The organism is Mycobacterium toneyamaense (assembly GCF_055384815.1).
Map to the genome: position 1 here is coordinate 4978891 of NZ_AP040333.1, position 53145 is coordinate 5032035.

Consider the following 53145-nt stretch of genomic DNA (forward strand, 5'->3'; position numbering starts at 1 on the left):
GCGCGGCCAGCGCTGCAGCGCTTCTTCATACACGTCGAGGATGGTGTCGACGCCGTGGTCGCCGTGCACGTGACAGGCCATCTGCCAGCCCTGCGGGAAGAAGGTGCCGACGATCTCGGCGAGCTGCTCGCGCGTGTAGTTGGCGTGGCCGCACGACCCGGGCACGACACCGATGGTGCGCGTGGCCTCGGTGTCCAGGTACGGGAACGTCAGGTCGATGTTGCCGACCCACGGGGAACCGTCGACCCAGATCTTGATGCCGGCCTGCCGGACCATGTCGTCGCCGTTGTCGGGCGACGCATCGGTGTGCAGCGCCGCGGTGGACATCTCATAGGTGCGCAGCCGCACCGTGAGCTTGTCGCGCATCTGCTCCAGGACCGGCCGGAACATCGGATCGAACGCCATCTCCGAGCACGTCGTCAGACCGGCGCGGTTCAGCCGGGCACATTCGGCGAGCAGCAACGCCGGATAGTCGGCCGGCGACAGCACGCCCGTCACCAGCGGGAAGACGGCGGCGGTCTCCAGCGCGGTGCCGTCGAGTTCGCCGTCGGCGTCGCGGCCGTACTTGGCGCCGTGCGGGTCCGGGGTGTCGCGCGTCAGACCGGCGTTCGCCGCGGCCGCCGAGTTGAAGTACGCCTTGTGTCCCGAGTTGTGCACGATCACCAGCGGGGTGTCGGGCGCCGCCGCGTTCAGCCAGGCCAGCGTCAGCTCGGGCAGCCCTTTCTGCAGCAGCGGGTCCCAGCCGTTCAGGTAGGCGCCCTCGGCGCCGCGGGCGGCGACCTCGGCGTGGATCGCGGCGACGACGTCGGCCGCGTTCGGCATCGTGACCGGCCGGATGTCGACCATGCGGCCACCGAGCACCACGGCCTCCATCAGCGGGTGGCCGTGCGCCTCGACGAAGCCCGGCAGCACGCAGCCGTCGATCTCACGTACCTCGGTGTCGGCACCGATCCACGGCTGCACGTCGGCACGCGCTCCGACGGCGACGATCCGGCCATCGGTGACGGCGAGCGCCTCGGCGGTGGGCCGGCCGGGGTCGACGGTCAGGATGTTTCCGACGATGACGAGGTCCGCAGCGCTGGCCATGAGGTGGATGCTAGACCGCAGGGCTTGACCTACGGACTAGAACACGTTCTAGTCTTAGGTCATGAGTGACGAGCTGCTGCGCCATCCCCTGCATTCCGGGCACTTGACCGTCGGCGCCCTCAAGCGCAACAAAGACAAGCCGGTCCTGTTCCTCGGCGACACCACGCTGACCGGCGGCCAGCTCGCCGACCGCATCAGCCAGTACATTCAGGCGTTCGAGGCGCTCGGCGCCGGTTCCGGCGCCAGCAGCGGCCTGCTGTCCCTCAACCGGCCCGAGGTGCTGATGATCATCGGCGCCAGCCAGACGCAGGGCTACCGCCGCACCGCACTACACCCTCTCGGTTCTCTGGACGATCACGCCTACGTCCTGACCGACGCCGGCGTCACGACCCTGATCATCGACCCGACCGACGCCTTCGTGGAACGGGCCATCGGGCTGCTCGAGAAGGTCCCGTCGCTCCAGCAGATCCTGACCATCGGGCCGGTGCCGGACGCCCTGATCGGTTCAGCCATCGACCTGGCCGCCGAAGCCGCGAAGTACGAGCCGCAGCCGCTGAAGGCCGCCGACCTGGCACCTGACCACGTCGGCGGACTGACCTACACCGGCGGCACCACCGGCAAGCCGAAGGGCGTCATCGGCACGACGCAGTCCATCAGCACCATGACGACCATCCAGCTGGCCGAATGGGAGTGGCCCGAGCACCCCCGCTTCCTGATGTGCACGCCGCTGTCGCATGCCGGCGCCGCGTTCTTCACCCCGACCATCGTCAAGGGCGGCGAGCTGGTCGTGCTCAAGAAGTTCGACCCCGCCGAGGTGCTGCGGGTCATCGAGGAGCAGAAGATCACCGCGACCATGCTCGTGCCGTCGATGATCTACGCACTGATGGACCACCCCGACTCGCACACGCGGGACCTGTCGTCGCTCGAGACCGTCTACTACGGCGCCTCCGCCATGAACCCGGTGCGCCTCGCCGAGGCCATCCGCCGGTTCGGCCCGATCTTCGCGCAGTACTACGGCCAGTCCGAGGCCCCGATGGTCATCACGTACCTGGCCAAGGGCGAGCACGACGAGAAGCGGCTGACGTCGTGCGGCCGGCCGACGCTGTTCGCGCGGACCGCGCTGCTCGGCGACGACGGCAAGCCCGTCAAGCAGGGCGAGGTCGGCGAGATCTGCGTGTCCGGGCCGCTGCTGTCGGGTGGCTACTGGAACCTGCCGGAGGCCACCGCCGACACGTTCAAAGACGGCTGGATGCACACCGGCGACCTGGCCCGCGAGGACGAGGACGGGTTCTGGTTCATCGTCGACCGGACCAAGGACATGATCGTCACCGGCGGCTTCAACGTGTTCCCGCGCGAGGTGGAAGACGTTGTCGCCGAACATCCTTCGATCGCCCAGGTCTGCGTCGTCGGCACCCCGGACGAGAAGTGGGGCGAGGCGGTGACGGCCGTCGTCGTGCTGCGTCCGGAGGCCGATCGTTCCGAGGATGCCATCGCGAAGATGACGGCCGAGATTCAGGCCGCGGTCAAGGACCGCAAGGGCTCGGTGCAGTCGCCGAAGCAGGTCGTCATCGCCGACTCCGTGCCGGTGACGGCCCTCGGCAAGCCCGACAAGAAGGCCGTCCGGGCGCAGTTCTGGGCCGGCTCGGAGCGCTCCGTGGGCTGAGGCCTTTCCGCGAGCAGACGCAAAACTGTCGTTTTCGGCCTGAAAACGACAGTTTTACGTCTGCTCGCGAGTGGATCGCAACCCGGCGAGCAGGCGGTCGAAGAGCACGGCTGCCGCGGCGGCCGCGCCGTCCGGGTCGGCTGCCACGATGCGGTCGAGCAACCGGTGATGGTCTTCGAACTCGGTCTCGACGGGCGTCTCGTTCATGACCGACACGCTCGCGGTGATGACCTCGATGAGACCGAGGTAGAGGTCGATCAACATCGCGTTGCCCGATGCCCGCACGACGGCGCAGTGGAATTCGGTGTCGGCGTGGACGAATTCGTCGTGATGCCCGGCGCGCTGTTCGTCGTCGCGGCCGTCCAGGAGCCGGCGCAGGGTGACGATGTCGTCGTCGGTCCGGTTGGTGGCGGCCAGGCGGGCGCCTTCCACTTCCAGCCCGCGGCGCACCTGCAGCACATCACGCAGCTCGTCGCTGCACAGCCGGCGCAGCGCGCCGGACACCTCGCTGGTGGCGCGGACGTACGTGCCGTCACCCTGCCGCACCTCGAACAGCCCGGCATGTGCCAGTGCCCGCACGGCCTCGCGCACGGTGTTTCGGCCGACCCCGAGGGCTTCGACGAGATCGGTCTCGTTCGGGATGCGATGCCCGACGGGCCATTCCCCGTCTGCGACCGAACCCCGGAGCTGTTCGATGACCTGCTCGACCAAGCCGGTCCGGCGGGCTGTGTTCAGCGCCACGCAATCATCCTTTCAACCAATCATAGGATGTATGGCATCCTAGCAGGATGAGTGCTGCCGTGAACGGAACCCCACACGCCCGTTACGAAGATGAATTGGCACTCGAGCTCGACGGCGCCATCGAGATCACCGACATCCCGGCGAGCCCGAACACGCGCCTCGCCAGCGGCATTCTGCTGGCCCTCGCCGTCGTCGTCACCGCGCTGAACCTGCGGCCGTCGGTCACCAGCGTCGCTCCCCTGCTCGGCGAGATGCGCACCGCTCTCGGGGTGTCATCGGTCTGGGCCGGCATCCTGACCACCCTGCCCGTGCTGTGCTTCTCGGCCGCCGGCGCCACCGCGCCATTGCTGTCCAAACGACTCGGCCTGGGCCGGACCGTCACGCTCGCACTGCTGGCGCTGGCCGTCGGGCTGATCGTGCGGCCGTACGGCGACGGCGGCCTCATGCTCGGCGCCACCCTGCTCGCCTCGTCGGGCATCGCGCTGGCGAACGTGCTGATCCCGGTGGTCATCAAGAGCTCGTTCCCCGCCCGCGTCGGCCTGATGACAGGCGTCTACACCAGCGCGCTGCAGGCCGGCGGCGCGTTCGGTGCCGCGGTCACCCCGGCCGTCGAACAGAGCGTCGGCGGCTGGCGTCCGTCACTGGCCATCTGGGCCGCCCTCGCGCTGGCCGCTCTGCTCCTCTGGGTCCCCGCGGCCCGGCGCCACCGCACCGACTGGGCCGCCACCGCGGCCCAGGCCACCAAGCGCCGCTCGCTGTTGCGCAACCCGCTCGCGTGGACCGTGACGGTCTACATGGGCAGCCAGTCGTTCCTGGCCTACGTCATGATGGGTTGGCTCCCACAGATATTCATCGACAACGGCATGGACAAGACCAGTGCCGGCGTGATGTCCGGGGTGATGTCCCTGATCGGCGTCCCGATCGCGCTGCTGATCTCGCCGCTGGCCGCCCGCACGACACACCAGAGCCTGTGGAACGTCGGCCTCGGTGTGCTGGGCGTGTCCGGCACCATCGGCCTGCTGATCGCGCCGATGGCGGCGCCGGTGCTGTGGAGCACAATGATCGGCATCGGGTTGAGCGCGTTCTCGCTGGCGCTGACCATCATCGCGCTGCGCGCCCGCAACGCCGAGGACACCGCACAGCTCTCCGGCATGGCGCAGGGCTTCGGCTACCTGTTCGCCAGCACCGGCCCGTTCCTGTTCGGGCTGCTGCACGACGTGTCCGGCGACTGGCACGTCCCGTTCGTGTTGTACTTCACCGTCTACGCGGTGCAGTTGACGGCCGGCTGGTTCGCCGGACGCAACCGTTACGTCTAGTACTGCGGCGGATAACCCGGGTAGCCGACGGGAGCGGCGGACGCCGACTGCGCGCTCTTCCACCGGCACCACTGCTGCGTCGAACCCAGGGCGGCCAGCACACCGGTGGCGAGCGCGAACACGATCGGCACCGCGGCGGACATCACCGACAGGCCCGCCATGCTCTGCATGCCGTCGTAGCTGCCGCCGAGCGTGCTGTCGAGCCGCTTGAGGATGGTGAGCGAGGCGAACAGGCCGATCACGTTCGCCAGCACCACGGCGGTGCAGCCGCCGATGACGACCCAGCGGCCCACCCCGCGTCCGAGCACCAGCAATACGCCACCGACGAGAAGGGCGATCGCCACGACCGTCTGCACGACGGCCATGCCGCTGCTCAGACCCATCAGGCTGGATTTGGTGTCACTCGCGTAGGAACTGGTCAACGCGCCGATCGTGGCGACCGCGTACCAGCTGGAGAACGCCTGGAATGCCGTCGACAGGGCGCCGAGAATGCTGAGCACCGCGGCGATGATCGCCGTCACGCCCGACGGTCCCGCCGGCCCGGGCGGTGTGGGCACGCCGTAACCCGCGGGCTGCGGGTACTGCGGCTGCGGGTACTGCGGATAGGGCACGTTCGGCGGCATACCGGGTGCGCCGTACGGGTTGGGCCCATACGGTTGACCCGGTGGTTGACCGGGTCCGAACTGCCCAGGCCCGAATTGCCCGGGGGGCCACTGATTCGACATCGAAACCCCACTTTCAGCTGGGCGAACATAGCACGCCAGCGCGGTTTCGGCGCCTCGTCTAGCCTCGGGTCATGGCCTCGGACAGCGACGCGAATCTCAAGCCACCCTGGTGGCTCAAGCCCATGAACAAGGTGATGATGGCGGTCATGCGCGTGGTGCCGATCAAGGGCCCCGTGGTGCTGACCGTGCCCGGCCGCAAGTCCGGTGAACCGCGGTCGACGCCCATCACCCCGTTCGAGGTCGACGGCCACCGCTACGTGGTGGGCGGGTTCCCGAATGCCGACTGGGTGCGCAACGCGCGCGCCGCGGCCACTGCCACCGTCACGCAGGGGCGTCATCGCGAAGAGGTCCGGCTGTTCGAGGTACCCGCCGACGAGGCCCGGCCGCTGTTGCGGCAGTTCCCGATCCTGGTGCCGACGGGCGTCGGCTTCATGAAGAACGCGGGCCTGGTGACCGGACCCAACCCCGACGAATTCGAAGCACTCGCCGGCCGGTGCGCGGTGTTCCGGTTCGACCCCGTCTAGACACCGACGAGCGTGGGGGCTGACGAGAAATCCGGTCCGGATTTCCGCGTCAACCCCCACGCTCGGTAGTCGGCTAGATGTGCGGCGCGTTCTTGATCGGGGCGTCCTGCTGGCCGACGGTCTGACACCACGCGAGTGCCGACGCGCGCGTCCCCGACACCTCGAGGGACGACGGATCGGCGCCCTTGCGGTCCTTGATCATCTTGTTGACCGCTTCGTTCTGCGTCTTCTCGTCGGCGCCGACGAAGTCCTTGCACTTGGTGTCGCCGCCCTGCACGGCCGGCGAGCATCCGACCAGCATCAGTCCGGCAATGACACTCGACACCACCACGCCTGCTGACCGCTTCATCAAGGTCCTCCTGTATTCGGGCCGCGAACGGCCGCTGATTGTGTCCGATCTAGTACCCCTGGGTGGCGCGGACCAAACACCGTCGGCTCTAAGGTCGAGGCGTGAACGCAGACAATCCGTTTGACCCGCAGCTCTGGCAGCCGGTGACCGAACTCGGTGAACTCACCGACATCACCTACCACCGCCACGTGCGCGACGGTAAGCCGCAGCCGACGGTCCGGATCGCCTTCGACCGGCCCGACGTGCGCAACGCCTTCCGGCCACACACCGTCGACGAGCTCTACCGCGCCCTCGACCATGCCCGGATGAGCCCCGACGTCGGCGTCATCCTGCTCACCGGCAACGGACCGTCGTCCAAGGACGGCGGCTGGGCCTTCTGCTCCGGTGGCGACCAGCGCATCCGCGGCCGCAGCGGCTACCAGTACGCGTCCGGCGAGACCGCCGAATCCGTCGACCCGGCCCGCGCCGGGCGCCTGCACATCCTCGAGGTGCAGCGGCTCATCCGGTTCATGCCCAAGCCCGTGATCTGCCTCGTCAACGGCTGGGCGGCCGGCGGCGGCCACAGCCTGCACGTGGTCTGCGACCTGACCCTGGCCAGCCGCGAACACGCGCGGTTCAAGCAGACCGACGCCGACGTCGGCAGCTTCGACGGCGGCTACGGCTCCGCGTACCTGGCGCGGCAGACCGGGCAGAAATTCGCCCGCGAGATCTTCTTCCTGGGCCGTGCCTACGACGCCGAGACCATGCACAAGATGGGCGCCGTCAACGAGGTCGTGGACCACAAGGACCTGGAAACCGTTGCGCTGCAATGGGCGGCCGAGATCAACGGCAAGTCGCCACAGGCCATCCGGATGCTGAAGTTCGCGTTCAACCTGCTCGACGACGGCCTGGTGGGTCAGCAGATCTTCGCCGGCGAGGCCACCCGTCTGGCCTACATGACCGACGAAGCCGTCGAGGGCCGGGACGCGTTCCTGCAGAAGCGCGACCCGGACTGGAGCGAGTTCCCCCGCTACTTCTGAGGTTCGGGCGGGGCCCTGTCCGTCATCTGGACGACAGCCCGCTGTGTGCTTTCCCATGAGTGCGCTGTGTATCCGCTTAGGCGCGCGCCGATGGTCGACACCTCGCGTCACACTTGGCACGTGGACGTCGGGACGCGAGCGCGAATCGGCCAGTGGGCGCTGGGGGCCGAGGGTTTCGCGCTGGGCGTCTTCGGCGGCACCGGTCTGGCGTGGTCCATGGCGAACCCGCATTTCGGCGCCGCCGGGGCGCCCCTCATGTGGCTGCGGGTCACGCCGCTGCACTGCGCGCTGCTGCTCGTGGTCGGCGTGGTGACCGTCTTCGCCGCGTTCGGCCGCGGCGCGGCGCGGTTCAACCGCGTCGCCGCCGTCGGCTGGTTCATCGTGACGGCGGTGTGCGTGGCGGCAACCTCGAGTCACAGCCCGGGACCTCTGGGTTTCGACTCGCGTGACACCGTCCTGTACGCGATCCTCACCGGCTACAACGTGACCCTCGCGGCGTGGTTCGCCTTCCCCCACCGGACCACGCCCGCAGGGCAGCCACCCCGCCGTTCCCACCGGCGTCACTCAGACGCGATCGGATCCCGCTGATCCCTGTTAGCCTCCCTCCGGTGAGCGAGCCGAGTTACTCCGACGCCGAACGCGCAGCCGTCTACCGCGTCATGTCCGAGCGTCGGGACATGCGGCACTTCACGCCGAATTCCACGGTGCCCGAAGAGGTTCTGCGCCGCATCCTGGAGGCCGCGCACATGGCGCCGAGTGTCGGGCTGATGCAGCCCTGGCGCTTCCTGCGCATCACCGACCCGGCCGTCCGGACGGCGATCAAGAAGCTCGTCGACGCCGAGCGGATCCAGACGGGCGAGGCCCTCGGGCCGCGCGAGGCGGAGTTCCTGGCGCTGAAGGTCGAAGGCATCGGCGACTGCGCCGAGCTGTTCGTGGTGGCCCTCGGTGACGATCGCGAACGTCACATCTTCGGCCGCCGGACCATGCCCCACATGGACCTGGCGTCGGTGTCGTGCGCCATCCAGAACATGTGGCTGGCCGCCCGCGCGGAAGGCCTTGGGCTGGGCTGGGTTTCGCTGTTCGACCCGGCCGAGCTGGCCGCCCTCCTCGGCATGCCCGAGGGCGCCGAACCGATCGCGGTGCTGTGTGTCGGCCCGGTACCGGAGTTCCCGGACCGCCCCGAACTCGAGATCGTCGGCTGGACGACGGCGCGCCCGCTCGACGAACTCGTGTACACCAACGCCTGGCCTGTCACCGGAGCGAGCTGACGCCGCGGCCCTAAGCTCAGGGGGTGAGCAAGAGTCCCCTACGGCGCGTCTCCGAGAGCCTGCTGCTCGCCGGCATGCGACCGCCCCTGATCGAACGGTTGTCGGGCCACGGCGAGGTCGACCTGGCCGGAAAACGCATCGTGCTGACGGGAGCGTCGTCGGGCATCGGCGAGGCGGCCGCCGCCAAGTTCGCGCGCCTGGGAGCGACGGTCGTCATCGTCGCCCGCCGGGCCGAACTACTGGACAAGGTGGCCGCCCGGATCACCCACAGCGGCGGTGACGCCATCGCGCGGCCGTGCGACCTGTCCGACATGGACGCCATCGACAAGCTGGTGATGGACGTGGAAGCCGAGCTGGGCGGCGTCGACATCCTGATCAACAACGCCGGCCGCTCCATCCGCCGGCCGCTGGCCGAGTCCCTGGACCGCTGGCACGACCTCGAACGCACCATGACGCTGAACTACTACTCGCCGCTGCGCCTGGTGCGCGGCTTCGCCCCCGGCATGCTCGAGCGCGGCGACGGGCACATCATCAACGTGTCGACGTGGGGTGTGATGAACGAGTCGTCGCCGCTGTTCTCGGTGTACAACGCGTCCAAGTCGGCACTGACCGCGGTGAGCCGGGTCATCGAAACCGAGTGGGGCGCAAGCGGAGTGCACTCCTCGACACTGTTCTATCCGCTGGTGAAGACGCCGATGATCGCGCCGACCCGCGCCTTCGACGGCATGCCCGGCCTGTCGGCCGACGAAGCCGCCGACTGGATGGTCACCGCGGCCAAGACCCGCCCGGTGCGCATCGCGCCCCGGATCGCGGTGACGTCGCACGCGCTCAACAGTTTCGTGCCCGGCCTGGTCGACCAGATGATGAAACGCCGACGCGCGCAGTCGATCGGGTGACGCGATGGAGATCCTCGCCAGCCGCATCCTGATCCGGCCCGTCGACTACGCGAAGTCGGTGGCGTTCTACCGCGACGCCATCGGCCTGGCCATCGCCCGCGAATACGGTGCCGGCACAGTGTTTTACGCCGGGCAGTCGCTCATCGAACTCGCCGGCCACGGCCGCGACGACGACGGCCCGACGGTTCCGTTCCCGGGCGCGCTCTGGCTGCAGGTGCGGGACGTCTACCAGACGCAGGCCGAGCTTGAGGCCCGCGGGGTGCCGATTTCCCGTGCGGCACAACAGGAGCCGTGGGGCCTGCACGAACTGCATGTCACTGATCCCGATCAGGTCACCTTGATCTTCGTCCAGGTGCCCGACACCCACCCACTACGACGCGACACCCGGAGTTAGCACTCCGGGTGTCGCGGGTGGGGAGTATCTGTCAGCGAGCCGGCGTCGCCAACGGCCAGCCGACCGAGGCCAGCCGCGCGGACACCTGGTGGATGTCGTCGGGGCTGGGCTCCTGGTTGGTGACGGCCGCGATCGCGGCGTGAATCTCGGCCTCGGTGACGGGGCTCTCGCCGTCGTTGGTGCGCAGGATGGACCGCGCCGCCTCGACGACCTCGTCCTCCGTGAGCGACCGCTTCAGCAGCGCCAGCACCGGGTAGTAGTCCTTCGGCGGCACACCGTCGGGGTATCCCGCCCGCAGCCACTTCAGGACGTTCTCGAACAATCCGTTGGATTCAGTCATTTTCTCGGGGCTCACTTCTTGAGGAAGGGGAACAGGTCGACGCCGGTGTGGTGGGTGATCGTCGACCGGGTGATCCACAGGATCGCGGCCAGGACCACAGCTCCGACGAGCACGAACAGCGCCAGACCGAGGTACTTCAGGACCGGGTTGGGCGCCGCGACCGTCCCGTCGGAGTGCTCACCGCCGGCCCCGTTGGAGTAGGCGACCAGGCCGCCCGCGAACACCGCGGGGAGTCCGGCACCAAGGATCAGACCCACGACGAGGACCTTGAGAATGGCTTCCACGTAATTCATCAGTGATTCCTTCTGGTTCAGTTCGCGGGGAATCAGACGCCGGCGGATTCGGGCGACTTGGCGGCAGCGTCACGGACGTCGGCCGGCACCACGGAGTTGGTCGAGTCGTCCCAATCGGCGTTGACGTTGCTGTGGTCGACCTTCTGCTGCTGCGCACGCCAGTACATGAAGCCCGACAGCGCGACCAGGATGACGAAGATCGTGCCGTCGCCGACCAGCGCGGAACCGGTGGCGGACTTCAGGCCGTAGGACAGCCAGTACGACAGGGCACCGACCAGAGCCGCGGCCGGCAGCGTGATCAACCAGGCCATGGCCATGCGTCCGGCGACAGCCCAGCGGACCGAGGCCCCCGGCTTGCCGACGCCGCTGCCCAGGATCGAACCGGTGGCGACGTGGGTGGTGGACAGCGCCATACCGGCGGCGCTCGAGCTCAGGATGATCGCGGCCGAGGACGCCTCGGCGGCCAGGCCCTGCGGCGACTCGATCTCGACGAGGCCCTTGCCCAGGGTGCGGATGACGCGCCAGCCGCCGATGTAGGTGCCCAGACCGATGGCCAGGGCGCAGGAGGCGATGATCCAGAACGGCAGGCCGTCCTTCTTCACGTCGCCGGTCAGGTGGCCGGTGGTGATGAGGGCCAGGGCGATGACGCCCATGGTCTTCTGCGCGTCGTTGGTGCCGTGGGACAGCGCGACCAGCGATGCGGTCGCGATCTGGCCCCAGCGGAAGCCTTCTTCCCGGCGCTTCTTGATGACGTTGCGCGTGATCCGGTAGACCAGCCAGGTTCCGACGGCGGCCACGAGGCCCGCGATGAACGGGGCGGCGACGGCCGGGATCAGCACCTTCTGGATGACACCGGTCCAGTTGATGCCCGCGGTGCCGAGCGCGGCCAGGCCGGCACCGATCAGTCCGCCGAAGAGCGCGTGCGACGAGCTGGAGGGGATGCCGAACAGCCAGGTGAGGAGGTTCCACAGGATGCCGCCGATGAGGCCGGCGAAGATGATGGTGAGTCCGGTCGACGCGTCGATGGACTTCAGTAGGTGCCCGGACTTACTGTCCTGAATCTTCAGCACCGAGGTGGTGACGGTGACGGCGACCTCGACTGACAGGAACGCGCCGACCAAGTTCAGGACGCCGGCCAGCAGCACGGCGGTCTTGGGCTTCAGCGCGCCTGTGGCGATCGAGGTCGCCATGGCATTACCGGTATCGTGAAATCCATTCGTGAAGTCAAATGCCAGTGCTGTTGCGATCAACAGCACCAGGATGACTAGCTCTGCGCTCATGGCGCTCATTCTGGTGTAACGGCGCCGTTTTTTGCGAGTTACAGCGACCCCGAAATCTGATCACGACCTGGCTCTTTCCGGTTCAGTTCAATGTGTTCACTGAGAGTTCATCGGCTTGTGAGGTCCGGTTCCGGTGCCGAAGCGCTGTTCACGGCGTTGAGGGCTACCGTGTCGGTGAGCCCGCCGCGGTCGCAGCTACCGTTTCGGAGCGCAGCATCGCGGCTATCGATCTGGACGACACTGCACGTCCCGGACCCTTGGAGGTGACGCCATGAATGTTTTTCTCAGCAAGATCGTGGCGTGGCTGCAGGCCGGATATCCCGACGGCATCCCCGCCACCGACCGCGTGCCGCTGTTGGCCCTGCTGTCCCGACGCCTGACCAACGACGAGGTCAAGTCTGTCGCACGCGGGCTGATGAATCGTGGCGAATTCGATGACATCGACATCGGCGTACTCATCACGCGCATCACCGACGAACTCCCCCGCGGCGAGGACGTCGAGCGCGTGCGCGCCCGGCTGGCCGCCAAGGGCTGGCCCCTCGACGACCCCCGCGACCCGATCGACGGCGAGCCCGGCGACGGAGGCGTGGCATAGCTGTTCTGCATCCGGTCACCGTCGGATCCGGCGAGGCGGCCCTCGCCCTGATTCCCGCGCTGGCCGAGGCACTCGACGGCCGCGGCGCGCTGCTGCCGGTGCCGGCCGACGACCACCGCCAGGCTGCGTTGCTGACGGAGACGTTGCGGGCCGGCGAATCGGTCGACGACGACGTGGCCCTAGTGGTCTCGACGTCGGGTTCCACCGGAATCCCCAAGGGCGCCTTGCTTTCCGCCGCCGCGCTGCATGCCAGCGCCGACGCCACGCACGAGCGGCTCGGCGGCCCCGGCCGGTGGCTGCTGGCGCTGCCCGCCTACCACGTCGCCGGAGTGCAGGTCCTGGTGCGGAGCCTGCGGGCCGGCACCACACCCGTCACGCTGGACCCGGGTTTCGACGTCAGCGAACTACCTTCTGCCGTAAGCGCTTTGGGTCCCGGCCGGCGCTACACGTCCCTGGTTTCAGTACAGCTGGCGAAGATCCTGGCCGATCCCGCCGCGACCGAGGCGCTCGCCGAACTGGACGCCGTCCTGATCGGCGGCGGCCCCATGCCGCCGGGGCTCGGCGAAAAAGCCACGGCTGCAGGCATTTCCGTGATCCGCACCTACGGGATGAGCGAAACCTGCGGCGGCTGCGTCTATGACGGGCGACCGCTGAGCGGTGTGCAACTGCGCGTCGACGACACCGGCCGGATCTCGTTGGGCGGCCCCACGCTGGCGTCGGGCTACCGGAATCCGGTGGTGCCGTCGCCGTTCGTCGACGGCTGGTTCGTCACCAGTGACATTGGCGCAGTGGATGATTCGGGCGTGCTGCGGGTGCTGGGCCGCATCGACGACGCCATCGCGACCGGTGGCCTCAAAGTGCTGCCTGCGCTCGTCGAGGCGGCCCTCGCCGGCCATCCGGCCATCGCCGAATGCGCCGTGTTCGGCGTGCCCGACGAACGGCTGGGTCAGCGGGTGGCCGTCGCCGTCGCAATCCACCCGGGCGTGGACGCACCCACCGTCGCTGACCTGCGGAAATACGTCAGCGCCACGCTGGCCGCCACCGCCGCTCCGCGTGAAGTGCACGTGGTCGCCGAACTCCCCCGCCGCGGGATCGGCAAGCTGGACCGGCAGGCGCTGAGGCTACAGTACCAGAAAAACGCCTGATCGGCCCGTGATGCCGGTCACAGCATCGGCGCTTGATTCGGTGGCGGACCCGGCTCTCTGGGACCCTGGAACGCGGACCGGAAGATTTGGAGTTTCCATGCCTGCCCACAGACAGCCTGACAACCACCCTGCGGTGACCGCCCTGACCTGGTCGGGAGGCGTGCTGGCCTGGCTCGTGGCCGCCGCCGTCGCAACCCCGTCCACCGGTCTGCCACTGGCCGTCGTGCTGCCCGTGACCCTGATTTTCGGTGCGCTGGTGGTCGTGGCCATCCGCAGCACCGTCGCCAGCGCCCGCGGCACCGCCGTCCGGGTCGCCCTGGCCGTCGCGATCGGCCTCCTGGTCGGTGAACTCGCCGCGATGACGTTGTTCAGCAGTGCCATCACCCAGCGCATGGACGCCGAGGCCACGGCCCGCGCCGCGTCCACACCCGCGGTGACCACCGCGCAGGGCCAGCTGGATGCGCTGCGTGCCGGCCGCGGCGCGCTCGACGCTGCCGTCGACTCCGCCCGGCAGCGTCGTGACGACGCCCAGGTCGTGGCCCGCTGCGAATACCATCCGACGCCGTCGTGCGCCCAGCAGCCCGTCACCGGCGTACCCGGTGACGGCCAGATCACCCAGAACACCCAGGACATCCTGGAACACGACCAGCGTGAGCTCGATGCCGCACTGGCGGCCCGAAACGAGCAGGCCCCAACCCTCGACGCGCGGATCGCCGGCGCCGAGCACGCCGTCACAGCGGCCCGCGATGCGGCCGGCGCCGACGCGGACCGTGGCTTCGGCGCGCGGTGGGTCGCAATGAACGGCTACACCGTCGAGACTCCCGCCGCGCTGGTGGCGCGCATCGCCGTCGTCGGCGTCTGCGTCCTGCTGTACCTGCTGCCGATGCTGCTGCACGCCCGGCAGGACCGGACGCTGCGCGAACGTCACGACGAGTCCCGGCTGCGGGCCGAGCTGCGCGCCGAGACCGCCATCGCCGTAAAGCAGGCCGAGGTGCGGGCCGAAGCCGAAATTCTGAAGGCCGAACATCAGTTGGCCGCGATGAAGCTCGCGCTCGAAACCGACGCCGAGATCAATCGCGAATACCACCGCCAGCGCGTGGCGGAGGCCCTTACCGGTGAGCCGGTGCAGCCCGCGCTCGCGGCCCCCACCGCCGAGGTGCTGCGGCCGTCCGATTCGCAGCCGCAGCCCATGTACTCGGACTGGGACGAACTCATGGCGTTCCCGGACCCGCACCGACGTTCCTTGAACGCCGCCCCCGCTCCGGAGCCCGAAGCGGCCGACGCTCCGGCCGAACCGGCCGCCACGGCCGAACTGGTCCCGATCGGCGACCAGCCGGCCGACAACCTGCCGGTGCAGGCGACCTCCCAGCCCGCCGGCGGCCTGGCGCTGCCGCAACTGCCCGACCTCACCAAGGTCGCCGCTCGCCTGCTGCGTCCGCTGATGGCGCCCGTCGCACCGGTGGTGGACCGCGTCATCGACACGTCGGTGCAGCAGCTGCGCTCGGCGCAGAAGGTCATCGAAGAGTTCGAGGAGATCACCTTCACGCTGCGCCGGACGTCCCGGACGACGGTGACCGAGAACGAGCACGAGCAGTCGTCGGGCCCGCGCGCCGCGGACCAGGGCCAGGCGCTCGGAGCGGGCCAGGGCGTCCACCCGCGCGTCGAACCGCAGTGGGCCGCACCGCAGATGAACGCGACGTTCGCACCGACCACGCCGCTGCGGAGCGCCGACCCGTACACCGCGCTCGACGGCACCGACACCACGATCATCGACGCCGCCGACGAGCGCCGTCAGCTCAAGGAAGGCCGCCGCGCCATCGAGCCGTAACCCGGGGATTTGTGCACGATTTTCCGCGGTCGGCGCGGAAAATCGTGCACAAATCCCTAGGGCAGCGAGCGGTTCAGGCGCTCGGTGGCGGCGAGGTAGTCCTCGATGAACTCGCGGACGACCTCACGGGCGGGCTTGACCTTGTTCATCAGGCCGACGCCCTGGCCGACGAAGTAGGTCGCCAGCTGCTGGGCGCCCGGATGCCCTTGGGCGGCCAGTCGGTCGATGCGCCGGATCACCGGCTCGCTCAGCATGTTCTGCAGCGGCAGCGGAAGTGGCTTGCGGCCACCGTCTTTCGGCGCCCAGGCATCCGTCCAATCCGAAACCAGTTGGCGTGCGGGCTTTCCGGTGCGCCCCGCTGACCGCACGGTGTCACGTGACGTGGCGGCCAGCATCTTCTGCTTGGTGGCCGGCGCGGTCTCGGCTTCCTCGGTGGTCAGCCACACCGAACCGGTCCAGGCCCCGGCAGCGCCCAGCGCGACCGCCGCGGCCATCTGCCGGCCGGTGACGATGCCGCCCGCCGCCAGCACGGGAACCGAATCATCAATGGCCTCAATCACTTCCGGTACCACGACGAGCGTCGAGACCTCCCCGCAGTGCCCGCCGGCCTCGGTGCCCTGCGCGACGATGAGATCCACCCCCGCCGCGACCTGCTTGACGGCGTGCTCCTTGGCACCGACCAGCGCGGCCACCGGAATCCCCCGCTCGCGGCCCGCCTCGATCATGTAATCCGGCGGCACCCCAAGGGCATTGGCGATCAGTTTGATGGGGTGGCTCAACGCCACGTCGAGCAGGTCGTGCCCGGTGTTGCCGGACAGCACCGACCCGCCGGTACGGACCCGTTCCTCGGGCTCGATGCCATGGTCGATCAGCAGTTGGGTGACGAATTCCCGGTATTCCGAAGGGATTCGGTCGGCCAGTTGGCCGTCCGACAGGTTCTCGCCCTTGCCCTCGAATTTCGCCGGCACGATGATGTCCGCACCGTAGGGCCGGCCGCCGACGTGATCGTCGATCCAGGCGAGTTCCCGGTCGAGCTGCTCGGGGGTGTACGCCGTCGCGCCCAGCACGCCGAAACCACCGGCGTTGGTGACGGCGGCGACCACGTCGCGGCAATGACTGAAGGCGAAGAGCGGAAAGTCGATGCCGAGCTGTTCGCAGATGCGGGAAGTCACCCCGTCAGTTTTGCCACCCCGACTTGACGGGTGTCAATAGCCGACCCGGTCAGGGCAGCTCAAACGGCAGCTTCACCCCGGCGTGGGCCAGACAGTGAGTGCAGGTCCGTTCGGCCGGGACGGTCGCGAGGGCCTGCTGCACCAGGGCCTTGAACATCGGGGTGTTCCGCTCGAACTCCGCGAACACGTCGACGGTGGTGACGCCGGCCCCGGCCTCGATGCCCGCGTCCAGATCGGTCACCAAAGCGATTGCCGCATAACACATCTCGAGTTCCCGGGCCAGCACGGCCTCGGGGTAGCCGGTCATGTTCACCAGCGTGAACCCCTGGGTCGCGAACCACTGGCTCTCGGCGCGGGTGGAGAACCGGGGCCCCTGGATGACCACCATGGTGCCGCCGTCGATGACGCCCGGTTGCTCGGCCGCGACGGCGCGCAGCGTCGGGCAGTACGGATCGGCGAAGCCGACGTGGATGCCGCCGGCGTCGAAGTAGGTGTCCTCACGGCTGCGGGTGCGGTCCACCAGCTGGTCCGGCACGACCACGGCACCGGGTCCGAGGTCCGCGGTGAGGCTGCCGACGGCGCACGGGGCGAAAATCCGGCGCACCCCGAGCTTGCGCAGCGCCCACATGTTGGCCCGGTACGGCACCGTGTGCGGCGAGTACTCGTGCTTGAGCCCGTGCCGTGGCAGGAACGCCACCTCGTGTCCGCCGACGGCCCCGATGGTGACCGGCGCGCTCGGCGCGCCGTAGGGCGTGTCGACGGTGACGGTGCGCGCGTCGTCCCCGAAGAACGTGTAGAAACCGCTACCGCCGATGACTCCCAGCATCCAACGACTATTCGGCGTCGGTCTTGGGAGCTTCCGTCGTCTCCGGCGTAACGGCCGTGACGGGCGTCGGCGCGGGCGCCGCCACGTCGTCGTCCTCGATATCCTCTGCCTCGTCCTGTTCCAGCTGCGCGCGGGCCCGCCGGGCGCCGTCGCGGATCTCGAATGCGTCGGTGGCCAGGGCACCGATGGAGCTCGCCACGTCCTTGACGGCGGTGACGACGATGTTCATGACCTCGCCGACGGTGCCTGCGACGGCTTCGACGGATTCCTGCACGACATCTTTGCGAATCTCGTTCTTGCTGAGCCGATCCTTCATGCCGATAAGTGTAGGGGCGTGGGACGATTGCGCGCGTGGCCAGTCTTTCGCAGTGGATAGAGGGCGCCCGACCGCGCACCCTCCCGAATGCCGTCGCTCCCGTGCTGGCAGGCACCGGCGCCGCCGCGTGGGTCGGCGGTGAGGTGTGGTGGAAAGCGGCTCTGGCCCTTGTGGTTTCGATCTCGCTGATCATCGGCGTCAACTACGCCAACGACTACTCCGACGGCATCCGCGGCACCGATGACGACCGGTCCGGGCCGGTCCGCCTGGTCGGCGCCAAGTTGGCCTCCCCACAGGCGGTGCTGGCGGCGGCCGTGATCAGCCTGTCGATCGGCGCCGGTGCCGGCCTGGCGCTGGCCCTGGTCAGCCAGCCGTGGCTGATCGCCGTCGGCGCGGCGTGCATCGCCGGCGCCTGGCTCTACACCGGCGGCACCAACCCGTACGGCTATCGCGGGCTCGGCGAGGTCGCGGTGTTCGTGTTCTTCGGGCTGGTCGCTGTGCTCGGCACGCAGTACACGCAGGCCCTGCGGGTCGACTGGATCGGGCTCGTCCTCGCCATCGCAGTCGGGGCGCTGTCGTCGGCGGTATTGGTGGCCAACAACCTTCGCGACATCCCGACCGATCAGGTGTCGGGCAAGATCACGCTGGCGGTGCGGCTCGGCGATGCCCGCACCCGAAAGCTGTTCCAGGTGCTGACGTTGCTGCCGTTCGTGCTGACCGCGGTCCTGACGCTCGCGACCCCGTGGTGCCTCGTCGGCTTCGCGGCGGCGCCGCTGGCGGTCCGCGCGGCCAAGCCGGTGCGCTCAGGCCTCGGCGGCCGCGAGCTGATCCCCGTGCTCAAGGACACCGGGCTGACGATGCTGGTGTGGTCCGCCCTGATCACCGCGGTGCTGGTGGCGATCAAGCCCTAGCGCCCGGGCGGCGTCAGTCGCCGGCGGAATCCTCGCCGTGCAGCCGAGCCTGCAACTGCTCGCGCTCGGCGCGGCGACGCTCGTCGACGGCGGCGATCCCGGCGGTGGCCCGGCGGCGCAGCGGAGCGAACAGCCAGATGCCCAGCGGCATGCCGAGAACCAGCGCGAACAGCAGCGCCACCATGGCCGGGAAATCACGGATACCCAGCAACGCGACGACGCCGAAGATCGCGCCGGCAATCACCGCTACCAGCAGCAGCCGGGCGAGCGCGTAGAGAAAGACGTCGAGCAGCAAACGTGGCATGGACGGGGTAGCTGGCGCATCAGACACCGCACGAGTTTACCGACGGACGCGTATATTCGAATAAAGGAGGTTTTACGTGCAGTTCCTGCTCCTGATCACGCTGCTGGCACTGTTGGCCTACGTCGGCTGGCGTGCCACTCGCGCGACGGCCGCGCGGCCGACCACGCGTGTCATCGGCCCGGACGACGATCCGGAATTCCTGCGCCGGCTCGGCTCGTAGCGACTCTCTACAGCGACAGCGGAAATCCGTCGGCGACTGCCACGGCCAATTCCAGCAACGCATCCCTGGTGTCCGGCCGGAGCCGGTCCAGACTGATCTCGGCACCCTCCTCCAGGTGCGGATCGAACGGCACCACCTGCACGGCGCGGCAGCGGCGACCGAAATGGTCGACCACCTTGCGCAGATCGACCTTGCCGGAGCGCGGGCGCACCGCGTTGACCACCGCGACGGCGTTGCGCACCAGCTCCTGATGACCGTGGGCATCGAGCCAGTCGAGGGTCGCCGCGGCGCTGCGTGCGCCGTCGACCGAACCTGAGCTGATCACGACGAGCACGTCGGCATGCGTGAGCACCGCGCCCATGGCCGAATGCAGCATGCCGGTGCCGCAGTCCGTCAGCACCAGGCGGTAGTACGGCTCCAGCACCGCCAGCGTGCGGGCGTAATCCTCGGAGCTGAACGCCTCCGACACCGCCGGATCACTCTCCGACGCCAGCACCTCGAGCTGGCTCTCACCGCGCGAGGTGTAGTTGCGGACGTCGCTGTAGCTGGAGATGCCCTCGGCGTCCCGCAGGAGATGACGGACCGTCGCCGGCGTCTCCAGCGGCACCTTCTGGCTGAGCGTGCCGCGGTCCGGGTTGGCATCCACCGCGATGACGCGGTCGCCGCGGATCGACGCGAACGTCGCCCCCAGCGTCGCGGTGATGGTCGTCTTCCCGACGCCGCCCTTGAGGGACAGCACCGCGATCCGGTAGCAGTCCCGCAGCGGTCGGTTGATCTGTGCGGTCAACCGGTTGCGGTGCAGGGTCTTGGGGCTGTCGCCGGGATTGAGCAGGGTTCCGGTCGCGTAGTACAGCGCCTTGCGCCAGCCGGTCGACGGTGCGCGGCTCGGGCGGCTCAGCAGCGCGACCGTGGCGGGGTCCAGGCTCCGCGGCTTCGCGGGTGTCGGCGCCAGAACAGGTGTCACCGCATGTGCGATGACGATGCGGGCCTCCGGCGCCGCGGTGGGCGTGGCGACAGCGACGGGATCGGCCGGGTCCTTGAACCGGCCCTGGGCGCGGAATGAAGGCACGATCAGCCCCGACATCTGGTGGCTCAGCCGACGCCGGCGTACGAATGCAGGCCGACGGTCACCAGGTTGATGAAGAACAGGTTGAACACCATCGCGACGAAGCCGACGACGTTGATCCACGCGGCCTTCTTGTCGCGCCAGCCCGCGGTGGATCGGGCGTGCAGGTAGGCGGCGTAGACGACCCACGCGACGAACGACACCGTCTCCTTGGGGTCCCAGCCCCAGTAGCGGCCCCAGGCCTCCTCGGCCCAGATGGCCCCGAAGATGACGCCGAACCCGAAGATCGGGAACGCGAAGATGGTGGTGCGGTAGGCGATGCGGTCCAGGGTCTGGGCATCCGGCAGGCGCTGGATCATCCGGCCGAAGCCGTTGTCCTGATCTGCCAGCGGCGACATCTTCAGCAGGAACAGGATGCTGGCGACGCCGGCGACCAGGAAGACGCCGGAACCGAGGCTGACCACCGAGACGTGGATGGGCAGCCAGTACGACTGCAGTGCGGGCATCACCGGCGCGGCGTTGGTGTACAGGTACTTGACCGACACCGCCAGCAGGATCAGCTCGGGCACCAGAACGAACACCCACAGCGCCCGGTACTGCGGCCTGCGCAGCACAATCGACGCTGCGACCAACCCACAGAAGCTGGTCAGGTTGATGAACTCGTACATGTTGCCCCACGGCACGCGCATGGTGGCCAGCCCGCGCAGCACGATGCAGACGAACAACATCGCGATGCCGACGTACACCAGCGCGAGCCCGACACGACCGATCCGCTCGTCAACCGTGCGGGTGGGTACGTCGACGATCACGCCAGGGGTGGTGCTGTTCGCGCCCACGCCCGCGCCGACCAGCTCTCGGGTCTCGACCTTCCGGCCACGGCTCGACGCCAGCTCGACGGCCAGCAAGACGAAAGCCAGGCACAGCACCGTCCAGGAGCTGAAGAACGCCCAGTCCGAGTACCGGGCCAGGTCGATGTCGATGTGCTCTGTATTCATCGCTTGTCCTCAATCAACCGCTTTGTGAGCTTTTCGAACTCGTCGCCCCACCCCGAGTTGTCCGTGCGGGCCAGGCCGCCGAGCTCGACGTTGACGGTACCCGGCCCGGCCGACACGATCCGAATCCAAACGCGGCGCCGGCGCACCACCAGCGACACCAACAGCCCGGCCATCATGGTCAGCGCGAACACCAGCACCCACACCTGCGCCGGGTCGTGCGACACCTGCACGTTGATGAACGGCACCGCGCCGTCGAACTTGATGACGGTGCCGTCGTCCAGCTTGGTCTGCTCGCCGGCCTTGAGGTTCACGCGCGCCTGCTTGGTGAGCCGCTTCTGGTCGATCAGCCGGGGGTCGAGCGAGAACAGCGACTGCGGGCGGCCGCTGTCGAGCCCGGTGTCGCCGCGGTAGATGTCGATGGCCACCGCGGGCGCGTTCATCGCCGGAAAGCTCGAGGACAGCAGCTTGCCGTCGAGTTCGGCGGTCGGCGCGAAAAGGCCCTGGATGGCGATCTGGTGATTGCGCCGCTCGCGGTCGTCGGGGTAGCTGCCGCCCGGCGGGTCGATGCGCGCGACGCCCGAGGACAGCAGCGTCAGCGCGTTCTCGGGCTTCCACTGCACCGTCGAGGTGCGCGTCTGGCCGTTCGGGAACGTGACGGTGAAGGTGGGCGCGTAGCCGTGGCCCTGCAGGTAGATGCGTTCGCCGCCGATCCGCAGCGGGTGGTTGACCTCCAGCCGGTACGGCCGCCAGGTGCCGCTGACCAGGTCGGCGCCGTCCTGGTAATCGATGTTCGCGGCGAACGCCGTGGCCTGCCCGCTCGGCAGGTACCGGGCGTCGAAGTCGTGGACCCGCAGGCAGCTGGGGTGCAGCGAGGTGCCGTCGACGACGTTGCCGGCGCGGAACGAGTCGAACGCGGCCGGTGAGGCCGAGCAGAACCCCGGCCCGCCGTCGGCGATGACGATGACGTTGCCCTCGTAGCCGAACATCTTGCCGAACGCGATGGCCACCAGCAGGCCCAGCAGCGAGAAGTGGAAGACGATGTTGCCGAACTCGCGCAGGTAGCCCTTCTCGGCCGAAATCTCGCGAGTGCCGTCGTCGAGGGTCCGGGTGGTCTGGCGCCAGCCCTTGAGCCGCCCCGCCATCCGGTCGGCGACGGCGTCCGGCTCGCCCGGCACGGTGGCTTCGGCGTGCTTGGGCAGCCGTGCCAGGTTCCGCGGCGCGGGTACCGGGACGGCGCGCAGGCTGCGGACGTGCTCGATCATGCGGGGCGTCAGGCAGCCCACGAGCGAGATGAACAGCAGCACGTAGATCGAGGTGAACCAGAAGCTCGAGAACACCGAGAACGCCTGCACCTTGTCGAGCCACGGCCCGATCGTCGGATGCTGCGCCAGGTACTCGTCGACCTTGCCGGCGTTGAGCGAACGTTGCGGCAGCAGCGCGCCCGGGATGGCGCCGAGGGCCAGCAGGAACAGCAGCACCAGCGCGGTGCCCATCGACGTCAGCGTCCGCCAGGTGTTGCGGAACAGCGCGAAAACCCGTGCCATCAGATCGGGAGCCTCACGTTGCTGACGAAGGCGTCGCGGACCCAGGACGTGAAGTCGTTCCACACGCCGGTGACCAGCGCGGTGCCGACGACGATCAGCAGCAGACCGCCGAAGATCTGAATGGCGCGGGTGTGCCGGCGCAGCCAGCCCAGACCCTGCACGGCGCGGGCCGACCCGAAGGCCAAGAGCACGAACGGAATTCCGAGACCCAGGCAGTACGCGATCACCAGCGCGATGCCACGGGCGACGCTGGCGCCGTCACTGGCCGAGGCCACCGCGATGACGCCCGTCAGCGTCGGCCCCAGGCACGGGGTCCAGCCCAGCCCGAACACCGCGCCCAGCAAGGGCGCCCCGACGACCGTCGACACCTGGCGCGGCGTGAACCGGACCTGACGCTGCAGGGCGGGCACCAGCCCGATGAACACCAGGCCCATCAGCACCGTGATGACGCCGCCGATGCGTTGCAGCAGAAGCTGATTGGCGATGAGGGTCGTGGTCAGACCGAGCACCGCGACCGCCCCCAGAAGGAACACCACGGTGAAGCCAGCGACGAACAACGCCGCCGCGCCGGCCACCCGCCAGCGCGCGGTACGCACTTTCGTTGTCCCCTCGGCGTCATCCACACCGACCACCGCAGCCAGATACGACAGGTACCCGGGCACCAGCGGCACCACACACGGCGAAGCGAACGACACCAACCCGGCCAGCACGCTCACCCCGAGGGCCACCAAAAGCGGTCCGGCGGCGGCGGTTTCGGCGAAGGAGGTCATGCCCTGCCCTCTTTGGCGAGCCGCTCGACGACAGGCTTGAGGTCGTCGGCCAGCAGTTCCCGCAGGAACACCGCGGCCACCCGGTGCTGACGGTCCAGCACCAGCGTCGACGGGATGACCGTCGTCGGGTACTTGCCGCCGAACGCGATCATGGTGCGCATCGCCGGGTCGTAGATGGACGGGAACGTCACCTTGTGGTCGACGACGAAGTCGACGGCGGCCTGCCGGTTGTTGTCGCGCACGTCGATGCCGAGGAACGCCACGCCCTGCGCCTTGGTCTGCTCGTACACCTTCTCCAGCTCGGCGATCTCCGAGCGGCACGGGCCACACCACTGACCCCACACGTTGATCACCACGACCTGGCCGGAAAAGTCATCCAGGGACAAGGTTTTCGACGGATCCGTGAGCGACGGACCGCGCACCGCACCCGGCTTGCCGCGGCTCGCCGGCGGGTCGTAGAAGATGTCGGTCTTGCCGCCCGGCGCCACGAACTCGAAGGTGCCGCCCTGCGCGACGGCGTCGTCACCGGTGGAGCAGCCGACGAGCAGCACGGCCGTCGTCAGGACGGCCGCCATCACTGCCCCGGCACGGGCCACCAGCGAAGTCACTGTCCGGCCAGCTCCGAATATCCCCAGCCGACCATCTGGTCACCATGGAAGTAGAACGACGTCACCGACGCCAGGTTGCACATCCGCTTGGTCGGGAAGTGGTGCAGGTTCTTGCCGAGCATCGCGCGGCGCAGCGTCTCCACGGGCAGCTGATGACTGACGCACACCGCCTCGTGCCCCATGCCCTTGATCCGGGCGCGGTCCACGGCGGCCGTCATGCGCGCCGCGATGTGCTCGTACGGCTCGCCCCACGACGGGGTCTTGGGGTCGCGCAGGTGCCACCAGTTCCGCGGGTCGCGCAGGGCGCCGTCACCCGGCGAGACCCGTTGTCCCTCAAACACGTTCGTTGACTCGATGAGCTCGGGATCGGTGTCGATGGGCAGGCCGTGCCGGGCCGCGATGGGCGTCGCGGTCTCCTGCGCGCGTTCCAGCGGCGAGGCCACGACGTAGACGATGTCGCGCTCGGCCAGCCAGCCGGCGACCGCCGCGGCCTGTGCCTGCCCACGCTCCGAAAGGTGAAAATTGGGCTTGCGGCCGTAGAGGATCTTGTCCGGGTTGTGGACCTCGCCGTGACGCATCACGTGCACGATCGTCCTGTCGGTCATGCGGGCTCCTGAGCTTGGGCGGCGGCCTGCGCGGCGGCGGGCAGCGCGTCGGCGATCCGGTCGAACGCAGCGTCGTCGAGTGCGGCCGAGACGAACCAGGTTTCGAAGGCACTGCACGGCGGATAGATCCCGGCGTCCAGCAGGGCGTGGAAGAACGCCGGGTAGCGCCAGGTCTCGGTCGCCTTGGCAGATGCGAAGTCGGTGACGGGCGCGTCGCCGAAGAACACCGTCAGGAAGTTTCCGGCACGCGAAATCCGGTGCGCCACAGAGGCTTCGGTCAGCGCGTCGGACAGCAGCCCGGACAGCCGGTCGGCGTTGGCATCGAGGGCGCGGTAGACGGCGTCGTCGGCGGCGCGCAGCGTGGCCAGGCCCGCGGCCATCGCGACCGGGTTCCCCGACAGCGTCCCGGCCTGGTAAACCGGGCCCAGCGGGGCGAGGCGTTCCATCACCTCGGCGCGGCCACCGAACGCCGCGGCCGGCAGCCCGCCGCTCATGACCTTGCCGAACGTGAAGAGGTCGGCGGCGACGGGATCGAGTCCGTACCAGCCGCCACGGCTGACGCGGAAGCCCGTCATCACCTCGTCGATGATGAGCAGCGCGCCGTGCTCGGCGGTGATCTGCCGCAGCGCGGCGTTGTAGCCCGCGGCCGGCGGGACGGTGCCCATGTTGCCGGGGCTGGCCTCGGTGATGACGCAGGCGATCTGGTCACCGGCCGCGGCGAAGGCCTGGCGGACCGCCTCGACGTCGTTGTAGGGCAGCACGATGGTGTCGGCGGCGGCCGCCCCGGTGACGCCCGGTGACGACGGCAGCCCCAGCGTGGCGACGCCCGAGCCGGCGTCGGCCAGCAGCGCGTCGCTGTGGCCGTGGTAGCAGCCGGAGAACTTGATGATCTTGGGCCGGCCGGTGAAGCCGCGGGCCAGCCGGATGGCGCTCATGGTCGCTTCGGTGCCCGAGTTCACGAAGCGGATGCGCTCGACGGGAGCCACCCGGTCGATGATCTCGCGCGCCAGCTCGGTCTCGGCGGGCGTCGGGGCGCCGAACGACAGGCCGTTCACCGCGGTGGTCTGTACGGCCTCGACCACGGCGGGATGCGCGTGGCCCAGGATCATCGGGCCCCACGAGCACACCAGGTCGACGTAGCGGTTGCCGTCGGCGTCGGTCAGCCAGTAGCCGCCCGCCGAGGTGATGAAACGAGGGGTACCGCCGACCGAGCTGAAGGCCCGCACAGGCGAGTTGACCCCGCCGGGGATCACGGTCGACGCGTCGGCGAACAGTTTCGCGGAGACGTCGGTAGAGCGCATGGCCACCAGTGTCCCAGCCGCGCGCGAATGGACCAACTACAGGGTGTAGGAGCTGGCTCACGTTGGCGTGAGTCCGCGGCCGGCGACAGCCGAGATGGGCGAAATGCAGCCACACGCGCCACTCCTGTGAGGCTCTCCCCCCACACCTTTCGCCCGGAGCCGTCAACTTTCCTTGACGTCAAGGAAAGTTGACGGGCTGAGATCGCACGTGTCATCAGAGATACGACACGCCCGAGCCGACACGCCGACGTCTCCCCCGACGTGCCGCCAGAGCGCCAGAACAGCCGGGAAGGCGATCTGTGTGCACCGTCGCGGTACGTCCGCTAGTTCTGCGGCGTCAGCTTGAAGACCGGGTGGTCGGCGTCGTCGGGCAGCTCGCGCCAGTACTGCTCGACGACCTTGCCCGCCAGCGGCCGGTACGCCGCGATGATCGGCGCCCGGTCCGCGACCGGTACCTCACTGGCCAGGTAGTTCTTCTTGCCGAGCGCCACCACCGGGTTCTCCCGGACGTTCTTCACCCACGCCGATTCACCACGCGTCGACACCAGGTACTTCACCCCGTCGACCGTCGGCACCACGACCGGGATGCGCTGCGGCAGATGGTTGGAGCTGCGGGTGACCGTCAGCGTCTGGCTGCCACCGATACCGGTCAGCCGCGCGATCGGGTTGAAGACATGGACGACGAACCACGGCGGCTTGAGGTAGGCCATGCGCCAAAGCGTATGGCTATACGGCGCTCAGCGCATCGTCCAGAATGTCCAGCCCGCGCTTGGCGTCGTCGATGCTGATGTTGCACGGCGGCACCAGGTGAAAGCGGTTGTAGTTCATGAACAGCAGCAGGCCGTTCTGCTTGGCCCGCGCGTTGATGGCGCCCATCTCGGGCGACGACCCGCCGTACGGCGCCAGCGGCTCCTTGGTGGCGCGGTCCTTGACCAGCTCGACGGCCCAGAACACGCCCAGACCGCGGACGTCACCGATGATGTCGTGCTTGTCGGCCAGCGCCGCGAGGCCCGGGCCGAACACGTCGGTGCCGATCAGCTCGGCGTTCTCGACGATCTTCTCGTCGTGCATCGCCGTGATGGTCGCGACGGATGCCGCGCACGCCAGCGGGTGGCCCGAGTAGGTGAGGCCGCCGCCGTACGGCTGGTCCAGAAAGCGCTCGAGGATCTTGTCGCTGACGATGACGCCGCCGAGCGGGACATAACCGGAGTTGACGCCCTTGGCGAACGTGATGAGGTCCGGGGTGACGTTGTAGTTGTCGAGCGCGAACCACTTGCCGGTGCGGCCGAAACCGGCCATGACCTCGTCGAGGATCATCACGATGCCGTACTGGTCGCACAGCTCGCGCACGCCCTGCAGGTAGCCGGGCGGCGGCGGCATGATGCCGACGGTGCCGGGCACCGACTCGAGGATGATCGCGGCGAACGCGCTCGGGCCCTCGAACTCGATGACCGACCGCAGGTGCGCCAGGGCGCGCTCGGACTCTTCCTCCTGCGTCAGCGAATTGAACTGGCTGCGGTACAGGAAGGGGCCGAAGAAGTGCGTGGTGCCCTCGGTGCCGTAGTCGTTGCCCCAGCGGCGGACGTCGCCGGTGAGGTTGACCGTCAGCGCGGTGCCGCCGTGGTAGCTGCGGTAGGTCGACAGCGTCTTGTAGCGGCCGGTGTAGACGCGGGCCATACGGATGGCGTGCTCGACGGCATCGGCGCCACCGTTGGTGAAGAACACCCGGTTGAAGCCCTCGGGGGCGACCTGGCAGATCAGGTCGGCGGCCGTGGCGCGGGCCTCGTTGGCATGCTGCGGCGCGATGGTGCACAGCTTGGCGGCCTGCTCGGCGATGGCGGCGACGACCTTGGGGTGCTGGTGGCCGATGTTGGTGTAGACGAGTTGGCTCGAGAAGTCGAGGAGACGGTTGCCGTCACCGTCGATGAGGTAGCTGCCCTCGGCGCCGGTGAAAACCATCGGGTCGAGCTTCCCCTGGGCCGACCACGAGTGGAATACGCGGCTGCGCTCCAGGTCATAGATCCGGCGGGCGTCAGCGTTGGCGGGCGCAGGCATGCATTCCTCCTCGGAGATGAATCAGCGGGTTACGGGCTGGTGTGCGACACAGCGTCGTCGCCGCTACCGGTCGGTAACTTTACTCGCTCCCCTGGCCGCCCCAACCACGATGGCGCACGATGGGGACATGCAGATTCCGCAGTCGGTCGCCCGGTTCAACCGTCGAGTCACCAACCCCATCCAACGGCTGTGGGCCGGCCGCGCGCCGACGTTCGGCATCCTCGAGCACGTCGGGCGCAAGTCCGGCAAGACGTTCCGCACGCCGCTGACGGTGTTCACCACCGCCGACGGCTTCGCCATCCTGCTGACCTACGGCCCCGACCGCGACTGGCTCAAGAACATCACGAAGTCCGGCGGCGGCAAGCTCACCCGGCGCGGCCAGACGTACGACGTCGTCGACCCGCGGGTGGTGAGCAAGGAAGACGCCGCCCCGCTCGTCACCGGGTCGCTACGTAAGGTGTTCCCGCGCTTGCCTTTCGAGCAGGCGGTGCTGTTACGTCGGGCCTAGCGCGTTTCGTCCAGTACCTGCTGCACCACGCGCATCGCGCTCAGCGCCGCGGGCGCGCCGCAGTAGCCCGTGGCGTGGATGATCGCCTCGACGATCTCCTCGCGGGTGAGGCCGTTGTTGAGGCCGCCCCGCACGTGGCCGGCGAGTTCCTCATGGGCGCGCAGCGCGGTCAGCATGCCGAGGTTGAGCAGGCTGCGGTCGCGGCGGCTCAGCCCCGGCCGGTTCCACACCGCGTCCCAGACGTGCTCGGTGACGAAGCGCTGGATCGGCTCCGACTCGGTGCCGCTGGTGCGGGCCAGCGCGCGGTCGACGAACTCGTCGCCCATCACCTGGCGGCGGGTGGTGATCCCGGCGTCGAACGCCGAACCTGGCTCGCTGGTCATCCCTGAGTCCTTCTCTCGATGTGGCTGCCGCCGACCGTAGCGCAGCACTCCGAGGCCGAATTCGGTGAACACAACGCGATACCGGTCGCGGGTGACCCAGCTCTCAATTAGGTTCATGCCCGATTCACCTCACAGCCAACTGCCAGGAGCCATCGGTGCCCGAAACCGACCGTCCCGAGAGGGTTGCCCCCACCGGGGAGCAGTTCCTCGCCATGCAAGCCAGCCCCGAGTTCCAGGAATTGCGAACCAGGCTGCGCCGCTTCGTGTTTCCGATGACCGCGTTCTTCCTGGTGTGGTACGGCCTCTACGTCGCACTCGGGGCCTTCGCCCATGACTTCATGGCCATCCGGGTGTTCGGCAACATCAACGTCGGACTGTCGATCGGATTGGGCCAGTTCCTGACGACGTTCGTCATCACCGGGCTGTACGTGCGTTTCGCCAACCGCGAGCTCGACCCGCGGGCCAGCGCCATCCGTGACGAGCTCGAGGGCGCCTGATGCACACCACCGTTCTCGCCGCCGCGACCGTCGGCAACCCCGTCGCCAACATCGGCATCTTCAGTGTGTTCGTCATCGTGACGATGGTCGTGGTCATCAAGGCCAGCAAGCGCAACGCCACCGCCGACGAGTTCTTCACCGGCGGCCGCGGTTTCTCCGGTCCGCAGAACGGCATCGCCATCGCCGGCGACTACCTGTCGGCCGCGAGCTTCCTCGGCATTGCCGGAGCCATCGCCGTCTACGGCTATGACGGCTTCCTGTACTCCATCGGCTTCCTGGTCGCCTGGCTGGTGGCGTTGCTGCTCGTGGCCGAATTGCTGCGCAACACAGGCAGATTCACCATGGCCGACGTACTGAGCTTCCGACTCAAGCAGCGCCCGGTCCGGCTGGCGGCGGCCACCTCGACGCTGACGGTGTCGCTGTTCTACCTGCTGGCCCAGATGGCCGGGGCGGGCGGTCTCGTCGCCCTGCTGCTCGACGTGAAGAGCCGCGGCGGCCAGTCGATCGTCATCGCCGTCGTCGGCGTCCTGATGATCGTCTACGTGCTGGTCGGCGGCATGAAGGGCACCACGTGGGTGCAGATCATCAAAGCCGTGCTGCTGATCACGGGCGCCGCGCTGATGACGGTCATGGTGCTCGGCAAGTTCGGGTTCAACTTCTCCGACATCCTCGGATCGGCGCAGTCCGCGATCTCGCACGCCACCACCAAGGGCGTGTCGAGCCGCGACGTCCTGGCCCCGGGCGCACAGTACGGCGGTTCGCTCACCTCGAAGATCAACTTCGTCTCGCTGGCCCTGGCGCTGGTACTCGGCACCGCGGGCCTGCCGCACGTGCTGATGCGCTTCTACACCGTGCCGACAGCGAAAGAGGCGCGGCGGTCGGTGGTTTGGGCCATCGCGTTGATCGGTGCCTTCTACCTGTTCACGCTGGTGCTCGGCTACGGCGCCGCCGCCCTCGTCGGCCCGGACCGGATTCTCAAGGCCGCCGGTGGCGTGAACTCCGCGGCCCCACTGCTGGCGTTCGAACTCGGCGGCGTGATCCTGCTCGGCGTCATCTCGGCGGTGGCGTTCGCCACCATCCTCGCGGTCGTGGCCGGCCTGACCATCACGGCGTCGGCGTCGTTCGCGCACGACATCTATGCGTCAGTCCTCAAGTCCCACAAGGTGACCGAGGACGAGCAGGTACGGGTCTCCCGGATCACCGCGGTCGTGCTCGGTGTGTTCGCGATCGGCCTGGGCATCCTGGCCAACGGCCAGAACGTCGCGTTCCTGGTGGCCCTGGCCTTCGCCGTGGCGGCCGCGGCCAACCTGCCGACCATCCTGTACTCGCTGTACTGGAAGCGGTTCAACACCCGCGGCGCGCTGTGGAGCATGTACGGCGGCCTGATCTCGACCATCGTGCTGATCGTGTTCTCGCCTGCCGTGTCCGGTACCAAGACCTCGATGATCCCCGGCGCCGATTTCGACTTCTTCCCGCTGGCCAACCCGGGCATCGTGTCGATTCCGCTGGCGTTCGCGCTCGGCATCATCGGCACGCTCACCTCGTCGGACAGCGGGGATCCCGCTCTGGGCGCCGAGATGGAGGTGCGGTCGCTGACCGGCGTGGGCGCCGAGAAGGCCGTCGAGCACTAAGCCCCGAGGTTGCGCCGCAACCGGCCCACCCCGGGGCCGGTCAGGTCGTCCAGGGCGCAGGGCCGGGCGACCATCACCATCAGCAGGGCTTCGGCGGGCCCGGAGGCTACCGGTCCGCGGCCGAACGACCAGTCCAGGTCGGTGGCGACCAGCCGCACTCCCCTGGCCCGCCACGCGCCGCGCAGCAGCGGCGCGTAGCGCGCGAAGTCCAGCACGGCCGTCAGTCGCTCGGGCGGGATCTGCCGGGGCAGTCCCAGCGGCCTGCGGATGTCCTGTTGGTGAATCATCGCGTCCGACAAGGCGATCCGACCGCGGAAGCCTGTCGTCAGACCACGCGGAACCACATGGGCAGCGAGCGCGGCCCGCAGCTCGTCGATACTGCGGCCCGCGTGCCGCGCCAGCACCGCGGCATTGATCCGCGGCGGAAAGAGCCCACCGCGCAGGAACTCCCGGACCGTCTCCGCACCACTGAGCTCGTCGTATCCGATGATGTGGCCGACGACGTCGCGCACCCGCCATCCGGTGCACAGCGACGGCTGTTCCCACTGTTCGGCACTGAGTCCGCCGAGAAAATCGACGAGGTCCTGACGTTCGGCCCGGGCCATCGCCATGGAGTTCACACGGACGAGTGTGCCCGCAGTACCGTTGGCAGGCTAGGTAGAAAGTGCCGGGCGGCGAAGGCCCGGATGTCGTCGGCGCTGTCCAGCGCCTCGACGCTGGGCAGCAGCAGCACCATCGCGGCGTAGCGCAGGATGGTGTCGGCCAGGTCGTTGACGGCTTGCTCCCCGATCCGGTCGGCGAACCCGTCCGGGAAGATGACGCGCAGCGCGGCAGCCATCCGGCCCACGGCCGCACCGTAGTGCCGCTGCATGAGTTCGATGACCAGCGCGGGCTCGTCGGTCATCATCCGGTTCAGCACACGGTGCCGCCGGAAGCGCAGGATCGACAGCGTGAACGCTTCGACGTACAGATTCGATTGCGGCCCCGCGGTTTTCAGCTCAGTGGCGATGTCGTCGAACAGCGCGACGTTCTCCCGTTCGACGACGGCGGCCACCAGCTCATCGCGGTTGGCGAACCGCCGGTAGATCGTGGTCCGGCTGACGCCGGCCCGTCGCGCCACGTCGTCGAGCGCGACGCGGCGGAAGCCGTGTTGTTCGAATTCGACGAGCGCGGCATCCAGGATGGCGCTCGTCGCACTAGCCGCGGGCATAGCCCTTTTGCGCAAATGTGTTGTACCGCAACGACATCGGCAGCCGGTCCCACAGCCAGTTCACGGGCTTGGTGCGCCAGGCGGCGGCGAACAACTGGTAGGCGCGTTCCTGTCGGTCGGACCAGGGCAGCTCCAGCAGGTCCCGCGCCCGCGGCGGGAGCCCGCCGGTGGTCAGGAAGGCTGCGACCGGGTTGAACACCGGTGCGACGACGCGCCACACCGCCGGGTTGACGGCCTTGGGCCGCGGAAAGCCTTTGGTCACGTAGCCGACGCCGTAGCGGGCCGTCTTGTGCGGCACGGCAACGTCATTCATCATCCGGTCCCAGTACTGCTCGAATTCGGCGTAGGTGGCCGGCATCGGCCGGTCACTGACACCATAGCGGCGGTACCAGGTCTTGGACTCCAGGTAGATCTGTTCCTTCTCGGCATCAGTGAGCCGTTTGACGAAAGTGTCCGCGAAGTACAGCACCTGCTCGACGAACGTGGCGTGCGCCCAGTAGTAGGTCTCGGGATCGAGCGCGTGATAGCGGCTGCCGTCGGGCATGTCGCCCTTGATCTCGCGGTGGAAGTCGCGGACCTGGGTTCCGGTGTTCGCGTCATCGGTGCCGTACACGGTGCGGAAGATCGGCGGCAGCGACCGCTTGATGCGCGCCGAGGTGTCGGCGAAGAACACCGAATGGTCCAGTACGCCCTGGCCGAGCTGGGCCAGCATGTTCTGCAGCACCGCCGGCCGCGGGCCGATCAGGTACATCCGGTTGTCGCCGAAGTATTTCCACACCAGCGAGTCCGGCCCGAGCGGCAGGGCGTCGACACTGCCCGTCGCTCCGCTCGCCCCGGCGACCAGTTCGGGCTGTTCCGCAAGATCGGTCATGCGGAACAGTGTTACAAATTTTGCACTCTGTAACAACCCCTATTTGGCGCGCCGCCACCTCGCGGTACCCACCACGGCGAGAACGCCGGCCAGGGTCGCCAGCAACAACGACAGCGTGATCAGCGACGGGTCATAGATCACCGACGTCTTCACGGGCTCGCCGGGAATCACCGGCGCGACGTCGGCGAGCGACGATGCGGCCAGCCAACTCAGCACCGAGCCGATGGCGGCCAGCAGCGCCGCCGCGAGTGCACCTGCGGCGACGATCCTGCCGCCACTCATTCGTCGTCGTCCTCGCCCAGTTCGCGCACACCCAGCGCCTCCAACTGCGCGCGCAACCCGCGATGCCGGCGCGCCCAGGCCTGACCGCTGCGCTCACCGGACAGCTTGACCCCGATCCCCGTGCGCCCACGCGGAACACCCGTCAGCTCCCCGAAGGCCCGGTACGACTGCCAACGGGGCACATCGGCGCCGCGCGCCTCCGGGAACATCCCGACCATGTCCGAGACGCGGATGGACTCCGTGCCCTGGCGCAGGTATTCGGGGGTGAGTTCGACGGACGTGTGCAGGCGTGCAGCCTTGACCTGCAACCCCAGGAACCCCGTGACCAGCACCAGGAACACCACCGGGACCAGCGGGTCAAGCCGGTGCGCGGACCACAACTGCATCGCGGCGATGGAACCGGCCGAGAGGGGGCCCAGCACCAGCCACCACCAGCTGGCACCTACCTCGTGGAACAGAACCTGCTCGGCGTCTGCCTCTGCGGGCGCATCCGTCACGTATCGGCCTTTCCGTCGAACCAGGACTGCGCCGGGGGCCGGGTGATCGAGACCATCCCGCCGATCGCCAACGCCATGACAACCGTCAGCACCAGGAATCCCAACGGATCCGCCCCGAATACCAACAGCAGCAGAGCAATCAGCAGAACTGTCGCCATCGCCAAAGCGATCGCGGCCCGGCGAAACCGCGCATCACCGCGTCGCGTCCGGCCGGCCAGAAACCCGAGACCGAGCCCGACGGCCGCCAGCAGCCCGCCGATAGCTCGGAACTGACCGGGGATACTCAAGCTGAGCTGCCACGAACCGATCGCGGCGAGCAGACCTCCGGCCACCACCCAGCACCAGAAAGCGGCCGTGACGGCCTGCGGTCGAGCAGATGCGGAAGGCGTGGGCTCAGTCATATCCGGGCCAGCCTAGCTGTGCCGTCCCGCGGCAACGGGACAGACTGGTCGCGAAGCAGGCGGCCGTGCCGAATGTGCACATTGATCGCCGGCGAGCGGCCCCGAATTGCACGCTTCGGGCGGCGTGTCCCGGTACAGACACGGCCCCTCGCGGGAGGTCAACGCACGAAGTAAGCGTTCGAGTCGGGGCGGTGCAGGAGATACACGCCGCCGCCGATCAGCACGGTGCCTCCGATGCCGCACACCGCGTAGCCCAGGGCCGCGGCCGCGCCGTGGTAATTGGCGAACAGATTGGTGGTCAGATACAGGATCGTGGCCGCGGACCCGCCGGTGAGGATGCTGCGGGCCCAGCGGTAGCCCTGCCGCAGCAGCACCAGGAACGTGGCCACCAGGACCGCGATGATGAACAACATCAGACCGGACACCGCGTACGCGTAGCCCGACACCTCCCGCTCGGGCGTCGTCAGCAGGTTGATGACGTAGCCGATCAGCGACAGCGGCAGCGCGGCCGTCCACAGCCAGAACCCGGTGACGACGTCCTGCGGCATCTCGCGCGGCTCAGGTGCGGGTCCGTCCGGCCCCTGACCGTGCCCCGGGCCCGGATAGGGCGGGTACTGCGGGTTGTAGGGGTGTTGCGGGTCGTGCGGGTTGTGTGGGTTCACCGCAGCCAGCCCGCGACGTCCGTCGCCCAGTACGTGAGGACGATGTCGGCACCGGCGCGCCGAATGCTGAGGAGCGACTCCAGAACCGAGGCCCGCAGGTCGATCCAGCCGTTGGCCGCGGCGGCGCTGATCATCGCGTACTCGCCCGAAATCTGGTACGCCGCAACGGGTACCGGTGACATCTCGGCAGCGGCGCGGACCACGTCCAGGTAGCTCATCGCCGGCTTGACCATCACCATGTCGGCACCTTCGGCGAGGTCGAGTTCGATCTCGCGCACCGCTTCGCGGGCGTTACCCGGATCCTGCTGGTAGGTACGGCGATCGCCCTGCAGGCTCGAGCCCACGGCCTCGCGGAACGGGCCGTAGAACGCCGACGCGAACTTGGCGGCGTAGGCCAGGATCGCGACGTCGATGTGCCCGGCGTGGTCCAGCCCGTCGCGGATGGCCGCCACCTGCCCGTCCATCATGCCGCTCGGGCTGACCACATGCGCACCCGAATGCGCTTGCGCGACAGCGAGTTTGATGTATTGCTCGTTGGTCGCATCGTTGTCGACCCGGCCGTGCGCGTCCAGGACGCCACAGTGCCCGTGATCGGTGAATTCGTCCAGGCAGGTGTCGGCCATCAGCACGGTCGAATCGCCGAGGTCCGAATTCAGGTCGCGCAGTGCCACATTCAGGATGCCCTCGGGGTTGACGCCCTCGGACCCGGTGCCGTCCTTGTCACTGTCGCACGGGACGCCGAACAGCATCAGCCCGCCGACACCGGCCTCGACGGCTTCCGCCGCCGCGCGGCGCGCCGAATCCCGGGTGTGCTGCACGACGCCGGGCATCGAGCTGATGGGACGCGGCTCGGCGAGCCCATCCGCGACGAACATGGGCAGCACCAGATGCCGTGGCTCCAGCGAGGTTTCGGACACCAGACGCCGCAGCGCCGGGGTGGTACGCAGACGCCGCGGCCGCTGTCGTGGGAAAGCCATACGCCGAGTTTAGCGGCGCCGGCTCTTCTTACGCGGCGGCGGCAACGCACCCTCGGCCCGGAGCCGAGCGGCGTGCTCGGCCAGCGCCTCGACCAGCGGGCCGACTGCGGCGGTCTCCGGCTGCACGTCCACGCGCAGGCCGAATTCGGCTGCGGTTTCAGCGGTTTTCGGGCCGATGCAGGCGACGATGGTCCGGGCGTGCGGTTTGCCGGCGATGCCGACCAGGTTGCGCACCGTGGAGCTCGAGGTGAAGCAGACGGCGTCGAAACCACCGGTCTTGATCATCTCGCGGGTGTGCGCCGGCGGCGGTGCCGCCCGGACGGTCCGGTAGGCCGTGACGTCCTCGATCTCCCAGCCACGCTCGCGCAGGCCCTCGGCCAGCGTCTCGGTGGCGATGTCGGCGCGCGGCAGCAGCACCCGGTTCACCGGGTCGAAAATCTCGTCGTAGTCCGGGAATTCGTCCAGCAGGCCCAGCGACGACTGCTCACCGGCAGGCACCAGCTCGGGGTTGATGCCGAACGCGCGCACCTTGTCCGCGGTGGCCTGACCGACGCACGCGATCTTCACACCGGAGAACGCGCGGGCGTCCAGACCGAACTCGTTGAACTTCTCCCACACCGCACGCACCGCGTTGGTGGAGGTGAACACGACCCACTGGAAGCGGCCGTCGACCAGACCCTTGACCGCGCGCTCCATCTGGGCGGGGCTGCGCGGCGGCTCGACCGCGATGGTCGGCACCTCGATCGGCAGGGCGCCGTGGCCCACGAGACGATCGCTCATCTCGCCGGCCTGGTCCTTGGTCCGCGGCACCAGCACGGTCCAGCCGTACAGCGAGCGGCTCTCCCACCAGTTCAGCTTGGCCCGGTGCGCCACGGTCTTGCCGATGGTCACGACCAGCGGGCCCGCCAGCGGACCGACCGGCTCGGGGCCGACCGGCTTCTCCAGCACGGCCTTGTCCAGCAGCCCGGCCAGCGTGGTCTCGATCGACCGCTGCTGGCAGGTGGTGCCGTTGGCCGTCACGACACACGGGGTGTTGTCGGTGAGGCCGTATTCGATCAGGGTGCGGGCGGCGTCCGGCAGGTGCGACACCGTCGCGTGCAGGATCAGCGGCCCGGGGGCGGCGGCCAGCGCGGCCCAGTCGACGTCACCGCGGACGTCGGCCACGGTGTGCGACGAGCCGACGGGCAGGCCCGCGTAGGTGGGCACCGCCGTCGACGACGGCAGGCCCGGCACCAGCTCGAAGTGCGCCGCGGTCTTGGCCAGGGCGTTCACCTCGGTGATGACCGAATCGACCGACAGCGGGTCGCCGGCGACCAGACGCACGACGTCGACACCGGTCTTCGCCTCGGCGATGAGCAGCTTCGCCACCTCGGTGGGGTCGCCCAGCGCGGGGCGGACGTCGACACCGTGCGGGAACGTCATGGTGGGCGCGGCGGCCGGAGCCGGCGCGGCAGCGTCGTCGGCCTTGGCGTCGGCAGCCGGCTCGGCGTCGGCCGGGTGCGGCCCGGACGTCGGCGGCAGGTCGGTGCCGATCAGCGCCAGCACCGCCTCGGGCACATCAGGATCGGTGAAGACCAATGCCGCATGCGCCAAAACGTTCCGCGCACGCGTCGTCAACAGGCCCGGGTCACCGGGGCCGGAACCGACAAAGGTGATGCGGCCGGGCTTGTGCTGCTTACGCACTCGGGTCGTCATCTCTCACTCCCGCTCTACAGTCCGCTGATCCAACACGTCACGCGCACCCAGGTCGAACAACTCCGCGGCCAACGAGAGCCCCAGCTCCCGTGCCCGTTCGGGGGTCCCGATCCCGGACGCCCGGATCACGTCGGATCCGTCCAGCGCCGCCACGCAACCGCGCAACGACAGCTCTTCGAAGACTCGGCCGTCCTCGTCGATGGACTCGACCACTTCAGCGATCGCACCCACCGGCGCGGAACAACCCGCCTCCAGTTCGGCCAACAGGACTCGTTCGGCAGTGATCGCGGCGCGCGTGTCGGGATCGTCGAGCTTTCCCAGCAGCGTCGCCAGCTCGGTGTCACCCACTCGGCACTCGACCGCGAGGGCGCCCTGCGCCGGCGCTGGCAACATCTGCACCGGCTCGAGGCTCTCGGTGACGGCGTCGAGTCGTCCGATCCGGGCCAGACCCGCTCGGGCGACGACAACAGCGTCGAGATCACCACTACTTACCCTGTTCAACCTGGTATCTAGGTTGCCTCGTAGGGGGCGGATTTCCAAACCGAGACCCAGTGCTCTAAGCTGTGCCGCCCGTCGCGGGCTCGACGTGCCGATCACGGAGCCCGCCGGCAACTCCCCCAGCACCAATCCGTCACGCGCCACCAAGGCATCCCGCGGGTCTTCCCGCGGCGGCACAGCGGCGATGACGAAGCGCTCGTCGGGTGCGGTCGGCAAATCCTTGTACGAGTGCACCGCGACGTCGATGCGGCCGTCGGCCATGGCGTGCCGCAGCTCCGCGGTGAACACGCCGATGCCGATGTCTGCGACGGGCGCCTGCGACCGGTCGCCTTCGGTGCTGATGATGACCAGCTCCGCGGGTTGGCCCAGAGCTATCAGAGCGTCACGGACGGTGCCGGCCTGCGTGGTAGCCAGCAGGCTGCCCCTGGTGCCGATCCGGACAACGTTTTCGAGGGTAGTTACCAAGTGTGGTTACTCAGCCTTGTCGTGGTGGGAATGCGGCTCGCCTGCCGCCAAATCTGGTGCCACCAAGGGCAATTCGCCGGCGGACACCGCGTCGATGGCCTGCGGGTCCAGCTCGAACAGCTCGCGCAGCGCCTCGGCGTAGCTGTCACCGCCGGGCGCGCTGGCCAACTGCTTGACCCGCACCGTCGGCGCGTGCAGCAACTTGTCGACCACCCGGCGGACGGTCTTGGCGACCTCATCGCGGTGGGCGGCGTCGAGTGTCGGAACCCGGTTGTCGAGCCGCAACAACTCCGCTTCGACGACGTCGGCAGCGCGCTGACGCAAGGCCGTGACAGTCGGCGTGACCTCGGCCATCCGCTGCCCGGCCAGGTAACTGGCGACCTCCGCAGCGACCATCGAGCGGGCCGCTTCGGCATCCGAGGCCGCGGCCCGGGCCGACGGTTCGCGCTGGATCCGGTCCATGTCGATCACGTGCACGCCGGGCAGGCCGGCAATCGCGCCGTCGACGTCGCGCGGCATGCCCAGGTCACAGATGACCAGCTGGCGATGTTCGGGACGGTTCATCAGCCCGCGGTGCGCATCGGCCAACGACACCACCGGGCGAACCGCGCCGGTACAGGCGACGACGACGTCGGCATTGCCCAGCGCGACGGCGATGTCGTCGAGGGTGTGCGCCGCGGCGTCGACCCCCTGGGCCTTCAGATTCTCGACCATGCGCTCGGCCCTCGGCAGCGAGCGGTTGACCACCTCGACGCGGGCGATCCCGGCGCGCGTCAGATGCGCGGCGGCCAGGGCACCCATGGAGCCGGCGCCGATCACGGCGGCCGTCAGCCCCGTCAGCGACGTCAACTTGTTCTTGGCCATGTCGAGCGCCACCGACACCACCGAAGCGCCCGCGGCGTCGATCCCCGTCTCGGAGTGGACGCGCTTACCGACCGACAGCGCCCGCTGCGACAGCTCGTGCAGGGTGCGGCCGACCGTCTGGTGCGCCTCGGCGGAGGTGTAGGCGCGGCGCACCTGGCCCAGCACCTGCGCCTCGCCGATGACGGCCGAGTCCAGGCCACTGGCCACCGCGAACAGATGCTCGACGGCCGCCTCGGCGTAGCGCACGTAGGCGTACTTGGTGAGGTCGTGAAGCGACATACCGGACCGCTCGGAGAGCACCGAACCGATCACCGAGAGCCCGCCGTGGAAGGCGTCGACGACGGCGTACACCTCGACCCGGTTACAGGTGGAGAGCACCATCGCCTCGGTGACCAGAGAGGACTGCAGCAGCAGCTCGATGATCTTGGCCTGTTCGGCCTCGTCGGTGCTGAGCTGCTCGAGCACAGAAACCGGCGCACTGCGGTGCGAAACCCCGAAGAGCAGGACGCTCACGGCCTCATCACCTCGTAGCACCTCCGTTGGGCAAGAAGGTTTCCCGGGCCTCTTCTGGCCGCAGGAACGCCTTCAAAGCTAGCCGCTCACCAGCCCGCCGACCAAATTTGCTATACGCACGCCGGACCCCGGGGTGCGTGGTCCGATCGGGCCGGCCCAGAGGTCGGCCCACCGCGTCAACCTGCCAAGTCGGCGCGCAGCTGCTCCTCGTCGACCTCCCAATAGCTGTGCTCAACGTCATCGAGGAGCACCACGGGTAGCCGATCGCCGAATTCCGCGCGCAGGGCGGTGTCCCCGGCCGCGGCCAGGACATCGACATCCGTGCTCGTCAGGACGAATCCGAGCTCGTGGGACAGCTCGACAAGCTGAGCCGCCGCGCGCTCGCACATGCTGCAGCCGGCGCGGGTGAGCAACGTCACGCGGTGGCTGTTCCCTGATCGATCCACGCGCAACAGTATGGCGTGACCTACTGTTGAACCGTGTCCGAATCCAGCCCCGTGACTGCCGACGAGCCCACGGGCACGCCCGTGCCCTCCGGAGCTGATGACGTCACCGAACTCGATGCGGCCGAGCGTGATTCCGGAGCCGACGAACCCGCCACCCCGGTGCTCCCGCCGCCGCCGGACCTCACCGCGGCGGCGTTCTTCGACGTCGACAACACGCTGGTGCACGGCTCGTCGCTGGTGCACTTCGCCCGCGGCCTGGCCGCCCGGGACTACTTCAAGTACTCCGATTTGGCCCGTTTCGCCTACGCGCAGGCCAAGTTTCAGGTCACCGGCAAGGAGAACAGCGACGACGTCGCCGCCGGCCGGCGCAAGGCCCTGTCCTTCATCGAGGGCCGGCAGACCGCGGAACTGGAAGCGCTCGGCGACGAGATCTACGACGAGATCATCGCCGACAAGATCTGGCAGGGCACCCGGGCGCTTGCGCAGATGCATCTCGATGCCGGCCAGCAGGTCTGGCTAGTCACCGCCACGCCGATGGAGCTCGCTCAGACCATCGCCCGCAAGCTCGGGCTGACCGGGGCGCTGGGCACCGTCGCCGAGTCGGTCGACGGCGTCTTCACCGGCCGACTGGTCGGTGAGATCCTGCACGGTGTCGGCAAGGCGCACGCGGTCCGTCAGCTGGCCATCCGCGAGGGCCTGAACCTGCGCCGGTGTACCGCCTACTCGGACAGCTTCAACGACGTACCGATGCTGTCGCTGGTCGGCACCGCCGTCGCCATCAACCCCGACGCCGCCCTGCGCGACGTCGCCCGTGAACGCGGCTGGGAAATCCGCGACTTCCGGACCGCCCGCAAGGCCGCCCGCATCGGCGTGCCGTCGGCACTGGCGCTCGGCGCGGTCGGCGGGGCGCTGGCGGCGATGGCGTCACGCAAGGGCAACTAGGGCTTTTCGGGGCTCGCCAACGACCATTTGGTCGTCGTCGGCGCGCACAGACTAAGCTCAGCCGCCATGGGCATTGCGGACGACATCATCGGGACCCACTTCCGGTATCCGGATTACTTCGAGGTCGGCCGCGAGAAGGTCAAGGAGTTCGCGCAGGCGGTCCAGGACGAGCACCCGGCCCATTTCTCCGAGGAAGCAGCCGCTGAGTGCGGCTCGGACACGCTGATCGCGTCGCTGACGTTCATCGCCGTCGCCGGGCGCCGGGTGCAGCTGGAGCTGTTCAACCAGTTCGACGTGCCGATCAACCTGGAGCGCGTGCTGCACCGCGACCAGAAGCTGATCTTCCACCGCCCGATCAAGGTCGGCGACCGGCTGTGGTTCGACTCGTACCTGGATTCGGTGATCGAGTCGCACGGCACGGTGATCGCCGAGATTCGCGCCGAGGTCACCGACGACTCCGGTGAGCCGATCATGACGAGCATCGTCACCATGCTGGGCGAGGCGCAGAGCGACGACGAAGCCGGTGAGGTCAGCGCGCAGATCGCCGCGGCCCGCGACGCGGCCATCGCGAAAATGGTTGCGGCACAAAAGGGTTAACTCCCGAAACTCTCACCGCGAGCGGCCGTGTCTGTACGGCGACACGCGGTGAACTGCGCACATCAACGTGCCCCTCGCGCGCGACGAGCGGCCCCGAAATGCACGCGTAATGCGGCGTGTCTGCGTACAAACTCCCCCGCAAGCGGGTGGTACCCCCAGGCCGGCTCGCCCGAGTCGCGCAAGCACACGGGGCTCGCGGAAATTGAATTACAGGAACGTGCCGCGGCGATTGGCGAGCAGCTGGTACAGCGTCTGCTGGATGGTCGCGCGGACCTGGTCGGTCAGCTCGAAGGTGATCATCGGGTCGTCGGCGGCGGACTCGTCGTAGTCGGCCGTCGAGATGGGCTCGCCGAACTGGATGTACCACTTCGACGGCAACGGCAGCAGGCCGATGGGCCCGGCCAGCGGGAACAGCGGCGTCAGCGGGAAGTACGGCAGCCCGAGCAGCCGGGCGAGCAGCTTCACGTCGCCGATCTTGGGGTAGATCTCCTCGGAGCCGACGATCGAGCACGGCACGATGGGCGCACCCGAGCGCAGCGCCGCCGAGACGAAGCCGCCGCGGCCGAACCGCTGCAGCTTGTACCGGTCCTTGAACGGCTTGCCCAGCCCCTTGTACCCCTCGGGGAACACGGCGGTCAGTTCGCCGGCCTCGAGCAGCCGGTGCGCGTCGGCGGTGCAGGCCATGGTGTGCCCGGCCTTGCGAGCCGCCTGTCCCACCACCGGCAGGTCGAAGACGAGGTCGGCAGCCAGCAACCTCAAGTCGCGGTGTTTCGGGTGCTTGTCGTGCACGGCGACGGACGTCATCAGCCCGTCGAACGGCAGCACCCCGGCGTGGTTTGCCACGACCAGCGCGGCGCCGTCATCCGGAAGGTTCTCGATACCGGACACCTCGACGCGGAACCACGAGTTGAAAAGCGTTCGCAGCAAAGGAAGAAACACCGCGTTGTTGAGATGCGGGTCGAATCCGAATTCATCGACACGGTAATCACCGGTCATGCGCTTGCGAATGAAATCCGAAGCGGCGCCGATACGTTGGGCCAGTTCGTTGGGTTCGTCGGCGGCCGGGGCGCCGGACGCAGCAAACCGGTGCTGGTCGATCTCGCGGACCACGGCGGCGATCTGCTCGGCAGATGCGCGGATCCCGGGGTCGGTCAACAGCGAAGGATGTCGCAGCGTCGCATCGCGTTTCGACGCCCGCCGCTGCGCAGCAGCGCGTGTCGAATTCGAATGTAGCGGAATGACTTTGGCTTTAGATTCGCCCGCCACGTCAATATCTCCCACCATCAAAAACTTGCGAAATCAGCGTCCCCACCGCTGTGCTGCGGCCACTGCACGACGCTCCACTGAGCGTACCCATCCTGGGTCGATAATGGGCGTCAGCGCGCGGCCTGAAACGTAATCGTCAAAAGCCTCCATGGTCGTCCACTTTGGGGTGTAGCCGAGTTCCCTCGTCATCCGCGTGGTGTCCATGACCCGGCCGTAGCGCATGTAGTCGGACTGTTCGCGGTCCAATTCGACGCCCGCGGTCGCCCGGCGCCAGGCGTCCAGCACCCACATCGTGGGGCCGGCGAGCGGCAACCCGATGCGGCCGGACCGGCGAATGGCCTGGCTCATCAGGATGACGCCCGACGCCCCGATGTTGAAGGTGCCGGCGCGTCCCACCAGGGTGGCACGTTCCAGCGCCCCGAGGGCGTCCTGCTCGTGCAGCAGTTGCAACCGGGCGTCATGCCCGAAGGCGGTCGGCACCAACGGGCCCGCGAGGTACCGCGAGAGCGCGGTGTCCATGGCCGGGCCGATCATGTTGGCCAGCCGCAGGATGGTGACCGCGATGTCGGGTCGCCGCCGCGCGAGACCGCGTGCGTAGCCCTCGATGTCGATGCTGTCGCGGGCGAAGCCCTCCCCCGGTGGCCGGCGGGCGCTGCTGTCCTCGGTGAACATCACCGGATCACGCGGACTGGCCCCGTAGATCTCCGATGTCGACTTCAGGATCACCCGACGGACCGAAGGTGCCTTCTGACAGGCCGCGAACAGCTGCATGGCGCCCATCACGTTGAGCTCTTTGAGCGCAGCGCGACCGGATTGCGGCACGTAGGACGCCGCCGCCGCGTGGACGACGGTGTCGACGTTGCCGTTCCGGATCACCTTGGCGATGAAGGGATTGCGGATGTCCGCGCGGACGAACTCCGCGCGGCCCATCCGCCGCAACATGTCCTTGCTCGGCGTGATCGCGTCGACCGCGATCACATGCTCGATGAGCTGGTTCTGAGCGAGTCTGGCTGTCAGATATCCGCCCAGGAACCGGCACGCACCCGTGACCAGCACCACCTTGGGGTGGTGCAGGGTCTCGGGGATGTCCGGGCCGGAATCGCTTCCGCCCGGCGTTGTGGGCCGGCTTCCGGGGCGTCCGTCGGCATCCATTTGGTCAGCCTAGTGGGCGACGCAAACGAGCGCTGAGAACTACTTACCGAGTTTTCTGCGCTGAACCCGAGTGCGACGAAGCAGCTTGCGGTGCTTCTTCTTCGACATGCGCTTACGCCGCTTCTTGATGACTGAACCCATAGACTTTGAAGTCTCCGCTACTAGACGTCGATCCGTGAAGATCGGTGTGAAACCAACCCCGCCACTTTACCCGGCGGGGTTTCCCGTCACGAAAACGCCTGCTGGATACGCCCGCTCAGCAGCGATTTCGGCGTGCTCTGTCGCGTCAGGGAGACAGTGCACGCCGAAATCGCGGAATCGGTGCTGCGCACGCAAGGTGCGCAGCACTCAGCCGGGCGCGCGGAGACTAACCCGCGTCGTGGTACGAGGACTCGAGGAGGTCGTGCACCGCCTTGGCGTGCACCCGAAATGAGCGGCCGACACGCACCGCGGGCAACTCCCCGTTGTGTACCAGCCGGTATACCGTCATCTTGCTGACCCGCATAAGGCTCGCAACCTCGGCAACAGTCAGGAACTGCGTTCGTGGCTGATCGCCACCGTCACGCGCCGATGGCCCGTTCATAGACGTCATCGCAACCCAATCAATCAGGCACGGCCAGCTCCAGCGGCTTCCCCTCCGCTGGCACCAACGCGTGCTTACGAGAAGGAGAATAGCGTGGCCAATGTGGTTATTGCGACGGGTGTGGGGTAATCAATCTGAAATCTTAGAACTACTCAGATGTAATTCTTAGCTGCTCAGACCGTGTTTTTGCCGCTTCGACGGCACTCGCGACGGCAGACCGCAGCCCACCCCGTTCGAGTTCCCGCAGACCAGCGGCGGTCGTGCCGCCCGGAGAGGTCACCGAGGCCCGCAATTGCGCGGCGCTGGTGTCGAGCGGACCGACCACGGAACCAGAGCCGGATTCCGTCATCCGGTCGAGCAACATGGCGGCCGCACCGGCCATCGTCTGGGCCGCCAACTCGGTTGCCACGGGCCGCGGGAGGCCCGCCGCGACACCCGCGTCGACGACCGCCTCCACCATCAGGAAGAAGTACGCGGGGCCCGAACCGGAGACCGCGGTAACCGCGTCCATCTGCTTCTCCGGCACCGTCAGCACCGCGCCGACGGCGGAGAAGATCTCCGACACCTCGGCCAGCTGCGCGTCGTTCGCGTACCGGCCCCGTGACAGCGCGGTGATGCCCGCACCGACCAGCATGGGCGTATTCGGCATGACCCGCACCACCGGCGAGCCGGCCGGCAGCTTGGCCTCGTAGAAGGCGGTGGGAACGCCCGCAGCCACCGACACCACGACCTGCTCGACGCTGCTGCTGTCGGCGTCCGCGGCCGCGTCGGCCAGGGTCTCGACGACGCCCTCGACGGCGTCGGGCTTCACGGCCACGATCACGTAGGCGGCGTTCTCCGCGGCATCGGCGACATCGGTGACCCGGACGGAGTACTTCTCGGCGAGCTGCGCGGCGCGGGCCGGATAGGCCTCCGCGACCACCAGATCCTTGACCTGCCGCCCTGACTGCAGCAGCCCCGCCAGCAGGGCCTCGCCGATATTTCCGCCACCGATGATCGCAATTCTCGCCACGCCGACAGCATGCCAGGACGGCGGCGGGTCAGCGCAGCAGGTGCCGACGGGCGAACTCGAGCGACTCGACGAGCAGCGCCTCACGCTCGGCGTTGTTGCGCGCCGCGGACGTGGTGACCTCCAGGATCACGTGCCCGGAGAACTCACTGGCGGCCAGCATCTGGCAGATCTGCACCGTCGGCTGGCTGCCGCGCCCGGGCACCAGGTGTTCGTCGGTGGACGCGCCGTTGCCGTCGCACAGATGCAGGTGCACCAGCCCCTTGCCCATGCGCCGCGCCATGTCGACGGCATCGGTGCCCGCCGTCGCCGAATGCGACAGATCCAGGGTGTAGTGGGCGTGATTGCCGTCCAGCGGGTCGTAGGACGGCGCGAACGCCGAGATCCCGGGTCCCGGGGCCCCGCCGCGCTTACGCATCCGCTCGATGGACGGCTGGCCGGTGCCGAAGAACCGGTCGGTACGGAACGGGAACATGTTCTCGACCGCGACCAGCACGTCGCTCGAGGCCTCGAGCTCGGCGACCTGATCGGAGAAACCCTCGGCGTACCGGCGTTGCCACCGGAACGGCGGATGCACGACGACGGTCTGCGCACCCAGCTGTTCGGCGGCCCGCACGCTGCGTTCCAGCTTCGGGATCGGGTTGGAGCCCCACACGCGCTGTGAGATCAGCAGACACGGCGCGTGCACGCTGAGCACCGGGACTCCCCAGCGCTGCGACATCCGCTCGACGGCGTCGATGTCCTGGCTGACGGGCTCGGCCCACACCATCAGTTCGACACCGTCGTAGCCGAGGCGGGCGGCGTACTCGAAGGCAGCTTCGGTCCGCAAGGGATAGACCGACGCGGTGGACAGACCTACCTTGATGGCGGGACGCACAGGCCTCCGGTTCAGGCTGAGTAGAGCAGTGCCAAGGGTCCGAACGTGACCAGACCGCCGACCAGAATCGCGATCAGCGTACTGGCCAGGTCGTGATCCTTTCGGATCACCCGGATCCCGGCGACCAGGCCCAGGATCACCAGCATCGACAGCATCAGCGCCACGATCTGGTTCCAGCGCCACAGCTGGTCGAAGGCGAAGAACATGCCTGCGCCGAACGCGACGGCCAGCAGGCTCTGCCCGACGACCCAGGCGCCGCGCTTGAGGCCGGACCCGGACTTCTCGTCGTCCTCGTGGTCGGTCTCGTCGTGGTCGGCCTCGCGGTCGATGGCTTCGTGGTCGACGTCCTCGTCGTGGACGTCGTGGGCGGCGACCAGCTCTTCCCGACGGGTGTCCGCGTCGGCGGCGAAGCCACCGAACAGGGCGTCGTAGCGCTCGCTGCGGCCATTGCGTGACGGCTGACGCGGCGGCACGGGAGCGGCCTCGGTCGCCACGGTGTCGTCGACGACGGGCACGGCGCCGGTGTCGAGCTTGGCGACGGGCTCGGCGTCGGTGAGCGAGAGCAGATCGTCGTCGATGTCCGCGTCGGCCGGCACGTCCTCGTCGACCGGGTCGGGGCTCATCTCCTCGGCGCCGCGGACCGGCTTGAACGACCAGCGGAAGGCGGGCTTGCGCGACGGCGCCACGAACTCCAGCGGGTCGGCCTCGGCGTCGCGACGGCGCAGGTGGTCCTCGTAGTCGTCGACCGCGGCATCGGCGGGCGCGGGCTCGACGATGTCGGTGTGCAGCATCTCGTCGTCGACGACGTAGTGGGCGCCGGTGTCGTCGGGCTCCATCTCGTCGGCCGCGGACGGGGTCTCGTCCTCGACGGCGACAGCCGCCTCCTCGACAGCGGCCTCCGCTTCCGGCTCGGCGACGGGCTCGGGTTCGGGTTCGGCGACAGGCTCGGAAGCCGTTTCCTCCGGAGCCGGGGCCGCAGGGGCCTCAGCCGGCTCTGCGTGCGGCGTCTCCGGCCGGATGATCGGGATTTCGCCGGTCAGTTCGGCGACGGTCACCGCGTCGCTGTTCCCCCGCCGCCGGCGCCGGCGGCCACCGACCGGCGGCGCACCGATGGTGCCGTTCTTGGCCAGCAGCTCGGCGACCGAGATCGGTCGCGTCGCCGAGAAGTCGTCTGAATCTGTCATCGTGTCTCGCCTTTGGCGGGAGCCAATCCCGCGAACGTTTCGACCAAGTCGGTTCCATCGGCTTCACTGTCGAGTTTCCGCAGGATCACACCCTCCCGCAATGCCCACGGGCAGATGTCCACGGAGTCGAGCGACAGCGCTCGCATGGTCGCCTCGGCCACCAACGCACCGGCCACGATCTGTGGCGCGCGGTCGGCACTCACCCCCTCCAGTTCGGCTCTATCGGCGGTGGTCATCCTAGAGATGAAAGATATGAGCTGTCTGAGGCCGGCGGCGGTCAACGTGCGCTTCACGCGCGGGCCCGCGCCCGACGGCGCCGCACCGGTGAGCCGCGCCAGCGACCGGAACGTCTTCGACGTCGCGACCGCGAGCTCCGGTGTACCGGCCGCCAGCACCTTGGCCGCCGAGGCGGAAATCTCGTTGTCGAGCCAGTCACGCAGCACCGCCACGCGCCGCCGCCCGGGCGGATCCTCCTGCAGCCATTCGCGCGTCAAACGGCCCGCACCCAGCGGCATCGACAGTGCGACGTCGGGTTCTTCGTCGATGCCGCCCGAGAGCTCGAGCGATCCGCCGCCGATGTCGAGGTTGATGATGCGGCCCGCGCTCCAGCCGTACCAGCGGCGCACGGCCAGGAAGGTGAGCCGCGATTCGTCGACCCCGGACAGGACCTGCAGCTGGACGCCGGTCTCGGCCCGCACCCGCGCCAGGACCGCCTCGGAGTTGGTGGCATCCCGGACCGCAGATGTGGCGAACGCCATAAACTCGGCGCACCCCGAGCTGGTGGCGATCTTGGCGAACTCGTCGACGGTCGCGACGAGGCTGTCGGCACCCTTGCGGGTCAATTTGCCGGTGTCGTCGATCGCCTCGGCAAGGCGCAGTGAGGCCTTGGTCGAACTCATCGGTGTCGGGTGCCCGCCGCGGCGCGCGTCGACTACCAACAGATGAACGGTGTTACTGCCCACGTCGAGGACGCCCAATCGCACGGAAACCACGGTAACGGGTCTACGGTTGCGTGCTGTGACCGCATCGCAGAAGAGTGCCGGCGAGCCTTCGAAGCCCGGTTCCCACGAGGTGGGGCTGGACTTTGCCCGCGAGTGGGTGGAGTTCTTCGACCCCGACAATCCGGAGCATCTGATCGCCGCGGACATGACGTGGCTGCTGTCGAAATGGACCTGCGTCTTCGGGACGCCGGCGTGCCAGGGCACCGTCGAGGGCCGGCCCGACGACGGCTGCTGCAGCCACGGCGCCTTCATGGCCGATGACGACGACGTCGCGCAGCTCGAGGAGTCGGTCAAGCTGCTGACCGACGAGGACTGGCAGTTCCGGGAGAAGGGCCTGGGCCGCAAGGGCTACCTCGAGATGGACGAATACGACGACAAGCCCAACCTGCGGACCCGCAAATACAAGGGCGCGTGCATCTTCCTGAACCGGCCGGGTTTCGCCGGCGGCATCGGCTGCGCACTGCACAGCAAGGCCCTCAAGCTCGGCGTCGAGCCGCTGACCATGAAACCCGAGGTCTGCTGGCAGCTGCCGATCCGTCGCACACAGGACTGGGTGACGCGGCCGGACGGCACCGAGATCCTGCGGACCGTCGTCACCGAATACGACCGGCGCGGCTGGGGCGAGGGCGGCCACGACCTGGTCTGGTACTGCACGGGCGACCCGGCCGCGCACGTCGGCGCCCGGCCCGTGTGGGAGTCCTACGGGCCCGAACTGACCGAACTGCTCGGCGCGAAGGTGTACGCCGAGCTGGCGGCCCTGTGCAAGCGGCGGGCCGGGCTGGGGCTCATCGCCGTGCACCCGGCCACTGCGGCGGCAGACAAGTAACCGCGAGGACTTGCGCCGGGAGCTAGCCCTCGAGCTTGTAACCCAGCCCGCGAACGGTGACGAGGTGCACCGGGTTGGCCGGGTCGGCCTCGATCTTGGACCGCAGCCGCTTGACGTGGACGTCGAGGGTCTTGGTGTCGCCGACGTAGTCGGCGCCCCAGACCCGGTCGATCAACTGGCCGCGCGTCAGCACCCGCCCGCTGTTGCGCATCAGGTACTCGAGCAGGTCGAACTCCTTGAGCGGCAGCGTGATGGCGTCGCCGTTGACGGACACGATGTGCCGCTCGACGTCCATGCGGACCGGCCCGGCCTCCAGCACGCCGTCGGCGCCGACGGTGTCGTCGGACTCACCACCGCGGCGCAGAACGGCGCGGATGCGGGCGATGAGCTCGCGGGCCGAGTACGGCTTGGTGACGTAGTCGTCGGCGCCGAGTTCCAGGCCGACGACCTTGTCGATCTCACTGTCCCGCGCGGTCACCATGATGACCGGCACGCCGGACCGCGAGCGCAGCTGCTTACAGACGTCGGTGCCGCTCATACCGGGCAGCATCAGGTCCAGGAGCACGATGTCGGCCCCGGCCCGGTCGAACTCGGCCAACGCCGACGGACCATCGGTCACGACGGTGGCCTCGAAACCTTCCTTGCGCAACAGGAACGCCAAGGGATCGGCCAGGGACTCCTCGTCCTCCACGATCAGCACACTGGTCATTGGTTCGGTCGCCCTCCTTGTGATGGCAATGAGTGGTCGTCTCCCTCGTCGACATCCACGTCGTCCGAGTCGAGATAGGCCGGAATCGACAAGGTGAATGTCGACCCGGTTCCCGGCTGACTCCACAGCCGGATGGTTCCGTTGTGGTTGGCCGCAACGTGTTTGACGATGGCCAGCCCCAGCCCGGTGCCGCCGGTGGCCCGGGACCGCGCCTTGTCGACGCGGAAGAATCGCTCGAAAACCCGCTCCTGATCGGCCTTTTCGATACCGATGCCACGGTCGGTCACCGCGATCTCGACATTGTCGCCGTAGCGGCGCCGGCTGATCGATACCTGGGAACCCTTGGGCGAGTAGGAGATTGCGTTGGACACCAGGTTCGCGAGCGCCGTCGCCAGCAGGGTCTCACTGCCCAGCACCTGGTAACCGCGGGGCGCGTCGGTGGTGATCGCGATATCGGCGTTGTCGGCGGCCACCTTGTGCCGGGAAACCACCTCGGCGACAACGGAATCCACGTCGACCGCGTCGAGGTGCGGCAGCGGCTCGGCGCCCTGCAAGCGGGACAGCTCGATCAGTTCACCGACCATGTTGGCCAGCCGGTTGGACTCGGTGACGATCTTCTCGGCGAACCGGTTGACCATGTCCTGGTCCTCCGACGACGCCAGCAGCGCCTCGGCCAGCAGGCCCATGGCACCGACCGGCGTCTTGAGCTCATGACTGACATTGGCGACGAAGTCGCGGCGACTGGCCTCCATGCGGGCCTGTTCGGACTGATCGTTGACGTAGACCACCGCGAAGCGGCCGTCCTCTTCCGTCAGCTGCCGCGCCAGACCCCGCACTGCCAGCCGGGACCGGCCGGGGTTGGCCCGTTTGGCCGGCGACAGGTCGAACTCGACGTCCTCGCCGGTCGCGAGGGTCCGCTGCGCGGCCTCCCACGCCCGGTCGTCCAGCAGCCGGTCCCGCACCAGACCGAGGTCCTTGGCCAGGCCGTTGGTGTAGACCACGTCGCGGTAGGTGTCGACGACCGCCATGCCCAGTGGGGACATGGACACGATGTGCGCGAACATCTCGGACACCGTGAGGCCGGACTGCTCGGCGGCGCGGCGCTCGCGGCGCTCGTTCAGCCGCGGCACCCACCGCATGCCGATCGCGATGCCCAGGGCCAACGCGAGCAGCGCCGTGGCGGCCACCAGAGGCAGCGCGTACGACAAGCTCACGGGCAAATCGTACGCATCAGATGAACGCCATCCCAGCAGCGAGCGGCCGGATCGGTACAAGTCACACGTACAAATCCAGGTGTTTCACTGGTGTTAACCGCTGTTCACCAGCTGTTCGCGGCGTCAGTGCTGTTTGGCGCCCTGCGCGGCGACCGCGGCGGCTCCCGCGGCGGCTGCCTCGGGGTCCAGGTATTCGCCACCGGGCACCGTCGGCTTCAGATTTTCGTCCAGTTCGTACCGCAGCGGGATGCCCGTCGGGATGTTCAGGCCGGTGATCTCGTCGTCGGACATGCCGTCCAGGTACTTCACCAGCGCGCGCAGCGAGTTGCCGTGTGCCGCGATCAGCACGGTCTTGCCGGCCTTGAGGTCGGCCGCGATGGTCTGCTCGAAGTAGGGCACGAACCGCTTGACGACGTCGGCGAGGCATTCGGTCAGCGGCGCGTCGATGCCGGCGTACCGCGGGTCGCCGTCCTGGCTGTAGGTGCTGCCCTTCTCGATCGGGGGCGGCGGGGTGTCGTAGCTGCGGCGCCACGACATGAACTGGTCCTGGCCGTACTTGGCCAGCGTCTCGGCCTTGTCGAGGCCCTGCAGCGCGCCGTAGTGCCGCTCGTTGAGGCGCCAGTCGCGGTGCACGGGAATCCAGTGCCGGTCGGCGGCGTCCAAAGCCAGGTTGGCGGTGGTGATCGCGCGGCGCAGCAGCGACGTGTACAGCACGTCCGGCAGCACACCCTGCTCGACCAGCAGCTTTCCGCCCCGGACGGCCTCGGCCCGGCCCTTGTCGGTGAGGTCGACGTCGACCCACCCGGTGAACAGGTTCTTCTCGTTCCACTGGCTCTCGCCGTGACGCAGCAGGATCAAGGTCGGCATGGCCTGCATCTTCTCACGTGCGGTTTCTTGGGGGGCGCTCTGGCTAGCCCACCGCCGAGAGTGGGCGATGTGACCGACAAATCGGCGGTACTGCGGCCATTTCGCCCACCTTCGGTGGCACGGACAGCTCAGATCGCGCAACCCGCCGCCCGGAGCCGAGTTCTGACACGGGCGACTACGGCGTCCGGCCGCCGCAACATCACGGCACTGACCCTGATCACCGTCCAGCCCAGTGACTCCAGAATCGCGATGCGCTCGATATCCCAGGCCCGCTGGCGCGCATCGGCCCAGTGCTGAACACCGTCGTACTCGACAATCACCTTCCACTGCCGCCAGCCCATGTCCACGCGGATGTGCGCGGCG

General features: G+C 68.6%; 64 protein-coding genes (2 of these 64 cut by a window edge). 19 read left to right on the forward strand and 45 right to left on the reverse strand.

Annotated elements, in window-relative coordinates:
- A protein-coding gene (locus ACZ5IQ_RS24040; RefSeq protein WP_464480388.1) for an amidohydrolase crosses the window boundary here: on the reverse strand, positions 1-1086 show its 5' portion. The gene continues 525 nt to the left of window position 1, outside the view; the window shows 1086 of its 1611 coding nt (coding positions 1-1086); its start codon is at positions 1084-1086; its stop codon lies beyond the left edge, outside the window.
- A 61-nt stretch (positions 1087-1147) separates the two neighbouring features.
- On the opposite strand from ACZ5IQ_RS24040, the gene fadD8 reads away from it, so the two are divergent.
- A complete protein-coding gene (gene fadD8 / locus ACZ5IQ_RS24045; protein ID WP_212807019.1) occupies positions 1148-2749 on the forward strand; it encodes a fatty-acid--CoA ligase FadD8 in 1602 nt (533 codons plus the stop codon).
- A 54-nt stretch (positions 2750-2803) separates the two neighbouring features.
- Here fadD8 and ACZ5IQ_RS24050 read toward each other — a convergent pair whose 3' ends face one another.
- Positions 2804-3490 (reverse strand): FadR/GntR family transcriptional regulator, encoded by a 687-nt coding sequence (locus tag ACZ5IQ_RS24050; RefSeq protein WP_212807020.1) that lies wholly within the window; start codon positions 3488-3490, stop codon positions 2804-2806.
- Between the two features lie 47 nt (positions 3491-3537).
- Here ACZ5IQ_RS24050 and ACZ5IQ_RS24055 point away from each other — a divergent pair, with 47 nt between their 5' ends.
- Positions 3538-4806, forward strand: coding sequence for a CynX/NimT family MFS transporter (locus ACZ5IQ_RS24055; RefSeq protein ID WP_464480389.1), 1269 nt, complete (start codon positions 3538-3540; stop codon positions 4804-4806).
- Here the strand turns inward: ACZ5IQ_RS24055 and ACZ5IQ_RS24060 are convergent.
- A complete protein-coding gene (locus tag ACZ5IQ_RS24060; protein WP_464480390.1) occupies positions 4803-5417 on the reverse strand; it encodes a hypothetical protein in 615 nt (204 codons plus the stop codon). The two genes, ACZ5IQ_RS24055 and ACZ5IQ_RS24060, sit on opposite strands and share 4 nt — an antisense overlap.
- 185 nt (positions 5418-5602) lie before the next feature.
- Between ACZ5IQ_RS24060 and ACZ5IQ_RS24065 the strand changes: the two genes are divergently transcribed.
- Complete coding sequence (locus ACZ5IQ_RS24065; protein ID WP_212807023.1) at positions 5603-6055, forward strand: nitroreductase family deazaflavin-dependent oxidoreductase; 453 nt, start codon at positions 5603-5605, stop codon at positions 6053-6055.
- Positions 6056-6128: 73 nt separating this feature from the next.
- Here ACZ5IQ_RS24065 and ACZ5IQ_RS24070 read toward each other — a convergent pair whose 3' ends face one another.
- Positions 6129-6404 (reverse strand): hypothetical protein, encoded by a 276-nt coding sequence (locus ACZ5IQ_RS24070; RefSeq protein ID WP_029105169.1) that lies wholly within the window; start codon positions 6402-6404, stop codon positions 6129-6131.
- 101 nt (positions 6405-6505) lie between these two features.
- Between ACZ5IQ_RS24070 and ACZ5IQ_RS24075 the strand changes: the two genes are divergently transcribed.
- The 5 genes from ACZ5IQ_RS24075 to ACZ5IQ_RS24095 all read left to right on the forward strand — a co-directional run bounded on the left by ACZ5IQ_RS24075 (position 6506) and on the right by ACZ5IQ_RS24095 (position 9981).
- Positions 6506-7423, forward strand: a complete 918-nt coding sequence (locus ACZ5IQ_RS24075) for a 1,4-dihydroxy-2-naphthoyl-CoA synthase (protein ID WP_212807024.1) — start codon at positions 6506-6508, stop codon at positions 7421-7423.
- Between the two features lie 120 nt (positions 7424-7543).
- Positions 7544-8011 (forward strand): DUF4383 domain-containing protein, encoded by a 468-nt coding sequence (locus ACZ5IQ_RS24080; RefSeq protein WP_318985691.1) that lies wholly within the window; start codon positions 7544-7546, stop codon positions 8009-8011.
- A gap of 20 nt (positions 8012-8031) precedes the next feature.
- Positions 8032-8691 carry a 5,6-dimethylbenzimidazole synthase gene (bluB, locus tag ACZ5IQ_RS24085; protein ID WP_464480391.1) on the forward strand — a complete coding sequence of 220 codons (660 nt, stop codon included), beginning with the start codon at positions 8032-8034 and terminating at the stop codon, positions 8689-8691.
- 23 nt (positions 8692-8714) lie between these two features.
- Positions 8715-9587: an SDR family oxidoreductase gene (locus ACZ5IQ_RS24090; protein WP_464480392.1), complete on the forward strand. Its 873-nt coding sequence runs from the start codon at positions 8715-8717 to the stop codon at positions 9585-9587.
- A 4-nt stretch (positions 9588-9591) separates the two neighbouring features.
- A complete protein-coding gene (locus ACZ5IQ_RS24095; protein ID WP_464480393.1) occupies positions 9592-9981 on the forward strand; it encodes a VOC family protein in 390 nt (129 codons plus the stop codon).
- A 31-nt stretch (positions 9982-10012) separates the two neighbouring features.
- On the opposite strand, the gene ACZ5IQ_RS24100 is transcribed toward ACZ5IQ_RS24095, so the two are convergent.
- The 3 genes from ACZ5IQ_RS24100 to ACZ5IQ_RS24110 are packed head-to-tail and all read right to left on the reverse strand — an operon-like array spanning position 10013 to position 11894.
- Positions 10013-10321: a DUF3349 domain-containing protein gene (locus ACZ5IQ_RS24100; protein ID WP_061004071.1), complete on the reverse strand. Its 309-nt coding sequence runs from the start codon at positions 10319-10321 to the stop codon at positions 10013-10015.
- An 11-nt stretch (positions 10322-10332) separates the two neighbouring features.
- Positions 10333-10614 (reverse strand): hypothetical protein, encoded by a 282-nt coding sequence (locus ACZ5IQ_RS24105; RefSeq protein ID WP_464480394.1) that lies wholly within the window; start codon positions 10612-10614, stop codon positions 10333-10335.
- Positions 10615-10646: 32 nt separating this feature from the next.
- Positions 10647-11894 (reverse strand): inorganic phosphate transporter, encoded by a 1248-nt coding sequence (locus ACZ5IQ_RS24110; protein ID WP_061004073.1) that lies wholly within the window; start codon positions 11892-11894, stop codon positions 10647-10649.
- A gap of 271 nt (positions 11895-12165) precedes the next feature.
- On the opposite strand from ACZ5IQ_RS24110, the gene ACZ5IQ_RS24115 reads away from it, so the two are divergent.
- From ACZ5IQ_RS24115 to ACZ5IQ_RS24125, 3 genes are all read left to right on the forward strand, one after another.
- Entirely contained in the window at positions 12166-12489 is a 324-nt protein-coding gene (locus ACZ5IQ_RS24115; protein WP_061004030.1) for a DUF3349 domain-containing protein, read from the forward strand.
- On the forward strand, positions 12486-13634 hold the full coding sequence (menE, locus tag ACZ5IQ_RS24120; RefSeq protein ID WP_464481504.1) for an o-succinylbenzoate--CoA ligase: 1149 nt from the start codon (positions 12486-12488) through the stop codon (positions 13632-13634). Before ACZ5IQ_RS24115 ends, menE begins: the two co-directional genes overlap by 4 nt.
- Before the next feature lie 97 nt (positions 13635-13731).
- Positions 13732-15462: a DUF4407 domain-containing protein gene (locus tag ACZ5IQ_RS24125; RefSeq protein WP_167837949.1), complete on the forward strand. Its 1731-nt coding sequence runs from the start codon at positions 13732-13734 to the stop codon at positions 15460-15462.
- Positions 15463-15518: 56 nt separating this feature from the next.
- Here ACZ5IQ_RS24125 and ACZ5IQ_RS24130 read toward each other — a convergent pair whose 3' ends face one another.
- From ACZ5IQ_RS24130 to ACZ5IQ_RS24140, 3 genes are read right to left on the reverse strand one after another with little or no spacing between them, the layout of a single operon-like run.
- Positions 15519-16634: an NAD(P)H-dependent flavin oxidoreductase gene (locus tag ACZ5IQ_RS24130; protein WP_061004036.1), complete on the reverse strand. Its 1116-nt coding sequence runs from the start codon at positions 16632-16634 to the stop codon at positions 15519-15521.
- 49 nt (positions 16635-16683) lie between these two features.
- Entirely contained in the window at positions 16684-17460 is a 777-nt protein-coding gene (locus ACZ5IQ_RS24135) for an S-methyl-5'-thioadenosine phosphorylase (RefSeq protein WP_020101234.1), read from the reverse strand.
- 7 nt (positions 17461-17467) lie between these two features.
- On the reverse strand, positions 17468-17776 hold the full coding sequence (locus ACZ5IQ_RS24140; RefSeq protein ID WP_020101233.1) for a hypothetical protein: 309 nt from the start codon (positions 17774-17776) through the stop codon (positions 17468-17470).
- 35 nt (positions 17777-17811) lie between these two features.
- On the opposite strand from ACZ5IQ_RS24140, the gene ACZ5IQ_RS24145 reads away from it, so the two are divergent.
- Positions 17812-18687 (forward strand): 1,4-dihydroxy-2-naphthoate polyprenyltransferase, encoded by an 876-nt coding sequence (locus ACZ5IQ_RS24145; protein WP_029105166.1) that lies wholly within the window; start codon positions 17812-17814, stop codon positions 18685-18687.
- Positions 18688-18700: 13 nt separating this feature from the next.
- Here ACZ5IQ_RS24145 and ACZ5IQ_RS24150 read toward each other — a convergent pair whose 3' ends face one another.
- Positions 18701-18991 carry a DUF4229 domain-containing protein gene (locus ACZ5IQ_RS24150; protein WP_020101231.1) on the reverse strand — a complete coding sequence of 97 codons (291 nt, stop codon included), beginning with the start codon at positions 18989-18991 and terminating at the stop codon, positions 18701-18703.
- A gap of 76 nt (positions 18992-19067) precedes the next feature.
- On the opposite strand from ACZ5IQ_RS24150, the gene ACZ5IQ_RS24155 reads away from it, so the two are divergent.
- Positions 19068-19211, forward strand: a complete 144-nt coding sequence (locus ACZ5IQ_RS24155) for a hypothetical protein (protein ID WP_020101230.1) — start codon at positions 19068-19070, stop codon at positions 19209-19211.
- A gap of 7 nt (positions 19212-19218) precedes the next feature.
- Here the strand turns inward: ACZ5IQ_RS24155 and ACZ5IQ_RS24160 are convergent, their stop codons facing one another.
- The 9 genes from ACZ5IQ_RS24160 to ACZ5IQ_RS24200 form a co-directional block, all read right to left on the reverse strand.
- Entirely contained in the window at positions 19219-20295 is a 1077-nt protein-coding gene (locus ACZ5IQ_RS24160) for a MinD/ParA family ATP-binding protein (RefSeq protein WP_464480395.1), read from the reverse strand.
- Positions 20296-20303: 8 nt separating this feature from the next.
- On the reverse strand, positions 20304-21272 hold the full coding sequence (ccsB, locus tag ACZ5IQ_RS24165) for a c-type cytochrome biogenesis protein CcsB (protein ID WP_135356134.1): 969 nt from the start codon (positions 21270-21272) through the stop codon (positions 20304-20306).
- Positions 21269-22816 carry a cytochrome c biogenesis protein ResB gene (resB, locus tag ACZ5IQ_RS24170; protein ID WP_135356133.1) on the reverse strand — a complete coding sequence of 516 codons (1548 nt, stop codon included), beginning with the start codon at positions 22814-22816 and terminating at the stop codon, positions 21269-21271. Before resB ends, ccsB begins: the two co-directional genes overlap by 4 nt.
- A complete protein-coding gene (locus tag ACZ5IQ_RS24175; protein WP_029120478.1) occupies positions 22816-23586 on the reverse strand; it encodes a cytochrome c biogenesis CcdA family protein in 771 nt (256 codons plus the stop codon). The genes resB and ACZ5IQ_RS24175 overlap by 1 nt, the downstream gene beginning before the upstream one ends.
- On the reverse strand, positions 23583-24161 hold the full coding sequence (locus tag ACZ5IQ_RS24180; RefSeq protein WP_135356153.1) for a TlpA disulfide reductase family protein: 579 nt from the start codon (positions 24159-24161) through the stop codon (positions 23583-23585). Before ACZ5IQ_RS24180 ends, ACZ5IQ_RS24175 begins: the two co-directional genes overlap by 4 nt.
- 29 nt (positions 24162-24190) lie before the next feature.
- Positions 24191-24799, reverse strand: coding sequence for a histidine phosphatase family protein (locus ACZ5IQ_RS24185; protein WP_135356132.1), 609 nt, complete (start codon positions 24797-24799; stop codon positions 24191-24193).
- Complete coding sequence (gene hemL / locus ACZ5IQ_RS24190; protein WP_135356131.1) at positions 24796-26100, reverse strand: glutamate-1-semialdehyde 2,1-aminomutase; 1305 nt, start codon at positions 26098-26100, stop codon at positions 24796-24798. Before hemL ends, ACZ5IQ_RS24185 begins: the two co-directional genes overlap by 4 nt.
- Positions 26101-26423: 323 nt before the next feature.
- Positions 26424-26810 carry a pyridoxamine 5'-phosphate oxidase family protein gene (locus tag ACZ5IQ_RS24195; protein ID WP_061004059.1) on the reverse strand — a complete coding sequence of 129 codons (387 nt, stop codon included), beginning with the start codon at positions 26808-26810 and terminating at the stop codon, positions 26424-26426.
- A gap of 16 nt (positions 26811-26826) precedes the next feature.
- Positions 26827-28155, reverse strand: a complete 1329-nt coding sequence (locus ACZ5IQ_RS24200) for an aspartate aminotransferase family protein (protein ID WP_064858637.1) — start codon at positions 28153-28155, stop codon at positions 26827-26829.
- A gap of 127 nt (positions 28156-28282) precedes the next feature.
- Here ACZ5IQ_RS24200 and ACZ5IQ_RS24205 point away from each other — a divergent pair, with 127 nt between their 5' ends.
- Positions 28283-28663, forward strand: a complete 381-nt coding sequence (locus tag ACZ5IQ_RS24205) for a nitroreductase family deazaflavin-dependent oxidoreductase (protein WP_135356130.1) — start codon at positions 28283-28285, stop codon at positions 28661-28663.
- On the opposite strand, the gene ACZ5IQ_RS24210 is transcribed toward ACZ5IQ_RS24205, so the two are convergent.
- Positions 28660-29046, reverse strand: coding sequence for a carboxymuconolactone decarboxylase family protein (locus tag ACZ5IQ_RS24210; RefSeq protein WP_064858689.1), 387 nt, complete (start codon positions 29044-29046; stop codon positions 28660-28662). The two genes, ACZ5IQ_RS24205 and ACZ5IQ_RS24210, sit on opposite strands and share 4 nt — an antisense overlap.
- A gap of 155 nt (positions 29047-29201) precedes the next feature.
- Between ACZ5IQ_RS24210 and ACZ5IQ_RS24215 the strand changes: the two genes are divergently transcribed.
- Positions 29202-29543, forward strand: coding sequence for a DUF485 domain-containing protein (locus tag ACZ5IQ_RS24215; protein WP_464480396.1), 342 nt, complete (start codon positions 29202-29204; stop codon positions 29541-29543).
- Complete coding sequence (locus ACZ5IQ_RS24220) at positions 29543-31174, forward strand: solute symporter family protein (protein WP_226519637.1); 1632 nt, start codon at positions 29543-29545, stop codon at positions 31172-31174. Before ACZ5IQ_RS24215 ends, ACZ5IQ_RS24220 begins: the two co-directional genes overlap by 1 nt.
- On the opposite strand, the gene ACZ5IQ_RS24225 is transcribed toward ACZ5IQ_RS24220, so the two are convergent.
- The 12 genes from ACZ5IQ_RS24225 to ACZ5IQ_RS24280 form a co-directional block, all read right to left on the reverse strand.
- On the reverse strand, positions 31171-31785 hold the full coding sequence (locus ACZ5IQ_RS24225) for a maleylpyruvate isomerase family mycothiol-dependent enzyme (protein ID WP_226522261.1): 615 nt from the start codon (positions 31783-31785) through the stop codon (positions 31171-31173). The genes ACZ5IQ_RS24220 and ACZ5IQ_RS24225 overlap by 4 nt on opposite strands.
- A 5-nt stretch (positions 31786-31790) precedes the next feature.
- Positions 31791-32384, reverse strand: a complete 594-nt coding sequence (locus ACZ5IQ_RS24230) for a TetR/AcrR family transcriptional regulator (protein WP_226519638.1) — start codon at positions 32382-32384, stop codon at positions 31791-31793.
- Entirely contained in the window at positions 32371-33255 is an 885-nt protein-coding gene (locus tag ACZ5IQ_RS24235) for an oxygenase MpaB family protein (RefSeq protein WP_226519639.1), read from the reverse strand. The genes ACZ5IQ_RS24230 and ACZ5IQ_RS24235 overlap by 14 nt, the downstream gene beginning before the upstream one ends.
- 39 nt (positions 33256-33294) lie before the next feature.
- Positions 33295-33537, reverse strand: a complete 243-nt coding sequence (locus ACZ5IQ_RS24240) for a hypothetical protein (RefSeq protein ID WP_226519640.1) — start codon at positions 33535-33537, stop codon at positions 33295-33297.
- Positions 33534-34034 carry a DUF3093 domain-containing protein gene (locus tag ACZ5IQ_RS24245; RefSeq protein ID WP_226519641.1) on the reverse strand — a complete coding sequence of 167 codons (501 nt, stop codon included), beginning with the start codon at positions 34032-34034 and terminating at the stop codon, positions 33534-33536. The genes ACZ5IQ_RS24240 and ACZ5IQ_RS24245 overlap by 4 nt, the downstream gene beginning before the upstream one ends.
- Positions 34031-34435, reverse strand: coding sequence for a preprotein translocase subunit SecD family protein (locus ACZ5IQ_RS24250; protein WP_226519642.1), 405 nt, complete (start codon positions 34433-34435; stop codon positions 34031-34033). The genes ACZ5IQ_RS24245 and ACZ5IQ_RS24250 overlap by 4 nt, the downstream gene beginning before the upstream one ends.
- A gap of 158 nt (positions 34436-34593) precedes the next feature.
- Positions 34594-35097: a hypothetical protein gene (locus tag ACZ5IQ_RS24255; RefSeq protein WP_138250620.1), complete on the reverse strand. Its 504-nt coding sequence runs from the start codon at positions 35095-35097 to the stop codon at positions 34594-34596.
- The gene (hemB, locus tag ACZ5IQ_RS24260) at positions 35094-36074 is read right to left on the reverse strand and encodes a porphobilinogen synthase (protein ID WP_138250621.1); all 981 of its coding nucleotides are present in this window, start codon (positions 36072-36074) and stop codon (positions 35094-35096) included. The genes ACZ5IQ_RS24255 and hemB overlap by 4 nt, the downstream gene beginning before the upstream one ends.
- Before the next feature lie 9 nt (positions 36075-36083).
- A complete protein-coding gene (locus ACZ5IQ_RS24265; RefSeq protein ID WP_138250622.1) occupies positions 36084-37769 on the reverse strand; it encodes a bifunctional uroporphyrinogen-III C-methyltransferase/uroporphyrinogen-III synthase in 1686 nt (561 codons plus the stop codon).
- 3 nt (positions 37770-37772) lie between these two features.
- Positions 37773-38732: a hydroxymethylbilane synthase gene (gene hemC, locus ACZ5IQ_RS24270; protein WP_061001491.1), complete on the reverse strand. Its 960-nt coding sequence runs from the start codon at positions 38730-38732 to the stop codon at positions 37773-37775.
- A 6-nt stretch (positions 38733-38738) separates the two neighbouring features.
- On the reverse strand, positions 38739-40109 hold the full coding sequence (locus tag ACZ5IQ_RS24275) for a glutamyl-tRNA reductase (protein ID WP_267324008.1): 1371 nt from the start codon (positions 40107-40109) through the stop codon (positions 38739-38741).
- A gap of 176 nt (positions 40110-40285) precedes the next feature.
- The gene (locus ACZ5IQ_RS24280; RefSeq protein ID WP_256370122.1) at positions 40286-40555 is read right to left on the reverse strand and encodes a glutaredoxin family protein; all 270 of its coding nucleotides are present in this window, start codon (positions 40553-40555) and stop codon (positions 40286-40288) included.
- A gap of 33 nt (positions 40556-40588) precedes the next feature.
- On the opposite strand from ACZ5IQ_RS24280, the gene ACZ5IQ_RS24285 reads away from it, so the two are divergent.
- Both ACZ5IQ_RS24285 and ACZ5IQ_RS24290 read left to right on the forward strand, forming a co-directional pair.
- On the forward strand, positions 40589-41497 hold the full coding sequence (locus tag ACZ5IQ_RS24285; RefSeq protein ID WP_135356120.1) for an HAD family hydrolase: 909 nt from the start codon (positions 40589-40591) through the stop codon (positions 41495-41497).
- Between the two features lie 66 nt (positions 41498-41563).
- Complete coding sequence (locus ACZ5IQ_RS24290) at positions 41564-42094, forward strand: FAS1-like dehydratase domain-containing protein (protein ID WP_135356119.1); 531 nt, start codon at positions 41564-41566, stop codon at positions 42092-42094.
- 207 nt (positions 42095-42301) lie between these two features.
- Here the strand turns inward: ACZ5IQ_RS24290 and ACZ5IQ_RS24295 are convergent, their stop codons facing one another.
- The 8 genes from ACZ5IQ_RS24295 to ACZ5IQ_RS24330 form a co-directional block, all read right to left on the reverse strand.
- The gene (locus tag ACZ5IQ_RS24295; protein ID WP_464480397.1) at positions 42302-43378 is read right to left on the reverse strand and encodes a lysophospholipid acyltransferase family protein; all 1077 of its coding nucleotides are present in this window, start codon (positions 43376-43378) and stop codon (positions 42302-42304) included.
- 15 nt (positions 43379-43393) lie between these two features.
- Entirely contained in the window at positions 43394-44512 is a 1119-nt protein-coding gene (locus tag ACZ5IQ_RS24300) for an SDR family oxidoreductase (protein WP_061001486.1), read from the reverse strand.
- Between the two features lie 39 nt (positions 44513-44551).
- Complete coding sequence (locus ACZ5IQ_RS24305) at positions 44552-44653, reverse strand: 30S ribosomal protein bS22 (protein ID WP_003402602.1); 102 nt, start codon at positions 44651-44653, stop codon at positions 44552-44554.
- Between the two features lie 226 nt (positions 44654-44879).
- A complete protein-coding gene (locus ACZ5IQ_RS24310; RefSeq protein WP_029105159.1) occupies positions 44880-45104 on the reverse strand; it encodes a cell division/environmental response transcriptional regulator in 225 nt (74 codons plus the stop codon).
- A gap of 139 nt (positions 45105-45243) precedes the next feature.
- Positions 45244-46107, reverse strand: coding sequence for a pyrroline-5-carboxylate reductase (gene proC, locus ACZ5IQ_RS24315; RefSeq protein WP_138250626.1), 864 nt, complete (start codon positions 46105-46107; stop codon positions 45244-45246).
- A gap of 28 nt (positions 46108-46135) precedes the next feature.
- Positions 46136-46981: a sugar phosphate isomerase/epimerase family protein gene (locus ACZ5IQ_RS24320; protein ID WP_061001484.1), complete on the reverse strand. Its 846-nt coding sequence runs from the start codon at positions 46979-46981 to the stop codon at positions 46136-46138.
- A gap of 11 nt (positions 46982-46992) precedes the next feature.
- Positions 46993-48165 carry an FUSC family protein gene (locus ACZ5IQ_RS24325; RefSeq protein ID WP_464480398.1) on the reverse strand — a complete coding sequence of 391 codons (1173 nt, stop codon included), beginning with the start codon at positions 48163-48165 and terminating at the stop codon, positions 46993-46995.
- Positions 48162-49148, reverse strand: a complete 987-nt coding sequence (locus tag ACZ5IQ_RS24330; RefSeq protein ID WP_029105158.1) for a Ppx/GppA family phosphatase — start codon at positions 49146-49148, stop codon at positions 48162-48164. The genes ACZ5IQ_RS24325 and ACZ5IQ_RS24330 overlap by 4 nt, the downstream gene beginning before the upstream one ends.
- Before the next feature lie 34 nt (positions 49149-49182).
- On the opposite strand from ACZ5IQ_RS24330, the gene ACZ5IQ_RS24335 reads away from it, so the two are divergent.
- Positions 49183-49992 carry a DUF3109 family protein gene (locus ACZ5IQ_RS24335; protein WP_346415936.1) on the forward strand — a complete coding sequence of 270 codons (810 nt, stop codon included), beginning with the start codon at positions 49183-49185 and terminating at the stop codon, positions 49990-49992.
- Between the two features lie 22 nt (positions 49993-50014).
- Here ACZ5IQ_RS24335 and regX read toward each other — a convergent pair whose 3' ends face one another.
- From regX to ACZ5IQ_RS24355, 4 genes are all read right to left on the reverse strand, one after another.
- Positions 50015-50701, reverse strand: a complete 687-nt coding sequence (gene regX / locus ACZ5IQ_RS24340) for a response regulator transcription factor (RefSeq protein WP_212814598.1) — start codon at positions 50699-50701, stop codon at positions 50015-50017.
- Entirely contained in the window at positions 50698-51915 is a 1218-nt protein-coding gene (locus tag ACZ5IQ_RS24345; RefSeq protein ID WP_212807064.1) for a sensor histidine kinase, read from the reverse strand. Before ACZ5IQ_RS24345 ends, regX begins: the two co-directional genes overlap by 4 nt.
- A gap of 123 nt (positions 51916-52038) precedes the next feature.
- Positions 52039-52791 carry a phosphoglyceromutase gene (locus tag ACZ5IQ_RS24350; RefSeq protein WP_346415937.1) on the reverse strand — a complete coding sequence of 251 codons (753 nt, stop codon included), beginning with the start codon at positions 52789-52791 and terminating at the stop codon, positions 52039-52041.
- 119 nt (positions 52792-52910) lie between these two features.
- Positions 52911-53145, reverse strand: partial view of a DUF559 domain-containing protein gene (locus ACZ5IQ_RS24355; RefSeq protein ID WP_212807063.1) — the 3' portion only. Its footprint extends 620 nt past the window's final position; the window shows 235 of its 855 coding nt (coding positions 621-855); its start codon lies off the right edge, out of view; its stop codon occupies positions 52911-52913.

What these genes read in the sequence shown, in the direction of transcription:
- fadD8 (WP_212807019.1), top strand. Translation starts at nt 1,148, where the DNA reads ATGAGTGACGAGCTGCTGCGCCATCCCCTGCATTCCGGGCACTTGACC.
- ACZ5IQ_RS24055 (WP_464480389.1), top strand. Translation starts at nt 3,538, where the DNA reads ATGAGTGCTGCCGTGAACGGAACCCCACACGCCCGTTACGAAGATGAA.
- ACZ5IQ_RS24065 (WP_212807023.1), top strand. Translation starts at nt 5,603, where the DNA reads ATGGCCTCGGACAGCGACGCGAATCTCAAGCCACCCTGGTGGCTCAAG.
- ACZ5IQ_RS24070 (WP_029105169.1), bottom strand. Translation starts at nt 6,404, where the DNA reads ATGAAGCGGTCAGCAGGCGTGGTGGTGTCGAGTGTCATTGCCGGACTG.
- ACZ5IQ_RS24095 (WP_464480393.1), top strand. Translation starts at nt 9,592, where the DNA reads ATGGAGATCCTCGCCAGCCGCATCCTGATCCGGCCCGTCGACTACGCG.
- ACZ5IQ_RS24100 (WP_061004071.1), bottom strand. Translation starts at nt 10,321, where the DNA reads ATGACTGAATCCAACGGATTGTTCGAGAACGTCCTGAAGTGGCTGCGG.
- ACZ5IQ_RS24105 (WP_464480394.1), bottom strand. Translation starts at nt 10,614, where the DNA reads ATGAATTACGTGGAAGCCATTCTCAAGGTCCTCGTCGTGGGTCTGATC.
- ACZ5IQ_RS24110 (WP_061004073.1), bottom strand. Translation starts at nt 11,894, where the DNA reads ATGAGCGCAGAGCTAGTCATCCTGGTGCTGTTGATCGCAACAGCACTG.
- ACZ5IQ_RS24115 (WP_061004030.1), top strand. Translation starts at nt 12,166, where the DNA reads ATGAATGTTTTTCTCAGCAAGATCGTGGCGTGGCTGCAGGCCGGATAT.
- ACZ5IQ_RS24125 (WP_167837949.1), top strand. Translation starts at nt 13,732, where the DNA reads ATGCCTGCCCACAGACAGCCTGACAACCACCCTGCGGTGACCGCCCTG.
- ACZ5IQ_RS24135 (WP_020101234.1), bottom strand. Translation starts at nt 17,460, where the DNA reads ATGCTGGGAGTCATCGGCGGTAGCGGTTTCTACACGTTCTTCGGGGAC.
- ACZ5IQ_RS24140 (WP_020101233.1), bottom strand. Translation starts at nt 17,776, where the DNA reads ATGAAGGATCGGCTCAGCAAGAACGAGATTCGCAAAGATGTCGTGCAG.
- ACZ5IQ_RS24150 (WP_020101231.1), bottom strand. Translation starts at nt 18,991, where the DNA reads ATGCCACGTTTGCTGCTCGACGTCTTTCTCTACGCGCTCGCCCGGCTG.
- ACZ5IQ_RS24160 (WP_464480395.1), bottom strand. Translation starts at nt 20,295, where the DNA reads ATGTCGGGGCTGATCGTGCCTTCATTCCGCGCCCAGGGCCGGTTCAAG.
- ccsB (WP_135356134.1), bottom strand. Translation starts at nt 21,272, where the DNA reads ATGAATACAGAGCACATCGACATCGACCTGGCCCGGTACTCGGACTGG.
- resB (WP_135356133.1), bottom strand. Translation starts at nt 22,816, where the DNA reads ATGGCACGGGTTTTCGCGCTGTTCCGCAACACCTGGCGGACGCTGACG.
- ACZ5IQ_RS24175 (WP_029120478.1), bottom strand. Translation starts at nt 23,586, where the DNA reads ATGACCTCCTTCGCCGAAACCGCCGCCGCCGGACCGCTTTTGGTGGCC.
- ACZ5IQ_RS24180 (WP_135356153.1), bottom strand. Translation starts at nt 24,161, where the DNA reads ATGGCGGCCGTCCTGACGACGGCCGTGCTGCTCGTCGGCTGCTCCACC.
- ACZ5IQ_RS24185 (WP_135356132.1), bottom strand. Translation starts at nt 24,799, where the DNA reads ATGACCGACAGGACGATCGTGCACGTGATGCGTCACGGCGAGGTCCAC.
- hemL (WP_135356131.1), bottom strand. Translation starts at nt 26,100, where the DNA reads ATGCGCTCTACCGACGTCTCCGCGAAACTGTTCGCCGACGCGTCGACC.
- ACZ5IQ_RS24195 (WP_061004059.1), bottom strand. Translation starts at nt 26,810, where the DNA reads ATGGCCTACCTCAAGCCGCCGTGGTTCGTCGTCCATGTCTTCAACCCG.
- ACZ5IQ_RS24200 (WP_064858637.1), bottom strand. Translation starts at nt 28,155, where the DNA reads ATGCCTGCGCCCGCCAACGCTGACGCCCGCCGGATCTATGACCTGGAG.
- ACZ5IQ_RS24205 (WP_135356130.1), top strand. Translation starts at nt 28,283, where the DNA reads ATGCAGATTCCGCAGTCGGTCGCCCGGTTCAACCGTCGAGTCACCAAC.
- ACZ5IQ_RS24210 (WP_064858689.1), bottom strand. Translation starts at nt 29,046, where the DNA reads ATGACCAGCGAGCCAGGTTCGGCGTTCGACGCCGGGATCACCACCCGC.
- ACZ5IQ_RS24220 (WP_226519637.1), top strand. Translation starts at nt 29,543, where the DNA reads ATGCACACCACCGTTCTCGCCGCCGCGACCGTCGGCAACCCCGTCGCC.
- ACZ5IQ_RS24225 (WP_226522261.1), bottom strand. Translation starts at nt 31,785, where the DNA reads ATGGCGATGGCCCGGGCCGAACGTCAGGACCTCGTCGATTTTCTCGGC.
- ACZ5IQ_RS24230 (WP_226519638.1), bottom strand. Translation starts at nt 32,384, where the DNA reads ATGCCCGCGGCTAGTGCGACGAGCGCCATCCTGGATGCCGCGCTCGTC.
- ACZ5IQ_RS24235 (WP_226519639.1), bottom strand. Translation starts at nt 33,255, where the DNA reads ATGACCGATCTTGCGGAACAGCCCGAACTGGTCGCCGGGGCGAGCGGA.
- ACZ5IQ_RS24240 (WP_226519640.1), bottom strand. Translation starts at nt 33,537, where the DNA reads ATGAGTGGCGGCAGGATCGTCGCCGCAGGTGCACTCGCGGCGGCGCTG.
- ACZ5IQ_RS24250 (WP_226519642.1), bottom strand. Translation starts at nt 34,435, where the DNA reads ATGACTGAGCCCACGCCTTCCGCATCTGCTCGACCGCAGGCCGTCACG.
- hemB (WP_138250621.1), bottom strand. Translation starts at nt 36,074, where the DNA reads ATGGCTTTCCCACGACAGCGGCCGCGGCGTCTGCGTACCACCCCGGCG.
- ACZ5IQ_RS24265 (WP_138250622.1), bottom strand. Translation starts at nt 37,769, where the DNA reads ATGACGACCCGAGTGCGTAAGCAGCACAAGCCCGGCCGCATCACCTTT.
- ACZ5IQ_RS24290 (WP_135356119.1), top strand. Translation starts at nt 41,564, where the DNA reads ATGGGCATTGCGGACGACATCATCGGGACCCACTTCCGGTATCCGGAT.
- ACZ5IQ_RS24295 (WP_464480397.1), bottom strand. Translation starts at nt 43,378, where the DNA reads ATGGTGGGAGATATTGACGTGGCGGGCGAATCTAAAGCCAAAGTCATT.
- ACZ5IQ_RS24300 (WP_061001486.1), bottom strand. Translation starts at nt 44,512, where the DNA reads ATGGATGCCGACGGACGCCCCGGAAGCCGGCCCACAACGCCGGGCGGA.
- ACZ5IQ_RS24305 (WP_003402602.1), bottom strand. Translation starts at nt 44,653, where the DNA reads ATGGGTTCAGTCATCAAGAAGCGGCGTAAGCGCATGTCGAAGAAGAAG.
- ACZ5IQ_RS24310 (WP_029105159.1), bottom strand. Translation starts at nt 45,104, where the DNA reads ATGACGTCTATGAACGGGCCATCGGCGCGTGACGGTGGCGATCAGCCA.
- ACZ5IQ_RS24325 (WP_464480398.1), bottom strand. Translation starts at nt 48,165, where the DNA reads ATGACAGATTCAGACGACTTCTCGGCGACGCGACCGATCTCGGTCGCC.
- regX (WP_212814598.1), bottom strand. Translation starts at nt 50,701, where the DNA reads ATGACCAGTGTGCTGATCGTGGAGGACGAGGAGTCCCTGGCCGATCCC.
- ACZ5IQ_RS24350 (WP_346415937.1), bottom strand. Translation starts at nt 52,791, where the DNA reads ATGCAGGCCATGCCGACCTTGATCCTGCTGCGTCACGGCGAGAGCCAG.